The sequence below is a fragment of the Pusillimonas sp. NJUB218 genome (assembly GCF_003788685.1).
In the GTDB taxonomy this organism is placed as follows: Bacteria; Pseudomonadota; Gammaproteobacteria; order Burkholderiales; family Burkholderiaceae_B; genus Neopusillimonas.
The window spans coordinates 1-43,752 of sequence record NZ_NQMK01000016.1; the positions used below are offsets into that span (position 1 = coordinate 1).

The window sequence follows — 43,752 nt, forward strand, 5'->3', positions numbered from 1 at the left end:
CTCACGGCGCGTTTTCTTGCGTTTGCCGACGTACTCGGCTTCGGAAAAACTCAACTGGCTCATCGGGTTCACTCGGATCGGGCTGTTTTCAATAACTTATATTCTGACAGGTTCGTTGGACTTGTTCAGAGGTTCCTTAGCTCTTGCCTATATTGACCCTTACAACCTTGAGTACCTGTCCTTTTCTATTATTCAACGGTTAGCGAAATTACAAAGTATAGATTTCGCCGTTCATTTCAGCACAATGGACCTAACACGAAACATTGATCTGGAACTTAACCCGCAGCGTGGTCGATTCGATCACACCTTACCAGGCTGGCGTACTAAAGTACCCTCAAATGAGCTATCGAAAGCAAGCTTGCCCTCTTGGTTCTTTAATCAATGGTGTGGCGCCATCGAATCACTCGGATTCAAAATAAGCCACCAAATGCCACTGATTTCAAACGGCCAAGGTAGCTCTATTTATCGCCTAGTTTTTTTCTCACGTCACCCTTTGGCAGATCGCATTTGGGGCGACGTTGCTAAGGAGCGAAATCTGTCACTTTTTTAAGCGTTAACTCAACTGCCGTCCAATTTTCAGCTTGATTAGTGGACGATTGTCTACTAATATGCGCACATGGCTAGACCCAATCATGACCACATTCATTTACGCTGCCTTCGCGACACTTATGCTCGACTTGGGTGCTTTCCCTCGTATGCGCAGATGGCGATAGCACTGGGGTTTAAGGCCAAGAATGCAGCTTATAAACTTACTCAGAGACTAATCGCCTCTGGACATCTGATGCGTTCCGTTGGGGGACGACTTGCACCTGGCCCATACTTTTTTACGGCAGAGATGACCGATAAAGAGGTGCGAGCCAGCTTTGAAGTTGAGAGCGAGGCCTCTACCATCATGCACTCTCAAGCCATTGAACATTTGATAGTGACGAAGCCATCTCAAACTGTCCTATTAAAAGTTCGGGGCGACTCGATGGTAAACGCTGGTATTCATAGTGGCGACATTGCTGTGGTGGAAAAAAGCAACCAAGCAACCTCTGGTCAAATAGTGGTTGCAGAAATTGACGGCTACTTCACAATCAAGCAATTTCAGTCAAAGAGCGATGGGACAGCCGCGCTCGTCTCACGGGATGAACAAAATCGCACAGTAACGCCCAGGCAGACATTTAATATCATTGGGGTGGTCAAAGGAATTATCCGAAGTTACCACCCACCTGCTGCAGGCAGAACCGCCTAAGTTGGAAAGGAGCTTTCGCGATGACTACAACAACGACTATCGAATGGACCGAACAGACTTGGAATCCAACTGTCGGTTGCACCAAGATTTCTCCGGGATGCAAAAATTGCTACGCTGAGACCATGGCTAAACGCCTCAAAGCAATGCAAACCCCTGGGTATGAGAATGGATTTTCTCTAACTTTATTGCCCGATAGACTGGATGACCCAGTCAAACGCAAAAAGCCGACGGTCTACTTTGTGAACTCCATGTCCGACCTGTTCCATGACCGCGTGCCTGACGCATTCATTGAAAAAGTGTTCGACACCATCACCAGAACGCCGCAGCACACGTACCAAATATTGACAAAACGTGCTGCACGAATGGCAAGGTTTTTCAAAAATCGACCGGTCCCAAACAACGCATGGCTAGGCGTTTCAGTCGAGGATCGCAAATATGGCGTTCCCCGCATCGAGCATCTACGCAAAGTACCTGCGCGAATTCGCTTTCTATCCGTAGAGCCTCTGTTGTCGGACATCGGCAAACTGGATTTAACAGCTATTCACTGGGTGATCGTTGGCGGAGAGTCCGGCCCTAAAGCTAGGCCAATGAAAATGGAGTGGGCAGACTCGGTGCGGCAACAATGTCAAGAACAAGGCGTCGCTTTTTTCTTCAAGCAATGGGGAGGCTGGGGCGCTGACGGCAAAAAACGGGCAAAGTCTGCAAACGGACGCGAACTAAATGGGCGTACTTGGGATGAAATGCCACTACAGCCTCAGCGGGCAGATTGCAATGTAAGTCTTGTAGGTGCTCAAGCTTGATCTAATTTTTTGAGCGTGGCATAGTTCAAACGTCAAGAACATAGATAGCGACTCCGACGTTATGCCTCACTACCAATGGATTAAAGGCAATACCCCACCAAGATTAAAACGGCATAGCGAGGTTAAGCACAATCTGTTGCGTGACTATCTCGTTAACTATTTCTTGACTCTGGTAGCCATGCCGCAGCAAGACCGAATTCAACTAACAATTGTGGACGGTTTTTGCGGCGGAGGATTATATTTAAACGAGGAATTTCAAGAAGTAGTCGGCTCGCCACTCGTGATTCTAGAGTCCGTAAAAGAAGCAAAAGCTCAGATTGAAATTCGACAAAGCAGACGCAAACCGATCGATATCGACGTCGTGCTAATCTGCATCGATGAGTCCAAATCAGCTCTTGAGCATTTGAAGTATGTTCTAGAGTCCAAATCCTATGGGCCCGAACTGGCGACGGGGAGAATTGAGCTAATTCACGGCAGTTTTGAAGAGCACTATGCCGCTGTAACTGAACTTGCCCATAGTCGTAGTCGAATAGCAGGGCGAGCACTTTTCATTCTGGATCAGTACGGTTACAACGCCGTGCCAGTACCTTGTCTGCAAGGCATTTTTGCTAAGCTCAAGCGAGCGGAGATTATCCTTACATTCGCCATCGACGCTCTACTAACGTTTCTTGATCCCAACAACTTGTCTTCATTTGAGAAGACTACAGGTCTTGATACTGACATCAAGCCAGACGATCTCGACAACATCAAACAATCTCCTCGCTGGCGGGGAGATTTGCAATCAAAACTCTACAGCCGCCTTACCAGCCAAAGCGGAGCCCGTTATTACACGCCGTTCTTCATACGACCTGAACGCGGCCATGGCGACTTTTGGTTACTACACCTTTCCCAACACTGGAAGGCACGAGATGTAATGGCAACCGCTCACTGGGAACACAACAATCATTTTGCACACTATGGTCAAGCCGGTATTGATATGTTCTCGACGGGCTATATTGGAAGACTTGATGACACCAACAAGTTGCAACAAGGCTTTGATTTTAGCCCTATCGCCGCCGAAGTCAGTAAAGAAACAATGTTAGGGCAGATCCCAAGAATATTATTCGATGGCGCTGATGGAATAAGTTACGAAAAATTTTTCCTAGATGTCATTAACACAACTCCAGCAAACCAGGAAATGGTGAAAGCAACCGTTTTGGAGCTTCATCAGCTTGGCGAGATTCGGATCCTAGATGAGCGCGGAGAGGCTTCACGGGCTCGTAGCAACATAAAACCGACCTATCGCCTGAAACTCCCCGCACAAAAATCATTCGCCTTCAAGTAGCCTGAGCTGGACAATGCAGCTTTTCTATAAATAGAATGGCCTCCATCCAGCGGTTTTCATTTTATCCACCAGCCAGACGCGTCAATCAACACTTGATCTCTGCATTTTGCCTCGACACGAAGAGCACACAACTTGAGGCACGCTTTGCATTCTACCAATCGGTGTCAATGTAAAATCACCGAGGAAGAAGCAGGTTTTTCCTCTCGCGTAAGTGAGGGCGGTTCTGATAATAAACGGTTTCGGCCGTTGGGCGTGCGCCCACCGATCCCCTTTGGGATGTTCAATGTACTCAAATCCCCCTGCTTTCTTCCCCTATTATCTATGGAGAAATATGCGTGAAGGACAAGATTTGGTTTACATACAAGGCACGCATTCAGGCTCATAAACGCTTGGAGTGGCTTGATTTTCACTCTCAAACCTTACTCGTATGGTACGCCATTCTCAGCACAACCCTTGGCGTGCTCGTTGTTCGCTATGAACATGTTCTTGGCCCTGATACCGATTTACTGGCGGCCGTTTTATCGGTGGCCTTACTCGGCGTTTCCCTTGCGGTGACAAATCGCGACTTCAGAGGAAGATCCATGACAATGCGCAGCAACTACCTGCAACTGCAAAAATTGTATAACGAGATACCCAATGACACCTCAGCCACTTCTGCGCAGATAGATCGATATAACGACCTTCTCGCTGAGTCCGAAAATCATACAGAGGCTGATGATCGAATAGCCCGCTTTTTGACACACGGGCTTTCTAGCCGACACCTGACATTTTTTGAGCATTTGTCTGCTTTGGGCTGGCTCTTTCTACGCCTTATAGTCACTTGTTCGCTCTATGCTCTGCCTTTGGTCGTAGGGATATATGCTTGGGTGACCAATTGAGTGCTGCTCGAAGTTTTAAAAAGCACTTTACTCGCAGAAACTTGCTTGAAATCTACACTAACAAAATTAAATCATCGGGTGCAATTGGGCTCGATCGTACTCGACCGACACACCTTGAGAATCGCTTGAACGATGAGCTTGACCTAATTATCCGAAAAGTTCACCAAGGCAGTTATCGCTTCACGGCCTACAAAGAAAAGCTGATCCTTAAAGGCGCGGACTCTCAGCCTCGACAGATCTCAATCCCAACCGCTAGAGATAGGATCGTACTTCGAGCTTTGTGTCTCTGTCTTACGGAAATATATCCCTCTGCAAAACTCTCATTACCTCAAGAAGTCATCAATAATTTAAAAACGGGAATGACATCAGGAAAGTACGCAGAGTACGCGAAAATCGACCTGAAGAATTTTTACCCGTCCATCCCCCATTGTCTAATCAAAACAACGCTCTGGAAGACAATTCGAAAACCAGAGCTTAGAAACCTGATCATGGCTGCAATCACCACGCCAACCGTACCTGAATCCAAGGGTAAAAAAGACACACCGGATTCAACAATAGGCGTACCTCAAGGCCTTTCGATTTCTAACCTATTGGCTGAGATTGCACTAAAAAATATTGATGCCGCATTTATGGCCTGCCCTAGCATTTGGTACAAACGCTACGTCGATGACATTCTGATCCTTGCTCCCGAAGGTCAAGCCAAAACGGTAGCGAATGAGCTGATAGCCTCGTTAAAAAATCTAGGGTTATCTCCTCATGACTTCGGCCCAGACTCGAAGTCAAAAGTTGCATCTCTCACGCAACCATTCGGCTTTTTAGGATATCAAATTGCAAGCGGGCAGGTCCTCGTCCGCCAGGAAAGTATTCTTCGATTTGAGTCTTCACTCGCGAAGATTTTCACTGCCTACAGGCATAAGGTAGCGACCGCGCGTTCTCACAAAGACTTGCAACGCGCCAGAGCATACTGCGAATGGAAGGTAAATCTCCGAATCACAGGCTGCTACTTTGGTTACAAACGCAGAGGCTGGGTATCGTATTTCTCCCAAATCACCTCGACAGCACAACTACGTTCAATCGACCATACCATCAGGAAGCTTACGCAGCGATTCGTACTTCAAGACCACATCAAAACAAAATCGCTCATAAAGACGTTCTATGAGTTGAAGCGTGGAAAAACTGGCAGGCATACCTACATCCCGAACCTGGATGATTGCGATATCCACCAGAAGCGAGCGCTTTTGGCCATCTGGATCGGAGACGAAGCCAAGAGCCTACCTGAACATCGCATTGAGCACCTCTTTCTGGTCAAAGTGGCCAAGGCTGTTCAAGAACTTGAAGTAGACATTGCCAACGCGTCTTAGTGCTGGTTACCATGCAACCAAAATATTGTATTTATTTACTTAAGCAGAATGGCATATCGAATAGGCTTACTCAGCAAAGCCTTTGTTAGCTGTCCAATCCGGCGACTTGGATATTTCGGCAAGCATTCCATTATGAATCTGTATTGCAATCTACAATTTACGATAAAAATTGGTTGACGTCGCACCGCCGGTGCCGTTCATAGCGGTCGATACGACGACCACTAGTCGGGATCACGACTCCCGCGCCAAACGGCCCCGTTCTGGGAGTTAGAGCACGGCCAATCTGATCGTAGCCAGAGCCCGAATAGGTCATCTCGATTTGAAATTTCAAGCCTTTGGGCGTAGCAGAGGAAACATGGGTGCGCAATTTGACCTCAACCATATCAATCTCGTGGGGTATCTTACGGACGAAACCGGTATTGCCTCGCCTCGCTCTGACCGGCATACGATCTTGACGTTTTTAATGTCACTTGCCTACGGTCAGAATCTCATCAGCTCGACCCAGGGGTCACCAAACGACTGGACTCGGCAAGTCATAGACGCAGCACGTTACCAGCTCGATCGTGTCAACTCACACTTCGACGAGCCTGACAACAAGTGTCCGGTGGACTCAAAGCAGTTCCTGGATCCACTCCGAACATACTTCACCGGCTACGACTTCTACGCGCTCGTCCTCCCGGGTGACAATCATAGGCGCGCCGAATCCGCACTAGGCTTCTTCAGGGAGGCTGGCTATAGCTCAGGCTCGAACGGACTGATTCTCCTCCCCTCACAGCCATATGAACCTGGACTTGCTCAGTTCGTTGACCCCTTTCCGGCGCTGCGTGCCCTTGCGGATCAACCCATCGCGCCACCCTGTGTCCTTTTTTGGACGCGGCTCGGCAGCGCCTGCGCCCTGTCTATGCAAGATGCCTTCAACTTTCTACGTCATGACCTTCTGTCAGCTCTTTCGAGTGGGCTAAGGGCAACAACCGATGCAATAGCCTTCCAAGCGTCTCGACAACGCTCCAAACGCATACTTCATCTCAGTGACCTACATATCGGGCTTGCGGAGGCGACTCAACGCCGGTCGTATCTTAAGCGACATGTAAAGAGCATGCTTACTACAATTGATCGAGTGGCAGTGACTGGAGACTTGTTCGACACGCCATCAGATGAACTGCGCGCCTCATTCGACGAATTCCGCCATGACATCGAAGACGGTACCAGAAAGCGATTACTGGTGGTTCCGGGCAACCACGATATGCGGACCAAAGGCAATGCGATCGGCGGTTTGGGAAGAAAGGCGGAATACGTTACGGACCTTGACTGGTCACCCCTCGAGGTTGATCACGATATGCAAACAGTGTTCTTTTCATTTAACTCGTGCGAGACCGGAAATTTCGCTCGTGGTGGCGTGAGCTTGCGCCAGCGTCTTTCTCGCGCCGAAAAGCACGAAAAAGAGATGTCTCGCGGAAAGCAGGTACGCGATTACTTCAATATCGCCCTGGTCCATCACCATCCGGTGGACTATAGCTCGCAGCCAACAGCGCTGTACGAGCGCATACTCGCTCGGTTGGGTGGCGATAAACAGTTCATGGCCTTTGAGGAATCGGAAGGCTTCATAAATTGGTGTGTCGGCCGACAGGTTGGCTTGGTACTCCATGGGCACAAGCACATTCCACACTTGGCGACGGTTCGTACGGCCCAAGGGGGGGAGGTGACAGCCGTCGGGTGTGGATCCAGTGTCGGAGCCGAGGGTAAGCCGATGTGCTACGACGTAATCACGATCGAACCCTTGACAAAACGCTGGAGCGTAAGTTTTTACCAAGACGTGAGGGGTGATGGAAGCGGCTTCACTCTTCAGAACGTGGCACTTGACCTTCGCGCCTCGCCTTGAAACATTCTGCGTGTTCACTAAGACCAAAATTGACCTCTTCAGCTTAGGATCGGTGGACACCACTTGTAAACGTCAGGTTCCGTTACTGAGCAGCAATCTAAATAAATGCTCTCCAAAACTCTAACTCAGCCAGGCGGCAAGTGCATCGCTAACGGGCTGGAAGCTACCCCTGAGGCAACTGTCAAAACATTGGTGTAGATTATTGTCGTGCCGACCCCCGAATGCCCCAACAACTCATAGTATGTGAGAATGTCGGTGCTCAACTGAAGACAAGTACGCGGCGAAACTGTGACGCAAGGTATGTGCTGACACAGGCTTACAAGTAGGCTATAAGCACCGTTCAGCGTTTTCCACGTGCCAATTTAACCATCAGAGCCAGTAATGGACTGCGAGTTGGTTCAGTCAAAATTAGATTAGGCTTCAAATTTTCGGGTTATGCGACTATCACGATCTCTTTGCGCGGCAGTTGGTGAATCACTCATGGGTTCTCATGCAACTCTGGATGCCCTCTTCATAGCGGCAGGTGCACCAGGAGAGCCTCCCAACTTATCACACGGTTCTAAATGGAAAGAGTGGCTCTTTCGCGCAGGGCAGGACCCCACGGTAGACAGTCTCGCAGTACTTGGTAATGTCCTCGAAGAGTTCATGGATCTGGCTCCAATGGCTGGAACGAACGAGTACGACGCTTGGACTGAAAGGCGCATGCGGGTCGAGCATGCACTCGAAGAGAACGGACTGCGGTACTACCGCTTTGGTCGTATACTGCCTCAAAGTTTAGTAGGCGAACATCCTGAACCGAACGACCGTGGCGCGTCTCAGACACCACCTAAACCAACAAAAGTCGAAGAGCTTCTTGAGGTTGTTGTCCGCGGTTTACGACGGGCAATGCACCCTTTGACCCATCGTAGAAAAGGCACACAACAGCTCTCATTCGGAAACGAATACGACGTCCAAGACTTACTTCATGCGCTATTGCGCCCTTGGATTAGCGACATTCGACCTGAAGAGTTCACACCGAGCTATGCTGGTTCCAGTACGCGAATGGACTTCTTGCTGCCGGCGCACAAACTTGTAATCGAGACGAAGATTGTGCGCGACAGAGCGCATGTGAGACGAGTAGGCGATGAACTGATCATCGACATCGAACACTACCGCAGACATCCTGGTTGCGCTGCCCTTTGGTGCGTCATATACGACCCGGATCACCTCATAACCAATGCCGAAGGTCTCAAGAATGACCTACAGGGAATGCGAGCCACACCTGATGGTCAAGTCCATGTCCGAGTTTTTGTCTTATAGCGTGCCGTTCCAGTACTGACGCGTAGCTAGTCCTTGCCGCGTACTAGCTCCGATAGCCACCAAACCCAACGTTGAGTGACTACTGTTTCTTGTGATCATCCCCTACTGTTGGCCGATAACAGCCAAAACAAGACTGATTCTAAAGGCCTGCAATATAAACCACCATCTAACCAGTCGACTTTTGTCCTCTAGCCTGCCTGACGATTTGCTCCAGATCAATATGGCCCTCCCGAATTCTTTTCAGATCTGCCTTTGTCAATTGCTGACGATCAAGCTGCCCTTTCGCCGCTTCAACTGAGGGCGAATCAAATAATTCATTCCATGCCTTTGGCACAACGCCATTCGATGAAAAAGGTTGTTGAATCAAATGTGATTCCGTTCGGCTGACAACCACGCTATCCCGTTTTTTCCGCCAAAGATAAATAGCTTGCTTAAGCGAGGACGGCTTAAAAGGCACGCCTCCCTCCCCCAGTTCCTGAGCCAAGAAAGCTATCCCAAAACCCTGCTTCATCAGAGCATCGATCATAGGTAGGAGGGCTCTGACCTGCACCCGCCTTGGTACAAACTGCAAGTCAACCAGCATCTGCCGAAGAATCTCAAGCTGCTCGCAGGGAGGTGTGTTCTGTGCCATCTCAAATACATCCATAGGTTACGGACTAATCACTTTATTAAGACTTACCTTTGGTTGACTTTACACTTACTTTTTGCTTATTTCAATGACTTTTAATTGACTTTATACTTACTAAATAATTACTTATAACTGACTTTTAACTCACCATGTCTAATAGGCCAACTCAATTAGGGCAATCTCACCTCGCTGTCATACACGCAAATCCTTTATCCATGCGGGTTTGCGCGTATGTTGTATTACGCGATGCAAACACCCTCTCAAAAAAACTCCAATTTTGGCAATGGTTTACGGCACCCGCAGGGTGCGTACTGTGTGGTGACCTTAAGGGAGAAAATCCAAGGGGATTTGCAGCCTTAAGGGAACCAGCCCGTAAGGGCAACGTCCACCCATGGGGCCCCAACTGGCGAAGCCAGGTGGGGAAGCACGACCCCCAAAGATGCCACCAACACCACACCGACAACATACGGACTGCACCTGACACGGCCATCACCGACACGCACCAAAAGATAACGCGCACACACGCTAACCGGCCCAACAAATAGCGACCCCACATAATGCGACGCAGGCACCGAGAACGTCACAACTTAAGAGAACGCCCCACCCTAAAACCCCATAAAAAAACCCACCGCACGGGTGGGTTAATCAGACTGAGTTGCTCAACACTACGCGGCAATCTTGTAGTCATCACGCTGGTCGACCGTCTTATCGGCAATGTCCAGTAGATAGTCAATTGCAGCACCGGCATGCTTGGCTGCCGTGAATATTGCATTCTTGTCGTTCTTGAGTACCTTGATCCAGCTTGCCATGTATGAGGCGTGGTTCTCAACGGTTGCCGCAACGAATCCAAAATGTCCAGCCAAGAACGCGGCCCCCAGTTCTGCCACCAGTTCCTCAAAAGCATAGGACTCGTCGCCAAACCGGGAGGTCTTGGAAAAGTTTCGATCCAGCCGACTGGCGTGCCCTGTCCAGTGGGTTAGCTCGTGTAGCACCGTGGCGTAATAGTTTTCGGGTGTCGTGAAGGCCTCGCGTGGCGGCATGTAAATTTCGTCTGTACTGGGTCGATAAAACGCCCTGCCCCCTTTGTGCGTAATTGCTGCACCGCTGGCAAGTAAAAAGTCTTCGGCCGCACCGCATGGTTCGAATACCTTGGTTGTGATGACTGATTCGTCGGCCAGCAGCTCGGCGGGTAGGTTTTCGATTTGATCTAGATTAAAGAGGTGAAACGGCTTTGCCATGGGAAAAAATTGCGCTTCATCGTCCTGGGCTTCTTTCTTTTTGATCATGTCAAAAAACACGCACGTAACCGACTTTTCGCCTTTTCGCACGTTTGCACCAACTGCCTGCGCTTGTTTGTAGGTCATCCATCGGTTAGTGGTGTACCCGGCATCTGCGGTCGCCACCCAGAGCAACAGAACATTGACGCCTCGATACGGCGCGCCGGTGGTGGCGTTGACGGGCATACCGTTTGCTGCGGCAACGGCCCATGTCTTTTGCCACTGAGCCGGTCCGGCTTGCATCAGTTCAATGATTTTGTCGGTAATGTCTTGCTTGAGGTCTTTACCCTTTTTGGGGGTTTGCACTGCTTGTAGGTGAGCCTCGGGGGGTGTGGGGGGAACGCCCACGGTGTTTGCTGTTGGGGTGAGGTTGTGCGTGGTGTCAGTCATGATTACTCCCTTGTGTCCGTTGTGTTGTTCTGCTCGTTGGAGCCGCCTCGACGTATGAAAAGCGCAGCCACTTTTTCAAGGCCAGGGCGCTGTAAGCGGCCCCGGCTGGCTGGCGCGGCCCGCAGCGAAGCGAGGACACGGGCCTGACGGGGCGAACCCTTGCCTTGAAAAATGGCATAGCGATACGTCGGTAAAGGGGCGGCTCTGGCGTGCAGATCAACAGGCTGACAACGAACAAAGGCATGGACTGATCTGTCAGGCGTTTACAACCTCGGCACAACAGCGTCGAGTTATTTACACCAGGACTTACTTTTGGCTGTGGCTATCCCGCGCCAACGGGTCGACGACTGGCCTGCATACTCTCGAAATGGTGAACCACGGCCATAAACTGCTTGGGATCATCGGTCGCACCCGTCTCCCGCCAATGTTCGATCAAGACGGTCTGCAAATGAGGGGGATATCGACGTAGCGCACGGTTAGCTCTACGCCAGGATTTATTCAATCTCGGGTGACGGCCATACGGTTCAAGTCTAAGCATTGTGCTGTCTCCTTTGCTGCATCCGGGCGACCTGGACGGCCATACAACGCAGCATGCGTGCTGTACCCGGGTTAACCGATTTTCTGGCTGAGATGAGTAAGGTCTTGACCGCAGCTGAAGTGTTGCCTAAAGGCATAGGCTGCGGTTCAGTTCGAGGCGTGACGATAATGGCTGACATAAGCAACTCCCAGTACGCAGTCAGGCACGGCCCTAGGGGCCGTACTTGCTTTCATGTTCAGTGAGACGTTTCGGTTTTGATGCGCAATGGTGTCGGCACCCACGGCTTATCGGCTAAAAGCTGCTGCGCTTGCTGGGCAGCTTCGGTCTTTTTCATCTTGGCTAAAGGAAGGGCCGACTCGGCACCCAGCACTTCGGTCACGACATTGACCAGCTGCTCTTTGTTGACGTGGCCTAAATAGCTTTCTGCTGTGGCTGTCCACCACTGCGCCGGATCAACGCCAGTTGTATGCGCGAGGCGATCCAGTTCTGTTGGTTTAGTGTCATCTTGAAATTGAATACCTTGGACGGTGCCAGCGACACAATAGGCCAACAGTTGCAAAAGGGTTTCAGTGTCCTGCGCTAGAGCCCAGGCCAAGACATCGTCACTTAACTCCCCCTGCTCATTAGTGGGCAGCGCGTTAAGCCAGTGGCTGCGCAGTTCCTGCATCGTCTTTGCGGCCTTACTGTCTTTAAAGTCGGGTGCGTTACCCCGTAGGTCTTCGTGCTTCAGCGTGACGCCTAACCCGAACCCACCATAAGCAAAGTAGCCGGTACCGAGAACAGAGCGCGCCAACTGGGCAACGAGAACCGCCAAAGCAATTGTGGGCTTGGTGGCCAGATCCGCGGCCACGATGCCGACTTTGTGGGCTGAGAGTTGGCGAACCAATCGCTCGGAATGAACCGGGCGGGTTTTCGGTACGGGTAACGACCCCAGACACGCGGACTGGCCCAGCTCTTTGGACAGTTGGCTTGCGCGTTGGCGATCTTCGGGCCGGATCAAGCCTCGGCTAATCTGTACTTCACCCGCGCTGTTGACGTAAACAACCGCACCGGCAATTTCTTTGGCAGTCGCACCCCAGACCTCTGCTTCAATTTCAATCTTTTCGCGCGCGAACTCTAGTTCTTCGGTTTCTTGGCCGAGTCGTCGCCATTGCGCGTGATCTTCCTCTTCGTCTCCCAGGCTCTCTTGTTCGGCTTCGATAGCGCTGAGTCGTTGGTCGATTGCCTCGATCGCTGCCTGTTGCTCCTGTGAAAACTCCCCAGTTTGCGCGTAGACCCGTCCAAAATTCATCCATGCCGAGTCATAAGCCGGTTTAAATTCAACCCATGACCAGCCTTCCTGCTCGATGTCGGCTGCGACGGTTTGCAATTTTTCAATGGCGAGCCGTTCAAGTAATGCGACATCTTCCAAGTACAGTCCACGTCCATCGTCCTGCGCGAACAGATCCTGATAGCTTCGCCCACCCGCGGCGTGGTAGGCATCTAACCCGACAAACTGCACTACGGGACTCGACGCTGTGATTGCTCCTTGAGTCATGCCTTTACGGATCGCATGTGAATTATTGCAACTCCACTGGTCAAGCGATTGCCAGACCTGAAGCTGCAAGGCTTGATCTTCATTCACAGTAAAAGCCATCAACGCTTCAAGTGACATCTCGTCGTTGCGATAGGCTTGCATCAACTCAGGGGCGACCTGCGCCAAGCGAAGCCGACGACGCACCACCGCGGGGCTTACACCAAACCGGGCGGCTACGTCCTCGATACTGCTGCCCTGATCAACCAGTGCAGCGAAGGCTTCAAACTCGTCGGCCGGGTGCATCGCTTCACGCTGTACGTTCTCGGTGATCGAGGCCTCCAAGGCTTGCTCGTTGTCTACCTGCGTTACCCATACTGTGGCCTCTTTAGCCCAGCGGCCGGACTCAATCAACGTCTGCATGGCTTGCAAACGACGGCCACCGGCAATGACCTCATAAGTGCTGCGTTTTTTGCCTTTGGTGACGACAAGGTTTTGCAGCAATCCTTGTGCCTCGATTGAATCGGCCAACTCCGACAGACTTACCTGCCCGGGCGTCTTACGTGCCTGGTAGCGTGTGGACAGGGTTAGTTTGGCAACTTCGATTTCAAAGTGCGTGCTCATGTCAGTTCTCCTAATCAGTGGTGTGTAATAGACGAAGTGGGAATTGAGGGCGTTGGGTCTCGCAACAGGCTGGCCAACTGGCCCAGCTCACGCACCGTCATGGCCGGTAGCCGCAGGGATTTGCCTTGAAGGTGGGAATTGCGCACAAGTGCGGCAAGTTTGGTAAGATCGAGTTGCATTACTAAAGACTCCCTAAGTGTTTTGTGATGTGCGCCTCTGACGGGTCCAGCCGTCGGGGGCTTTTTCATTTGTGGACGGGTTAAAGAAAAACGGTTCTGCCGTTGTGGTCACGAAACTGTGTTGTTTCGATGTCTATGGCTATCCAAGACTCAAAATCAGGGGTGATTTGCAGTTGCCCTTTACGCACCCGGGCACCGAACGCTCTGGCGCATCCGGTCGATGGGTAAAAGCCTGCACAATATTTTTCGTGGTGCTGATTGAGCCGTTTGGCAGCGCGGGTGAGCCGTTGGGTGTTTTTGGCGATAGTCATGGACAATCCTTTAAGCATTTACGGGTGAAATAAATGACAGGTTGCGTGAGACAGTCTGGGCGGCGGCACACATGTCGCGCCCGATCGCACCGACTTCCTGCTCGATGGCCTCGGTTGTCATTGCTGCAAAGCGCTCGGCGTACAGCCGAATTGCCCGAATAACCAAATCAGCGACGTCCCGGTCGTCATCAATCAGACGGGTAACGAATTCCGGAAAAGAGCGAGCTGTGGCGGCGCGGTTCAGTGCCAACTCGGCGGCCACGGGTGCCACGACGGGGCGCAAGCCATAGGCGCGCAGCTTTTTCATGGATGCGTTCATGATGCGGATGAAGTAAGTACGTACCGCCAAAACCACGAAGCGCTCTTCACGCCGGGCGGTCGTTGCACGAAGCAACAAACGAATTGCGGTATCGGGTTGCAGTGTGGTCATGGTCGGCTCCTACGGATGGTTGTTTGTCTTTGGCCGGTAATCCCCCGGCCTGGGCTTGAATCATCTGGGGCGCAAAGCACCGCCCTAGGCGGCGCTTCTGAGCTTTACACCCTCATTCAAAAGGGATGTCGCCGTCTAGATCGTTGGCCTGGAGTGCTGGTTTGCCTTTGTTACCTCGCCCTTTGCCACCTTTGGGTGCTGGCTGCTGTTGTGACTCGTTCGATTGCCCCGGATTACCGCCAAGAAGCTGCATTTCTTCTGCGACGATTTCGGTGCTGTAGCGATCCGTGCCGGTTTCTTTGTCTTGATACTTGCGTGTTTTGATGCGGCCCTCGATGTAGACCGAACGCCCTTTTTTCAGGAACTCACCCGCGATTTCAGCCAAGCGGTTGTAGAACACCACCCGATGCCACTCGGTTTCTTCGCGCTTTTCGCCGCTATGGCGGTCTTTCCACTGGCTAGTGGTGGCGATTGATACGTTGCAGACGGCAGCGCCTTCGGGGCTGTAACGCACTTCTGGGTCACGACCGAGATTGCCTACGAGGATGACTTTGTTGACTGATGCCATGGTGACTACTCCTTTAAAAAGTGCTTACGCACGGTATGGTTTTTAGTGCTGACCGGGCCTGAAGATTCGGGAGCCCGATGCGTAGGTTTTCGTGTATCGATTTGTGCGGTACAGGTGGTGCGTTTTGCCGCCAGTCCTGTGAGTTCCTCCGCCCGTGCCGTACTGGATCACGTAGCGACAAACGTAAAGGGGTCGTGGAATAAATAGGGAGCGCAGCGACCGGCTTTATGCCGCGAAAGCCCCTTGCAGTGCAGGCGCGCAGTGATACACGTCGGTGTTTAGGGGCGAGAGGGACTTACAAGGACAAGGCATGCAGCAACCGTGCACATGTCGATCACGGCCGGCGCGGCGAGCGCCCAAGCTGGCTTGCCAGCCAAGTTCGGCCGAATGGCCGCGGGCAAGCGTTAGCGCGCAGCGTCGTTAGACGCGAAGGGGTGAAGGATCAAAGCCCGCCAGGGGCAAGACTGCGAAAGCAGGCTTGAAGCGCAGCACGCGAGCCTGACCCGCAGGGGCACCAAAGGTACGACCTTGATTTAGCGCCCTTTCGTAATAACAAAGAGCGCTATACGGGTACTGGCTTCGAGTGAAGTAACCATGTACAGTCAGTCAATGAGTTTCATGAAGCGCTATCGGTACAAATAAAGCATCAATTTAGTACATGACCCATTTTGAGGTGTCTATGAATCAGATGAACACACATCTTGACAAAGCTAGAATGGCAGAACGCCTAGATACGATCGCTAAACGCATCGGTTTTACTCTTTGGCAACTACAAGAATTAGAGGGAGCAGCTGCAACCTACTACGTGCTCATTGCCAAGGCATCACCTGGCATGGGTATTGATCCCGGCCTGGAGATAGTAGATGGGTACCGAAGCAAGCCGTTTGGTACTACGGTAAAAGCCCTGAAAAGCTCAGAAAAAGTACCTTCAGAGCTAATGGTGCGTTTTCAAAAGCTGCTTGAGGAAAGAAACTGGCTTGTCCATAACTCAAGGAGCACCAGCAGTTCAGCTGTGCATGATGAGGCTGCATTCGTGCAGTTAATTCAACGAGTTGATGCCATAGAGAATCAAGCACTTGGCCTACTCAAGGAAATACCCAAGCAAATGGAAGCATTTTTATTGAGTCATGGATTTAGCCCTGAGGTTATATCCTCGGCAGCACAACAGGCACGTAATCAGGTATATCGCTAACCCGTCATTGCGCATTTTGCTTTAAGGAGGCACACGTGCAGGATCTGACCGATCAGGTGGAAAAACTAAGAACGATTTTTATACGTTCCAGCACAGCTGTGCCGATGGCAGATGAGGCCGATGCGAATGAGGTATTACAACGCTACAGGAATATTCGGGACGCATCGGATCGTCTCTTTGATTTACTGATCGTCCTGGAAAATACGGGCCAAACGGTTAACACCTTACGCGCTTTATCCAGTCATTTCTTTTTGGCGAATGTATTGGACATGGCAAGCGAACCGATTGCCGAGGCACTCAACAATATTAGGGCATGTCTACCCGGAGTCGTCCAAGCCGATGGAAATAAGATTCCATCCCGTCCCATTGAACCAAGCGCACCTGCCATTGCTCAAGTCGATGCCTTCGTGCGGCATTTCGACAATGAGACGGAATGGCAGGAAGCGATGCTCATAGGTCGTGCCTTGGCAGTCCTCAAGCAATATCCATTTTCCAATGCTCAAACGAAAGCTGTTGCAGACGCTGCGACTCGGGTCAAACGGCTCGGCTATTCTTTTTCGATCCACTCCGGCAAATACCACCTAGTCGATGCTGATTTATTCATTTTGGCCGAAAACGGCCATTCAAGACGCTGCGTCACGCCGACAACATGGGTCTTTGCATGACGCTGCGAGGACGGTTTAACCGGTCAGCATCCCCCTCCCACGCCAATGCCGTCAGAATCGTCCTCACGGCGGTGCCTTTTTTCAGGCGCAAAAAAAGGACCTGCAAGAAGGGTACCCCTTCTTGGCAATCATACGCAGCAACCATTTGAGGTTGTAGCCCGCCGCGCACAACACGGCATGCAACTTGTCGCCTTCTTCACCCTTAAGGTGGCAGCGATCCATCCGGTGATTCGCTTTCAAATGACCGATAATCGGTTCAATGGCTTGTCTGCGTTTCAGCTGCTTTCGTTCCAGCGCCGTCAGCCGTTTGGGTTTGCCAGCGTATTCGGCTTCAGAAAAACTCAATTGGCTCAACGGGGACTTCCGTATCGGGCGATTCTCAACAACCTACATTTTGACAGGTCCGAGGGACTTGTTCAGATCTTCCCAAAGTCTGCCAATGCCTGAATGCCTATGTTGAACCGAAAATGCGGCAATTTCAGATAAGTACAGGGGCAGCTGAACCCATTGCGGAATCGAACGGATCATCGTGGTGCGAAGGGTTGCATCCAGCGGTTTAATTCTTGTTGAAGTAAATTGGCCAAATCAAGCTGCCAGGGCGCCCGCAAGTCAAATCTGCTGATCATCCAGAGTTCGGTCGTCACGTCAGCTTGGGCAGGATCAACTTTTTGCAGGCCCGGGTAATCTACAGCCATCACCGTGGGCATAATGGCAACACCCAGACCGTTTTCACATAACCGTGCCAACATCGAAAAGCTGTCAGACCACGCCACCACTTTTCCGGAAAGCCCAAATTCGGTTCGGTCCAACGACCCATACGTGAACGTATGGTCGCTGTGCGAAAACCCCAGATTCATTCCCAGAAAATGATGTTGCGCTGTACGGTTGGCACGGGCACCACCCATGCTTTGGAGATAACTTTTGCTGGCATACACATTGATGGGGACATCACCGATTTTTTTGATTTTCAGTGAACTGTTACCCTGCACTGGTCGCGCCAGCCTGATTGCGATATCCACCTGATCTTGCTTGAGGTCAACAAAATGCGTTTCGGTGGTGATGTTCAATACCAGACGGGGGTGGCGTTCTCGGAAATTGGTAAAGGCGTTAGCGAAACGGTGAGCAAACGCATCCAGCAACGAAATTCTGATAACTCCCGCATCGTCCTGAACTGCAAGGGAAAACCGCTTGGCCGCTTCTGCCATGTCCTGTGCAGCGTCAACCAGTTTTTGTAAGTCGGCAGAAACTTCCCAGCCCCTTTGGGTACGAATAAAAACCGTGCGGCCCAGCTGCTGCTCCAGGGCTTGAATCCGGCGCCGAAGCGTTGAATGGTCAATCCCTTCCATTTCGGCAGCAACGGCGTAGTCTCGATGGCGTTCAAGCGCCAGAAAAGTGCGCACTAAATCCCAGGGTACGGCGGCATCTGGTCCGATCTTTCTGGTACTTGAGTGTTTTGTCGGCATTGTGGTTAACCTTGCCGAAAAGACTGCCTACGGAAACCGTATGACAATTTTTTCAGTGCGCGCACGCGACCGGCAAGCAAGAATCCAGCCATCGTCTTCATCATCTTCGTCCAGTACCTCGTTCTCAAGCCGTTCAACGTTGCCCTCTACCAGTCGGCACATGCACGATGCGCACTCACCCACCCGGCAGGCGTACGGCACAGGCAAACCAGCCTTCAGCATCGCCGCCAGCAAGGTTTCATTACCTGTGACGATCACTTCATGTGTAGCTCCGGCAATAGTAACTTCAAGCGTCGCCTGTTTGTCAGAATCGGTACTGTCGCCCTGCTCATCATTGGCGGCAAAACTTTCAAGGTGGATGCGTGTTTCAGGAACCCCAAACCCCTTTGCAGCGGCAACTATGGCCTGCATAAACGGTTCTGGACCGCAAATATAGGCGTCACCATGCGCGGCCAACATTGGGCGGAACGTTTCTGCATCAGGCAGCCCTGTCTCTTCGTCGAACCAGTACTGCACATTGAAGCGGTTAGCATAATGCGCCAATAGTTCGTTTAGTGCGTCCAGAAGCATTACTGTTGCACGATTGCGATTCGCGTAAAACAAGGTTACCCGGACCTGGCTGCGCTCAAGCGCCTGGCGGGCAAGGGAAACAATCGGCGCAATGCCGCTACCCCCTGCAAACAACTGAACGAGCTGTTGCGGTTCTCGAAGTAAAAACCGCCCGGCAGGCGGCATCGCCCTGATGGAATCGCCAGCACGCAAAGTGTCGCAAACCCAGTTTGACACTAGCCCACCAGGAACACGGCGAACCAGTACATCGATTCCCCCGTCGTTGCGAGACCCATTGGTAATGGAGTAACAACGCCATTGTGGTGTATCTTGAGGACCACCTTCCAGCGTCAGGTACTGACCGGGCTGAAAACCAAAAGTGCCTATTTCAGCCGCATTAGGCTTCAGGCTCAGCAAAACAGCATCGGTTCCCTGGGGGGTGATGCGGACAACATTCAGGGTGTGTGCTTCTATCATCTTCGCAACCTGACTACAGGAAAAAGGAGTTATTGCCCTGAGGCGCATCACAATTGAGCAAATTCACCTGCTTCACGACGATCTTCCAATCGTTTTGATAGCGTCGCAAGGCAAAGCCGTACCATCCGGCAAGAGTACGCAAATGGTCAGTCTGATGTTCTGCCATCATGAAGTTACATCTCACACGCCATTCGTCGGTCTGACCTGGTGCTGGCCAGATTTCCAGAGCCCCGCAAATACGGGAGGTTCGTGAAACGGGCCACTGTGAATATGCCAGCCCGGTTCCCAGCCGGGCTACCCGGTCAATCAGGCGACGGCGGTCGTGAAATTCAAGGGTCACCTTCTTGCGCGGGTCAGCGGCATCGCGTTCAGCCGGTATCCAGTACGCACAGTGGTCATCGTAGAGCGTAAGCCAGCGATCAAAGTGCTGGTCATCCAGCAGCCTGCATTCCCGGCTGACAAGGTGCATGATGGCGCGTTCGGTGTCGATATCTACAGGCGCTGTGCATCGGTCAGTGCTATGCCGAAAATCAGTCGATAACTCAACCAGCCAATCATAAAAGCGCTGGTTCACATAGCTTGAATCGGGTTCATATTTCATGCGTGCCTCCTGAATCATAGTTTTGTTTTCTCAACGTTCAAAATGGGTTGTACCGACATCAGTGCCCGCCATTTGTTGAAATAGGCCCGCATATGCAGCTCGGATGTGACCGGATTAGCGATAAGACCCGGTGCTTCTTCTTCATCTTTGCCGGTTTCAAAATGCCGGCTGATATCAATCCATTCGTCATCCGGACTGGTTTCCATACCGCGCTGACACTCTTCAAAATTACTGGCGTCATCCATTTCGCCCATAATGGGAAAGTCTTCTTGTGTCCGCATGCGCATCGACTGCATGTCATCATCAGCATCGGCACGTTGTGTGGCATACCAGTGCACCAGGACGTCATTGGCTGAAACTGGTTGTAAAACTTGGATCTGGTTACCAATAAACAAAAGGTTGGGGAAAATGTTCAGGTTCATACCCGCTCCGACAGCACTGTCTAGCACTGCGCTGACTATTTCCGGTTTGTTCGTATTTCGAACATGAGCCTCGAAGGCTTCGCGACCGGGCTGCGGCCGCTGCTGGTTCCAGGCTGAGTCGTTATGCATGTCGGGGCGCTGGTCAATCAGCGTGTGGCCGTTACCCAAGTCATACAGCTTCATGTTTGAACGATCAGCGTCGGCAAAGTACGACATGTCGCCACCGCCATAGCGATCATTGGTCATTTTCAGCAACGACTGGTGTGAAAACGGCACGTGATAGCCGTCACCTGCATTGTCGTAAACCACTTTCCAGTTGCATTTGAGTTTGAAGCGCTGCGCACCGGCAACGCACAGGTTTTCGTGCCCCCCTTGGTGGTTCAACCAGTCATCAATAAACCGTTTGGCATGGCCGAGGTGTTCTTCCAGTCCGGGTGCCTTGTCATTCAGTGTCGCAAACACCAGCCCTTTATAAATTGCCACTTGCGCTGGACGGGCCAAATGCATATCACGTGCTTTGAAGGTCTTTCCGTAGGCAGTTTTTCCAGGTACACCAAACAGCTGTCCACGACTGTCGTACTTCCAGCCGTGATACGGACATGTAAACGTAGAGGCTGTCCCACCGGGTTCACGGCACACTGTTGCTGCACGATGTGAGCAACGATTCGCAAATACGGTAACTTTGTTGTCCCCTTTACGGCTGACGACGAAATTACGTGTGCCTATCCATACTTGCTTGAAATCGTCTATGCCCGGGATTTCGCTTAGGTGCAGCAAATATACCCAGTTCGCGGCAAAGACTCGATCCATTTCCAGCGCAAAAATATCGGGGTCGGTGTAAACCCGTCGATGAACGCGATCTTGCTGGACGAGTTCATCTAACGCCAGGGCGTTTGAGCCCGGCCTTATAGCAGTGGTACTCATAATTTTTTCCCTAAATAAATGACGTGTCAGCTCATAGGTGACCGTCTTTCAACAGGCGCCGGATCAGCGCCAAAATGCCCTCCCGGTTCACCGGCTGTGTTGACTCGTGCTCGATGGCTTCCCATTGGGTTTGGTCAAACGCATCCCGGTGAAACGGCATGAACATTTTGCGTAGCCATGACGCATCTGATTCCGGGTGTCCCTGAATGGCCAGAAACCGGTTTTCGGCCAGAAAAATCTCGTGAGCAGCTGACGGTGATGACGCCAGAAGCACACTGTCTGGTGGCAGTTTCAGAACGCATTCACCATGACTTTGAACCAGCGTGATGTCGTCTGTAATTTCGGGCCATTGTTGCGTGATCGAAGGCGACAACCACTTCAGAGATTCCACTCCTAGACGAAACTGACCGCTTTCGTTACGCCCGACCCGGCCATCTAGTGCCGCCGCCAGAGCCTGGGCTCCGAAACAGATACCCACGACCGGTGCAGCAGAAGTTGCGCGGACGTCACGAATGAAGGCAAACAGGCGTTGAGTCAATGGGGCATCAAGGTCATCTACTACCGATTTTTCACTGCCGCTGATGACATAACCGTCATAATCCTTTACCTGCTCAGCAAAGTTAGGGTCGGCGGGAGACAGGACATCCCATTGCCCCGTACCGTCAGATAATTGACCCAGCATGTAGTCCCGATATTCCAGCAACATGTTGTCGGAACACCATATCAATGCAAACTTTTTCATAACTGTCCTTATGCGATGTGTCTGCTGCGGCTACGCATTTACATCAATTCAAAATATTCGCGGTGTTCCCATTCGGTAACCTCGTCTTGCTGCATGTCGACCTCGCCTTCAGCGGCCACAAAGCGTTGCCATTCGCTACGACGTAAATGCAGCCAATAATCGATGAACTTGTCACCAAAGGCTTCGCGGTAGAAGCTTGAAGACTCAAGGGCGTCAAGTGCCTGCGACAGGTTTACGGGCAACGAGCTCACACTGGACTCGTACGGCGATTCAACGGGTTGGCCGGGGTCAAGCTGGCGCCGGATACCATCAAGGCCGGCAAAAATTTGTGATGCAAGGTACAGGTACGGATTGGCCGCGGGTTCACCGGCACGGTTTTCAACACGGCTGGCGTTATCGCCGGGCGCGGAAATTACTCGCGCCATGGCAGCACGGTTATCAATACCCCAGGTCATACGATCAGGGGCCAGTGAATACGGGCGACGACGGCGATAACCATTGATGGTGGGTGTCGTGAAACTTGATGCTGGCCCGGCATGCTCAAGCAAACCCGCCACATACGATAGGCCGGTCGGTGACAAGGCATCGTTCCCGGTGGGAACAAACAGATTCGTGCCTGTTATTTTGTCGTTCAGAGATTGATGCAGATGCCAGCCAGAAGCATAAAAACCGGCAATTTTTGGCTTACACATAAAACTGGCCAAATAACCGTTGCGCCGGCAGATTTGCTTGACTGCATTGCGGAACAGCACCATCGTATCGGCCACATTCATCCCGCTCATGACATCAAACGTAGTTTCCATCTGGCTTGGCGCCCATTCATCCTCGATACTGCGCAGCGGCATGCCCAGAGCCAGAACATGATCGCGGATAGTGGACATTAGCGGTTCGACCTCATCAAGGTGGTTTTCCAGCAAGTAGGAATAACCTTTGGCAACCGGCATGACCTTGGGAGGTGCTGCTGGTGTGCCAGGTCCACCCAGCGTTTCTGGTTCAAGACATGGATCAACAATACGTGTGAGGTACCACTCAACCTCAAGACCGGCCTTAAATTCGTAGCCCATATCGCTGGCTTCTTGCAAGGCCTTTTTAAGAATTGCGCGCGGGCTCAATGCAAACGGTTTGCCGCTGCGCATGTACAAATCGGCCAGCATCCAGCCGGTACGATCGGCCCACGGCAAAATGCGAAACGTGGTCGGGTCAGGGACCATCACGACATTAGGGCTGCCAGACAGCTCCGAGTCGCCAAAGCCACCTCCGGCCTGAAACGGGTTGAATACAATGGCGCTGGCCGTATCGAAAAAGAACGGTGCCATCGTGATTTCAGATCCGCTTGAAAACGCTGACTTAAGTGCGGCAACCGACAGCATTTTGCCGCGCAACAACCCGTACTGATCGGGCCACGACAAGCGGATCATGCGGATGTCCGCCTGTTCAATCTGTTGCAGTACGTTCTGGACTGCATCCCGGTACGCTGTTGTCAACAGACCGTTTCTTTCTATAAAACCAGCCATTTGTTTCTCCTGGCGCCGTGGTGACCGGCGTGATGTTTGCATTTTTTTTATAACGATTCGAGTTATCTCACAAGTGAGAAAACACATCTTGTCAGAACTACGGCGCACGTTGAATAACACCGTTGCAAACCCGCTTTGCACAAACGCCAATTCCTGGTGGGTATCACTAAGGCGGCTATTCGTTCAGATCAGGGTTATTCCGGGGGTATGAAAATAGCTATCGTCACTTACCCGTCGTTGCCTAGCCAAGCCGGTTTTTCGTCATACATTTTCTGAAGCAGCTGCTTGATCAGCCCAAGGTATCGGGAATCATCATTCACCCGATGATTCAGAATAATCGGCGATACTGCACGCTCGCCTTCCAGTAACCGGTACCGAATATCCTGGCGCATTTGCCGCGCAGAAACCGGAATGACGCACACGCCAACTTCGGCAGCCACCAGCCCCAGGGCGGCCTGAATTTCACGAACCTCATGGACCTCGCCGGGGCGCACCCCGTTGGCCTGAAACACACCCAGCACCTGATCGGCAAAGCTGGGACGCGGCGATTGCGGGTACACCACCAAACGCTCACCGTGCAAATCTGACACCTTAACCGGCCCGTCAACAGCCGCCAGACGAGAGTTCACCGGAATGGCGACCGCCAGACGTTCTTCACGCAAGACAATGCCCATGACATTCGGATCATTGTGAGGAATACGGCCGATGCCGACATCAATGCGCCCTTCATTCAAGGCGTCGACCTGCTGTACCGACGTCAACTCAACCAGCTGAATCTCGAGATCAGGATCATGCTTGCGTAACTGCCGCACCAGCGGCGGCACATCGGCATACAGCGTAGACCCCACAAAACCGATACTCAATACCCTGCGCTGATCCAGACCGACACGTCGCGTTGCCTCTTTCATTTGCTCTACACGCGCGAGAATTTGCAAGGCTTGCTCGTAAAACACGCGACCGGCATCGGTTAAACGAACGGGCCGGTGCTTGCGCAGCAGCAACTGCACACCCAGCTCGTCTTCCAGCGCCTGGATCTGGCGGCTCAGGGGGGGTTGAGCCATATGTAACAGATCGGCCGCCCGGGTGAAGTTGCCTTCCCTGGCCACGACAACAAAATAATGTAGCTGACGCAGATCCATTGTTTCCCCCGAAATTGAACTGGCGTATTTCCGCATATTACCGGAGCAAACCCCTGATTTTCTTGGGTTGGTGCCATTCAATACCTTAAAGGTATTCAATCAGATGAAAATGGTGTTGGACATGAGGTGCGCCCGGCCCGATTATTCACGATTAATCCGTTTCATCAAATCTTAATAAATACGCCAATGTCTATCGATTCGAATTACCCGGTTATCGAACGCGTTGAAACCCGCATCGTTGATCTGCCCACAATCCGGCCCCACAAATTGTCGGTCGGCACCATGCAGGGCCAAAGCCTGATGCTGTTGCAGGTCATCTGCAGCGACGGCGTCACCGGTCTGGGCGAAGGCACCACCATCGCCGGCATGGCCTATGGGCACGAAAGCCCGGAAACCATGAAACAGACGGTAGATACCTACCTGGCACCAGCCATCGTTGGCAAAGACGCCACCCGGATTCAAGCCCTGATGACGCACGTCGGTAAACTGGTCAAAATGAACCACTTTGCAAAAAGCGCCCTGGAAACCGCCTTGCTCGATGCGCACGGCAAGCGCCTGGGTGTGCCGCTGTCTGAGTTACTGGGTGGGCGCCGTCGCGACCGCTTGCCCGTCGCCTGGACGCTGGCCTCGGGCAATACGGCTCAGGATATTGACGAAGCCGAAAAGATGCTGGCCTTGCGTCGTCATAATGTGTTCAAACTGAAAATCGGCGCCAAGGCCATCAAAACCGATATCCAGCATGTCGCCGATATCAAGAAAGCCTTGGGCGACCGTGCAGCGGTACGTGTCGACATCAACATGGCCTGGAGTGAAACGCAGGCGGCCTGGGGTATTCCCGCGTTGGCCGACGCCGGCTGCGAACTGGTTGAACAACCGGTTGCCTCGGCCGCGGCATTGGGTCGCCTGATGCGACGCTTTTCAATTCCCTTGATGGCCGATGAAGTACTGCAAGGGCCGGAAAGCGCTTTTGCCATCGCCAAAGAAAGCGGTAGTGATGTTTTCGCTGTCAAGATTGAACAAAGCGGCGGGTTGTTTGCTGCGCAACGCGTCGCCGCCATTGCCGATGCCGCCGGTATTGAACTCTACGGTGGCACCATGCTTGAAGGTGCGGTCAGCACCATTGCCTCAGCCCACTTGTTTGCCAGTTTTGCCAACTTGCAGTGGGGTACCGAGCTGTTTGGCCCTCTTTTGATTACTGAAGAAATCCTGACACAACCGCTTGAATACAGCGATTTCGAACTGACAGTCCCGACAGGCCCCGGCCTTGGCATTACGCTGAACGATGCCCAGGTGCAGCGATTCACCCGGCCAGGCTCTATTCACCACGTTACGCGCAGCTAATCCGCCCGCTGCGCACCGATTCCCCCAACAGGAGACCCACAGATGCTGTTTCATGTGCAAATGGATGTTCAGATTCCGCACAGTCTGGACCCCGAAGTTGCGGCTCAGCTCATTGCCAAAGAAAAGGCGTATTCGCAAGAATTGCAACGTAGCGGCAAATGGCGCCACATCTGGCGAATTGTTGGCGAATACGCCAATTACAGTATTTTTGACGTCGAAGACAACGCAGAATTGCACCAGTTGCTTAGCAATCTGCCGCTTTACCCATTCATGAAAATTTCAGTAACACCGCTATGCCGCCACCCATCGTCGGTACGCGAGGACGACAGCTGAATCGCCCAAAACGCGCTGCGCTGTCATCCACTCCACTCTCAAAAAGCCAACTCTATTACATAAAAGGGACAGAAAATGACCGTTAAAGTATTTGACACCCAGGAAGTTCAAGACCTGTTGAAAGCTGCCGTAAACCTCGAAGGCCAAGAGGGCAACGCCCGTTTCAAACAGATTCTTCACCGTCTGTTGTCTGACCTGTTCAAGGCCATCGACGATCTAGACATCACGCCCGACGAAATCTGGGCTGGTGTCAACTACCTGAACCGCCTGGGCACCGATGGTGAGGCTGCGTTGCTGGCTGCCGGTCTTGGTCTGGAAAAATACATCGACATCCGCCTTGATGCCGAAGACAAGCAAATTGGTCTTGACGGCGGTACACCGCGTACCATCGAGGGCCCGCTGTACGTTGCAGGCGCACCCGTGAAAGAAGGTGTAGCCAAACTTGACGTTGACCCCGACGAAGATGCCGGCCCGCTGGTCATCCACGGCGTCGTGAAAGGCGCTGACGGCAAACCGGTTGCAGGTGCTCTGGTTGAATGCTGGCATGCTGATTCCCGTGGTTTCTATTCCCACTTCGACCCCACTGGAAAACAAAGCGACTTTAACCTTCGCGGTGCGGTGCGTACCGATGCTGACGGCAAGTACGAATTCCGTACGCTGATGCCGGTAGGCTACGGTTGTCCTCCACAAGGTTCAACACAGCAGCTGTTGAACCACCTGGCACGTCATGGCAACCGCCCTGCACACGTTCATATGTTCGTGACCAGCGACGGCAACCGCAAGTTGACGACGCAATTCAATATCGAAGGCGATCCGCTGATCTGGGATGACTTTGCCTACGCCACACGCGAAGACCTGATTCCTCCGGTGACCGAAAAAACCGGTGGTGCTGCGCTTGGCCTGAAGGCCGATACGTACAAAGATATTGAATTCAATATCACGCTCACACCACTGGTCGATGGCAAAGATAACCAGTTGGTCAACCGCGAGCGTGCAGCGGCCTGAGCTGTTTAACTCAAAATGTTCCACAGAATGAATGATTGAACAAAACGACATTCTTGGCAGCGCTCAAACAGCGGCAGAACGGGCAATCTTGCTCGTTCTGCCCGAGCACATCAGCCATCTCGAACGGCTCCGTTTGCTGACGACGCCGAACCGGTTGCCCACCGTAACGGTCGTGGGTAAATACAATCATGGCAAAAGCCGGTTGCTGAATGAACTGCTGGGTCAAGACCAATTTTCAGTTGCCGACAAACGTGAAACCATCACACTGTCCAGTCAGACGCACCATGCGGTTTGTTGGCTGGATGCACCCGGCCTTGACGCCGATATCAGCCTGGATGACGATCGCCTGGCCCTGCGGGCCGTCTGGATTGAGTCCGATATCCGGCTGTTTGTACATACGGCCAAAGAAGGCGAGCTTGACGGCTGTGAACACGACGTCGTGAAGCAGTTATGTAACGACGAAGGTCTAACGCAACGCAAGACGTTGTTTGTGTTGTCCCAGATCGACCAGCTGCCTGGAACAGGCGAACTCGAGAACATTCTGAAGGCTCTCGGTCAACAGGCACCGGGTACGGTCTTCCATGCCGTTTCATCAACGCGTCATCGACAAGGCCAAACCGAAAGTAAACAATTACTGGTGCAAAAAAGCGGGATTCCTGCACTTAAAGATCTGATAGCTGACGCCGTGACCAACGTGCCACAGGCTCGAGCCTTTGAGGCCGCCCGGCTCTTTGAACATTTCAGCACCGAACTGCAACAACAGCATGCCTTGCGCCAGCAACGGCTGGAAGCCTTGCTGCAACGGCAGTCCGACCAACGCCATCAGTTCGACACTGGCTTGCACACCGTATTAGCGAAGGTTCAAACCGACTTGCTGGCGATCATCAACGCGCCAGGTTTTGGTAATTCCCTGACCCCCGACTACGCCAGTGATCAATACAAACTCACTGCGGCAAAGCGCGAGCGCGCACGTATTCAGGTCGCATATTCTCGTGCCTGTGTTGAAATCGACGCATTCCTCGCCGGCCATGGCGTCACTGGCTTATCAAGCGGAAAAACGCCGGTATCGGGCAGTCTTTATACGGTAATGATCGCTGTGCTTGGCATCTCGGTCAAACATGCCCGCGATTTGCAACGGATCTTTGGCTCACCCGCCGGTATCCAACAGCTGCACGAAGCATTTACACAGTACTTTAACGCCTCAACCGATCAGGTCACCCTGGCGCAGGACATCGTTGCGGCCAAACTCCAGGTCAACGTCGCACTTGATGCCATTGACGCCCTCGCCTCATTTACGCTACCCGCATGAACGCAACGAATCCGCAGGGCGTCGTTGCCCCGCACGAGCTCTGCTTTTTATCGACCGTCAATGCGGCTGCGCGCGCCCATACCGACCTGACGCCAGCACTCGCTTCATTACATGCCTGGCACGAGCATATTGAGCGTACCCTTGAGTCACTTCAATGGCCTCTGTCTGGATTCAAACCTGACAGTGCTTTTGTCGCACAGGCACAAGCTATCGGGCAAACCCTTCGCACGCTGTCGGGATACTGGGCACAACAGCGATCGGAACTTGTTCATGCCAGCAAACTCGCAGAGTTGCTAAACGATAAAGTCATTTTTCTGGTGTTCGGTAAATTCAACGTGGGTAAAAGCGCATTTTGCAACTTGCTGGCAAAACGTTTTTCGGCACACGCCCAGCCCGTTCAATACTTTCACCTTGAAAACGGGGGAGTCGTTGAAACCAGCGACACGTTCGCCGAGGGGGAAACCGAAACCACCGCACGGTTGCAAGGGGTTTGCCTTGGCCAGAAACTGGTTTTGCTCGATACCCCGGGGTTGCACTCGGTTACCGGGCAAAATGCCGAACTGACAAAACGCTTCATTGAAAGTGCCGATGGTTTGCTATGGCTTTCAAGCTCCGCATCTCCCGGTCAAACCCAGGAACTGGAAGAACTCTCGACTGAATTGGGGCGTGGCAAACCGCTTCTGCCCGTTTTAACGCGCAGTGACGTTTTCGAGGAAGACGAAGTCGACGGGGAAATCCAGAAATTACTTCGCAACAAAACACCTGAAAATCGTGTTCTGCAAGAAAATGACGTGTGTGATCGGGCCAGCGCCAAGCTTGACGCAATGGGTCTGGAAGCATCGATACTGGTGGCCCCGGTGTCAATTTCGACCTACATGGCCCGCACAGAAGGCCTGACCCCGCAGGCTCTGGAAGAGGCCGGATTCGAGAGCCTGTATGCGGCCTTACTGGACATCATCCAGCCCGCGCTGGCTTACAAGCAGCGCAAACCGGCCGAAGTTTTATTGCATCATCAGGAAGAAAATGTTCTGGGTAGCTTGGTCGACACTGTATTGCCGCAGTTAAGCCAATTACACGTCGCGCTAAACGCCGGACAACAAGCTCTTGTTCATGCGCCCGACCAGATTCTGAAGAACTTCTGGCGCAAAACTGCACCCATACTTCCTGCCATGTTGGAAAAGCTTGTGGAGTCTGGCAATAGCCAAGCCTTTCATGCTGAATTGATACCTATCGCCAACACCACGTTGCTTCAGGTGTTTTCAGACATATTGCCCGATTACGTGCCAAGTTGCAGTGAGTTGCAACAGCCACTTGAACTGACTGAGTACACCGCTCAGCCCAACTACGAAAAACTGTACATGGCATTGCAGCAAGTTCTTCAGAACCATACCGAAATTGCGGTCAACGCCATGGCTGCAGAATGCCGTAATACACTACGCCTGCTGGAAAAATGCATTGCGGACTTGCAGATGTTCATCGCAGACAGCGACGACGCATTGCAACGTATTAAAGTCACACTGCGCGCGCCACTCGCCTGACTTTCCCAGGTTGATTAAACCCGAAAATACACCAGAATTACCTGCCCTTACTTAATCGATGCTGATTTATTCATTTTGGCCGAAAACGGCCATTCAAGACACTGCGTCACGCCGCCAACATGGGTCTTTGCATGACGCTGCGAGGACGGTTTAACCGGTCAGCATCCCCCTCCCACGCCAATGCCGTCAGAATCGTCCTCACGGCGGTGCCTTTTTTCAGGCGCAAAAAAAGGACCTGCAAGAAGGGTACCCCCCTTCTTGGCAATCATACGCAGCAACCATTTGAGGTTGTAGCCCGCCGCGCACAACACGGCATGCAACTTGTCGCCTTCTTCACCCTTAAGGTGGCAGCGATCCATCCGGTGATTCGCTTTCAAATGACCGATAATCGGCTCAATGGCTTGTCTGCGTTTCAGCTGCTTTCGTTCCAGCGCCGTCAGCCGTTTGGGCTTGCCCCGATGCACAATGCAAACCTGCGGATTGTCCGCATCCCCCCCCGGTAACCAAAGTCTACAAAGACCGTGTCTGGAGCCTGCGCCGCACAGTCTTGCATCAGAATCGCAGCCTGTTCCAGCTGTTCGTTGAGCGTATGCCCATCGTACGGATTACGATGAAACGCCCGTGCGCCTAAGATCAAATTGCCCTTGAACGTGCTGGCAATCCCGACCTTTACACCGAACTCATAGGGCCGACGCGCTTTACCCTTGCTGATGCAGTCGACTTCCGGGGCGTGCCAGGCGTACAGCTTGGGCTGGCCTTTGACGCTCTTGCGCTGAGCGCTTTGGGCCGCGATACGATTTGCCTTGTTCAAGACCTGATCCAGGGCGGCGCGTACCGCCTGACCGAGCACATTGGCCTTGCGATCCATCTCACGCGACAAGCGACCCACAATGGTTCGTTGACGTTTAATGGCCCGGCGCATGCGTTTGAACTGGCGGGCATGGGCATAACGGCCCGCCTGGCGGCTCAGTTGTGCACCTTCTTTGGCAAAGGTTTGCTTGAGCGAAATGCCCACCGCTTTGGCGGCGTCCACCAGTTTGATCCGCGCGGTCTCTAACAGGCGGCTGTCCGTAGGATGTGCAATTGCCTTCTCCTGCACGGTGCTGTCCACAATCACGCGGCTCAACTCCTGGGGCTTGATCAGCTTGAGTTCGACGGCTACGTTGATGGTCTGTGCCAGCAACTCTTCAACCCCTTCTTCGCCCAACAGCTTGCGAAACTTCACCAGCGTGGTGGCGTCGCAGGGACGGTGGTGTTCGAAATACGCCTGACCCGCAAAGAACTGCCATGTTGGGGTTTCACCCCAACGCTCAACCACGCCCTCATCCGATTCGTTGAACGCATGCTTCAGATACAGCAGCGAAATCATGATCCGAAGCGGCACACTGGGCGACCCGCGTTGCTGCGCGAAGACTGACGCTGCGGCTTCTCGCCAAACAAATCCAGGTCCGGCATCGCGACCCCCGTGTGGGCTTTACGAACAAACAGATTGGCTACCCGTGCCTCAAGTTCTTGCCATGGCATGCGCGAGGACAACACCGCCAACGGATGACGAAGGTCAATCATCTGATCAATGCGAGAACGGAAAAAATCATCGGTGGCAGGGCAGGCAAACATCGAAATAAAACTCCCAGAAAATAGCCTCTATTGGACAACAAACCGGGAGTTCCGGGTATCGGAAATTGCCCCAATCTTCAATGTTTATGCGAGTTACGGGGATTGTTCAGGGCCGACCACCTAAGAGCTGAGAGCGTAGAAAATATTGTTGGCGACATATGGAAGAGTCTTCATCGCGTAGGAAGTCTCAAGGCGCTAGCGACTATCATGCGGATGGCCATTAAGACCCAAGATTACGCCTATGAACAAATTCTATTTGGCAGAAAATATGCCAGTGGTCTTGGACATCGATCTCCAGGACTCCCGGTCGGGCTGCTGTATAACATTGCAGTCAAGCTGCCTGCCCAAGGATCTAACGAACGCAAGGCCGAGTCATTTTGGGATAAGGCCGTCTGCCTAGCTCGCGACTTCGTGGCGATGCTTGACATCGAGCCTTATTCGCAATTTGCATTTCTAAATGTAGATGCCCGATCCTTAGAAGATGTATTGCGATGGGTCGCTCACTACGACCACTGTTTCTCACTTCGTCAGTGGCACCTTAGTTTCACGCCTCAGTTTCTAACCGGTTTTTTCAGCGATGAATTTGATACCAACATGAAGCATCAACTCGGTTGGTGCGTCGCGGATGCGGTGCAGTTGGCCGACGTTCTAAAAACTCATGCTAAACCTGGAACTCTGGTAGTACCGATCCAGCTGCTTGAAAACAGACTCGATCAGGGGGTATTCAAATCTATGTTGCCGTTCTTTGCGCACAGAGAGGGCGAGACCAATAAAAAATATCGTTCCCCTTTCGGTGCTGAGGGCCCAGACGTAATCTTCAAGCCGCTCATTTTGCTCAATGACAATAATGTGGTTTTGCCAGCAGCATCGGTGCTGGGCCCAGCTTTATTCGAGGCGATATTCGCTGCCTGGGCAAAGGGTAAAGCCGCAAATGAAATCGCCAATCTCAGAGGCCTTGCAGCAGAGCGGCTAACAAAGAATTTGTTTGCCACGCACGGCTTTCAACCTAGCTTCGAGAATGCGAAATACGATATGGGAGATATTGGTGTCGGCGAGTGTGATTTCGTATTCGAGGATGAGGAAAATATCATCCTTGTCGAGTGCAAAGCGAAGGCGTTAACTCGGGGTGCTATGACCGGCATACAGGGTGAAGCACTACTAGATTTTGCCGGTGGCCTATTTGCGTCTCAAGCTCAGGCACTTAGGCATGAGCGAATTTTGCGTAGTTCAGGCGCTATACATTTTCTAGACGAGACAACCCTTGAGTTCCGAGACAGGCGAATTACGCGCCTCACCGTGACACTGGTAGACCACGGTGCGCTTCAGGATCGAACCATGCTTATGAACATTTATAACGCTTTGCTATTGGCCGAAGTGAGATGCGATTCTGGTTATAAGAAAAAAAAGCAAATCGATGAGCTCAACAAAAATCTGCGCTTATTTCAACAAGAGACCCGCCTACTCGAAGCGGCTGGTCAGCACATCAATGCCCATCCGCATAATGCTGCTTCCGCGAGTATTGCTCAGCTCGATATCCTGTTAGAAAACGTGCAGTCACTAACTGAGGTAAGTTCAGGGCTAACCCCGAGCTTGACTCACGTTACCTTCAATGTGCTGCGGGAACATTTTTTGTACCAACAAATGCTTAACCACAAACAGCCTTCGTAACGTTTAGGTAAGTCTCAAAGAGGGAGCTTCGTACACAACGCTCCCTATGACTTAGAACAACATCATTTGCACACGCTCGACATTATTATTGCCCTTAGGAACTTCGGGGTGTCTGCTTGGCCAAGTTTGATTGTTGGAATGATTTAGTTGCGCCAAAGGTTTATGACTATCTAACCGCCTTTGCCAGCCACCCAAGATATGTGCCGGTGTCACCCACTGCCCCCATGTTTCACCTGATAGGGCATTACCGTGAATCACCACGGCAGGGATATGCAGCATCGACAGTTGCACAAAGCACATGTGAACGCACCGGGCATCGATGTCGATGGCCGTGGCGTGCATCGTGCGTTGGTAATTAAATCCGGCCTCATGAAGGGCATGGGCCGTGGCAATGATCATGCCGCCGGCACCGGCCGCAGGTTCCATGACCTGGACATACCCTTTTTCCTTGATCAGCTCCCCGGCTCCTTCAATCTGAATCTGAGCCATCATGCGCGAAACCTCGTAGGGCGTGAAGAACTGGCCCGTATCGCTATTGCCCATGTCCAGCATCATATAAAGCGAACCGAGCGTGTCTGCGAACGCTACTGCGCCGTCACTGAAACACTCCTCGTAAGCCAGCGTCAAATGCGCAAATGCTTTAGCCAAGTCTTCAACCTCGTCGCGCTCGTACTGCTTAACGATCCCTTGGTAGCGCTCTTCTAGCGCATCAAACTGGGCTCGATCCATCCTGGCCAAGGCGATTGCACACATTTCAATCCAATCGGCAAACACGCGAGACAGTCCGCGAGTCCTGCCGATGCCGTTTAATAACTTAAGAATTTCAGTCTGATGTGTGCCAGCGGTAGCATTAAGACGCCGTGTTTGGGCTTTTGTAGCCATGATGATTCTCTCCAGGTATCAGGGCGAGATTGCCCTGGCCGGGAGTCGGTCACGTCGCAAGCGCAGGACTCAAGGGTCAAAGACGGCCGAACGGACGCAAGCACCGTATGTGCGCAGCCCTTGAATCCGAGAACGATGTGACAAAATGACCGGTACAGCAAGAACGCCTTCACCGGTTGGCTTGAGTAATCCTATTTAGCAACAACGACCGTGTTGAGCGGCGCTCTCAAAGACCTAGGATCTAACGCCAAATCTCCACGATATCTTCCCAACGCGTGGTGTAGGCCGGGGTTTTTCGCTCTTGGCGCATTTGCCAAGGGGATTCACTCTGCACCAGGGCATCCCCGGCTACGACGGTGAAGCGCCCAAACCTTTGATTAAGACGATCCATGACTTGCATCAGCTCGCCCTTGGGCACCTGGCAAGGCTGCTGCGGTGCGTCAAACAACCCTAATTGCGATTCGGCCATAGAGCGCTGGGTAATTTCCAGCAAGCAAACACCTGCTTTTGCGTAGGCGTAGCCGGAGCGATAGATTTTGTGCAGCGCCCGACTTACGGCACCAATCAAAATCGTCGTATCGTCAGTGCGGGCAATGCGAACAACAGTCGAGCCGGTATATTTGGGGCCGTCCCGAAATGGACTGGTGCGAATAAATACATGAATAGCCTCGGTCAAAGAGGCTTGTGCCCGCAGCTTTTGCGCGGCGCGACTCACAAACACCGCTAACGCCTGCTGCAGGTCGACGAGCTGCACGACGGGCTTACCGAAACTGCGTGAACACATGATTTGCTGTTTGTCAGCCGGTTCGTCCTCCCACCCGATACAGGTCTGGCCAGCTAACTCGCGTGCGGTCTTGGCTAAGACCACCGAAAACTGTTCCTGTATGCGCTGGGGACTTTGCTGAGCCAGGTCACTGGCGGTATGAATACCCAATTCCCGCAATTGGGGCGCCAAGCGCCGCCCTACGCCCCACACATCCTCGATCGACACATGACGCAGCGCCCGAAGTCGCCCCTCATGATCAAGCGTCGATAAATCACATACGCCCTGCAGCCGGGGGATTTTCTTAGCCAGATGATTAGCCAATTTGGCCAGCGTTTTACTGGGGCCAATACCGACGCACGTCGGTATGCCCACCCATTGTCTGACGCGCTCGCGTATCGTGCTGCCCAGCTCGCGGCCGGTACCCTGAACGCCGGTCAAGTCCAGAAAAGACTCGTCAATGGAATAGATTTCTTGTAGCGGGGAAAATTGCCCGATGACGTTCATCATCCGTTGGCTTAAGTCACCATACAAAGAAAAATTAGCCGACAGGGCCAATAAACCATGCGTCTGCGCCAGGTGCTTGATCTGAAACCAGGGCGCACCCATTTTGACGCCCAGGTCTTTGGCTTCTTGTGTGCGCGCAATGGCGCAGCCATCGTTATTTGAAAGCACCACCAAGGGCCTGCCCTCCAGGCTGGGGCGCATGACCCGCTCACACGAACAGTAGAACGAGTTGCCATCAATGAGCGCTATACGCCGTGGCTGTGTTTTTTGAGTGTCCATGTCACAACACCCCAGATGACCAGCTCCTGGCCATCTTTTAATTCAATGTTTGGGTACGTCGGGTTGGCCGCTTCGAGCCGCACCTGATTGCGCTTTTTGTAGAGGCGCTTAATGGTGAACTCGCCATCAACGACAGCCACGACAATCTGGCCATGCTTTGCATTGACGGAGCGATCAATAACTACCAGGTCGCCGTCATCGATGCCGGCATCTCGCATGGACGCGCCGCGCACACGCATAAAAAATGTTGCGTCCTGCTGCTGAATCAACAAGCTACTCAAATCCAGGCGCTGCTCCGCATGATCCTCGGCCGGACTAGGAAACCCACATTGCAAGGTTGTGGGCGCTGTCCAGACATACGATGGCAGCGTGCTTAGTGCGATTGGCGTATCCATGACGAAATACTGTACACAAAAACAGTATTGTAGCGTGCCTAATCTCTGTTTGAGATCAATCGTTGGATACCGGCGCTTAACCGGGCGCCGGACCGGGTCAAATCCTTAAAGTTGTCCGCTTTCAGCAAAGGACAGCGTCTTATTGCCGGCGACCAGGATGTGATCCAGCAACCGAATATCCACCAGGGATAGTGCTGTGCGTAAGTGTTTAGTCAAACTTAAATCTGCCGCACTGGGTTCAAGCATGCCACTTGGGTGGTTATGCGCAATGATGACTGCCGCTGCGTTAGCCGCCAGGGCCATTTTGACCACTTCACGGGGATATACGCTCGCCTGCGTTAGCGTGCCGCGAAACGGTTCAACGTACTCGATCAAGCGATACTGGGCGTCCAGCATCGCCATTGCAAAGACCTCATGCTCCAAAGTGCTGTTCAGCTTCATTGCAAAGAACTCTTTGACCTGCTGTGGCTTACTCATATCGATACGCTCAGGCAAAACCTGGTGCGCAATTTGACGGGCAGCGTCCAGCACTCGGCCGATATCGGCCGGCACGAACACACCGTTAGGATCGCGTACATAAAGTGCCGTAGGATCGGCACTTACCGAAGGTGTATAGCTAACAGTTGGGCTGAACAATGCGAGTTGCATGAGGATCTCCTTTTCGAGTCAGGGCGAAATTGCCCGGCACTCAAAGGGCATGTCGCAGCGCAGGAATCAAGGGTCTAAGACGGCCGACTGGACGCAAGCACCCTAGGTGCGCAGCCCTTGAATCCGAGAACGACATGACACACTGACCCGGAGCAAGACCGCCCCACCCCGCTTCGGCTTGAGACAATGGCGCCGGGGGCACCGACCGTGTTCAGCTACCTTGCTCAAGAACCCGAAATAGATCACTGGAATTAGTCGCTCGTCCCTATATATAGGGGCGAGGCAAAAAAAGACCCGCGACATGCGCGGGCCTGTGAGCTTTATGATTGTTTAATTAGTTAGTCGAAACATCGCACCAGCCTCAGGGTGCTCGGCCAGGAAATCACGCAAGAGGTGAAAGTTTTGAATCTGCAGATCGTCCGCACCGCGCTCCATCATCTCAGACAGTGCAAACAGAGTAGCAACGACGCCTGCTGCCTGGGGACTGACCACTTCATCTGACCAGTTCAGCGGCCAGACCAAGCGCAGTGGATCAGCACCAGAGGGCATCATAAAATGGCCACCATTGGATAAGCTGTAAAACTGCCAGTAGCCACCGTTATAGCTTGAGCAAAGACGACGCATCCACTGATAAACCGCCCTTTCGCCCTCTATGCAAGCGCTATCTCCAAAAAGCTGAGCAGTAAACCCAAAGCGCAGTTCGTCTTTAACTTCGGTAGCCAGAATTTGTGTATCTTGAAGCATGGTGTTCTCCTGATTGCAGGGCGGAATTGCCCTGGCCGGGAGTCGGTCACGTCGCAAGCGCAGGACTCAAGGGTCATGGACGGCCGAACGGACGCAAGCACCGTAGGTGCGTAGCCCTTGAATCCGAGAACGATGTGACACAATGACCGGTACAGCAAGAACGCCTAGCCCAACGCTGCCTGTTTTAATTCTGTGTTGGCTCGGGCCGATTAAATAGCGTTGTTTAATGCTTGATCATTTTTGATCAAATTGGTATGATCAATCCAAGATGTTCGAGAGCGAGTGCAATACGAACATGCTGCCCAAAGCTAATTTGGGTCTTGCGGTTAGCAAGGGTAACAGAAGCTCGCAGGCGGGTTTGTCCCGTCGGTCAAAGGCCCTGCGGGGCCTTTTACTTTTTCTTCACGGGTTTAGGCTTTACGTCTTTTGCTGAAAAGACGCCTGACACCTGCCCAGCCAACGATGTGAAACGCCAGCTATGCGCGTTTTTACTCGCTACCAATGGTTTCAAGTACGCACTCTTGACGAACATTTTCAACGCTGGTTCCTTTGCGTTATGAATGTTTTTTAGGCTAAAGAAAATTGAGTATGGTTGGCTACTATCATTTGCTGACAATGCTATTCGGGCAACATAGGTATAACTATCGTCAGCTCGATAAACGAGTCCTCGTTGCAAATCAGTCATGATGTTTGGCAGTTGCAGAGAACATTGGTATCGCAAAAGATCAAAAGCCCTTGTCTCGTTTTTGTGAACGTAACGATAGTCCGGGGTATGTTTATCTGGGTCAAACGCCTCAGTGAAACAATGGCACCCAAACTCAACTGACAGACCAACAAACAAGGTCGATGCTGCGTTTAAAGGCATGTTGAATTTGATCGGCTCCAAATGTTCAAACGTATAGACCTCTCCTCGGAATTGCTTACTTCGAAAATTACTCATGCGCCCTACAAATTGGTGTCGTAGCACTCGATGCCGTTTCTCAACCTTTTAAAGAGTCGAACTCGTTTATTGCAGGACATCTTGCTTTGATTTTATTAAGGTCAGGCATATTGTCCGATTTTCGCCATGCAATCAAGCCTGGCACATACGGATTCCAAAACCCGCCAGCTTTCGGAAACGTCCAGCCGTAGAACACTCGCCCTACCAAAGCATCAAAAACTCCAAGCCGTCGTTCGATCAGTTGGTAGCGCCATTGCGGGCGTTCATCAATTGCCTTGATACGCTCCTGCAGTCGGCCTGCCCCCCGATTCGTTTCATTCAATACCGATGCGGTTAGCAGTACAGCACCTTCAACGCCTGCAAGCGCATCAAGCTTATTAATAAAACTGTTTAAGCTGTGGCGTCGCACAGCCAAGCGATCATCGGGCTGCAGAACAAGTTTCATCCCGGTTAACGGCCCGGACTTCCTTAGAACTAGCTCTTTAATTCGACGACATACCTGCTCGACAGGTCTTTCCACACTACCGCCGATATGTGTAGACCATACGGTAGGACTTTCGTTGACGCAAAAGAACCTCACATTCTTATAGGGTTCTTCATACTCACATAGCTGACGGACTCGACGCTGGGCAAAACCCGCGAACAGTAGCGCTAAAAGAGCGCATAGCACTGCCCACCCAAACTCGTGATTAATCAACGCAATATAAAATCCAACAAATAAAACGAAAGAAGTCGCGAAAAAAGTCTTCACACCTTTTACCCACAGCATGTTTGCTCTCCTGTCTCAGAGGTGTTTAGCCGCTAAACAAGCACCCAGATAGCGCAACACTGTTTAGCTGCTAAACAGTTTGATCATCACGGCCAACCCGGCCGCTGACAAGAACGGCCCGAAGGGGTGATCGGCTTTGATGGAACCAGCAAACCGCCATACACAGGCAGCTATCGCCCCTGCCACACAAGCCCCAGTCAAAATCCAAGGCACCGCGCCGACCCCCAACCAAGCTCCTAGTGCCGCCATCAGTTTGAAGTCGCCATACCCCATCCCGTCTTGACCAGCTCGCCACCGATAAACCGTATTGGCGAACCACAAAACGCCATAGCCCACCGCAGCACCCAGTACCGCGTCAGGCAACGGCGTAAAGACCTCTTGAATATTAATGAGCAACCCTGCCCACATAAGCGGTAGGGTCAACAGATCAGGTAACAGGCCATGCTTAATATCAATCCAGGACAACCAAACTAACATCGCACACAGGAACAATCCTGCACCCATCGAGATCATCGTCACACTTACCATCACACCCTACCCCCTGTTTAGCCGCTAAACCGTTTAGCTGCTAAACGGCTCGTTGGAAGCGCCAATACCCAGTTTCGTAACTAGGGCCCCTAGGGCCATGTCATCGTCAACCACCATTCGGACTTCGACTGCCCCGTTGGCCAGTGTTTTGATTTGCGCTGATACGCCAGGCACGGCAGAAAGCTCAAACAAGAATCCTTTCCACTGACTTGAAGTAGATATGTCATCAACCCTGGGCGCTGTAGTGGCGGTTGGTGCTGCCATCGGTGGTTTGCGTAACGCCTTCACTTTTTCACGGGTCAGCTGTTTAGCTGCTAAACAGTCGCCGGCTAAGGTCTCTTCTACGGCCTTGGGGTTTTCTCGATGGGCACGAGCGAGTTCGTTAACTAGCGTCACATCCTTTACTTGTCCCTCCTGAAAGACCCTTGCTACTGGTTCAGGCAAATCCAACAAGGCCGCGTGCTGCGAAACGAACGCTTTAGACTTACCCAAGAAACGAGCAATATCTGTGAGGGTGTGCCCTTCGGCCTGAGCACTCCCAATAAAGTCAGCAATCTCTCGCGGGGTTAGGGCTTCACGCTGAATGTTCTCGATGACCTGGTCGAACTTGTCAAAGCCTTCGTCAACGAACACCGGCACCTGCGCCAGCCCCGCGACTTTTGCTGCGCGATAACGCCGATGACCATGGTTAATAATGTAGAAGCCGGGTGCATTAGGGTCTGAGCGTAACGACAGGGGCGACTTAACGCCCCGCCCATCTTTCATGCTCTCTGCCAGTTCGCAGATGCTCTCACTGCTAAAGCCTGGGTTGTCTTGAGTCCTGGAGTTAGCTTCGTCTTCACGAATTCGATCTAAGTCAACCATCATGGGTGAGCCCGACGACTGCACCGTGTTTGCTGGCACCTGCAACATGGATGCCAAATCACCCAAGCTAGACAAGTCCAATCCACTGCCCTGTTTAGCTGCTAAACGATCTGTATTGTTTTTCATTGGGCAACCCCCACTTTTGATAGAACATATTGCCCAAGGGCACGCATTTCAGCACCGGCCGCCCGCGCCGATGTCTTGCGCAGTTTCCAGACAGGGATACCATGCGCTAACGCCTCGGCAACGCTGGAGCGCAACCCAATCACCAAAGGCGCCATAAGTGAGCTATGGGCCTCGCGAACCTGATTCAAGTTGGCCATCTGACGTGGGCTTCGCGTATCCACCCTGCTCGGCAAAATCCCCAAGAACGACAACTTGGGGTTTTGTGTACGCGCATTGAGTACCGTGATCATCGTTTGCTTGATGCCCTCAATGGAGTACGCCTCCATTTCCACTGGTGATATGACTGCGTCTGCGACATGCAGAGCTGCTGCCTTGGCAATACCCAGCCCAGGGGCTGTGTCAATTACACACAAGTCATATTCAGCTGCCAGACGACCCAAGCTTTGCGCAAACTGCAGCTGCGCCTGCTCCAGCGGCAAGAACACCAAATTAGCCAAAAGGTTGTCCGCGGGGACTAATGCTAAACACCCAGCCTCACCATCCTGTTTAGCTGCTAAACAAGAAACGCCCGCTTCAGTAAATAAAGAACTGGCGACGCCTTCCACTTGATATTCGACCAGTGTTCGAGACAAGTCGCCGGTATCCAGGTCAACTACCAAGACACGCAAACCCGCCTCACGCGCAAAAAAGGCAATATGGGCTGCACTGGCGGTCTTACCTACCCCGCCCTTACCTTGTGCCACAACAAGAATTTTCATAAGAGGTACTCCCTAAGTGTTTAGCCGCTAAACACGGCAAAGATTTAGCAGCCACCTGTCCAGAGTGTTTAGCTGCTAAACAAGAATATTTAATTTGGCTCGTTAAGGTCTGGCCAGATTGACGCCCAATCGTCGGGCCTCAGCATCTGTCGTGTCACCGCACCTCTCGTGAGCTGCTCAATACGTACACACTGCGCAACAGGAACGGGACGACGAAGATAAAGCCACTGGTTAACAGCGGCAGTGCTGACATGCAATAAATCCGCGAGCGCTGTTACGCCCTTTTTTTGCTTACGACCCAGTAGCCCATGCGGATCTTGAATTGTTTTGGCGATTTCGCAGGCTTTGGCGATTGATAGATTTGTATTGTCCATAGGACTAATTATAAATCATTGCTTTATAAAGTGTCGACTAAATAACAATAATTGCTTTTGCTTCCCAACTGGTGGTTAGATTGCTCCGTGCTACACGGAAAACAACTCGGCCTTGCTATCGATCAGGCCATACAACTAAAAATCGACTCAGGCAAAGTGAAGTCGAAGGCTGAAGTCGCGCGCGCGTTTCAGGTGACCGCCCAGGCAATACAGGGCTGGATTAAAACGGGCTCTATCGCAAAGGAAAAAATTCCCTTGCTCTGGCAGTATTTCTCTGACGTTGTTGGCCCTGAGCACTGGGGACTTTCATCTTCAGACACCACATTTATTCAATCTGCAATTCAACAATCTCCGTTAGCAGGCCACGAATCAAATGACTGGCCATTTTCAGTAACCAAATACGAAGATGTAGTTGGTTTATCGCCAACGCAGCTTCAGCAGCTAGACCTGATGATCGCAGCCTATCTTTTAGGTGTGCAGAGTAATAACAATAAAAGCCCCGAGGCACGCTCACCGAGCGCAGCGTAGCCACCACATCAGGCTCGTGCACCACAACCCAAAGCCTTTACGAACAAGTCATAGAGCAAATTTGAAGATAGCGACTTCATTTTTTTGTCACGCTGTAACTAAATAAATCCGGCATTGCCAGTCGTATCACCAATAAAGAACCAACGCTTAATAACAACTTGCAAAAGATAAAGCATTGATTTATGATTTCATAAAGCCGAAAGGCAACGCTCATTAACAATTGATGTTGATAAATACCGCACCCTTCTTCCGGTTACGACTGGCAGATGACTGGGCGGCAACCCATTGCATTCCGGTTGGAGATAAAGGAATGAAAACCGGCAGACCGAAGAGGTCGTTTTGCGAGGTGGTTTGAAGGGCTCCGGCCTGACGATGCTACCCATCACGTAAAGCCGGAGTTCCACGGGCAAGCATTGCCCTTTTAGCAAATGGACGCCAGGTATGTTCGTGAGAACACCCAGCTTCGAACGATGGCGACGTAATCGTTTGATGACGGCAGCAAAGACTGCACCGCTTGAATAGCACCTATCGAACCGGTACGCCGGGCCAGCGATAGGTGCCTCAAACGGGATAAAGCACCCTACCCCCGTCGTGGTATCTCGGCGGGTAGGTTACGAGGCCTCTGGCTGAGGCCGCTTTGGTAACCGACTTATTTCTAGGTTGATTACTGAAGCAAGGTTGATATGGAAAGCAAAAAAACCGCAGCTAATGAGGGCACTCAGATCTACGCGCAACTCAAAAAAAGCAGCAAATACTACGGACAAACAAGCCCTGGTGAAGCGCCCCGGGATTTGTGGAGGCTCCAACATCTGAGAAAATGGAGCCATGAAGAAGCAAAGCAAATTTTCCCCCGAAGTGCGTGAACGCGCTGTACGTATGGTGCTCGAGCACCGTGGAGAGTACCCATCGTTGTGG

Annotated in this window: 43 protein-coding genes and 3 pseudogenes; 17 read left to right on the forward strand and 29 right to left on the reverse strand. The window is 52.1% G+C overall.

What is annotated here, in order from left to right:
• The 6 genes from tcmP to CHR62_RS15180 all read left to right on the forward strand — a co-directional run.
• On the forward strand, window positions 1-550 hold a 550-nt coding region (tcmP, locus tag CHR62_RS15155), incomplete at its 5' end, for a three-Cys-motif partner protein TcmP (RefSeq protein ID WP_123661496.1).
• 153 nt (window positions 551-703) lie between these two features.
• A complete protein-coding gene (locus CHR62_RS15160; protein ID WP_233575038.1) occupies window positions 704-1,234 on the forward strand; it encodes a LexA family transcriptional regulator in 531 nt (176 codons plus the stop codon).
• 20 nt (window positions 1,235-1,254) lie between these two features.
• Complete coding sequence (locus tag CHR62_RS15165; RefSeq protein WP_123661498.1) at window positions 1,255-2,034, forward strand: DUF5131 family protein; 780 nt, start codon at window positions 1,255-1,257, stop codon at window positions 2,032-2,034.
• A 61-nt stretch (window positions 2,035-2,095) separates the two neighbouring features.
• Complete coding sequence (locus CHR62_RS15170; RefSeq protein WP_123661499.1) at window positions 2,096-3,358, forward strand: three-Cys-motif partner protein TcmP; 1,263 nt, start codon at window positions 2,096-2,098, stop codon at window positions 3,356-3,358.
• Window positions 3,359-3,693: 335 nt separating this feature from the next.
• Entirely contained in the window at window positions 3,694-4,236 is a 543-nt protein-coding gene (locus tag CHR62_RS15175) for an SLATT domain-containing protein (RefSeq protein WP_123661500.1), read from the forward strand.
• Complete coding sequence (locus tag CHR62_RS15180; protein ID WP_199722969.1) at window positions 4,221-5,597, forward strand: reverse transcriptase domain-containing protein; 1,377 nt, start codon at window positions 4,221-4,223, stop codon at window positions 5,595-5,597. The genes CHR62_RS15175 and CHR62_RS15180 overlap by 16 nt, the downstream gene beginning before the upstream one ends.
• 157 nt (window positions 5,598-5,754) lie before the next feature.
• Here the strand turns inward: CHR62_RS15180 and CHR62_RS15730 are convergent, their stop codons facing one another.
• On the reverse strand, window positions 5,755-5,979 hold the full coding sequence (locus CHR62_RS15730) for a hypothetical protein (protein ID WP_199722975.1): 225 nt from the start codon (window positions 5,977-5,979) through the stop codon (window positions 5,755-5,757).
• Window positions 5,980-6,498: 519 nt separating this feature from the next.
• Here CHR62_RS15730 and CHR62_RS15890 point away from each other — a divergent pair.
• Together CHR62_RS15890 and CHR62_RS15190 are read left to right on the forward strand one after the other, a co-directional pair.
• Entirely contained in the window at window positions 6,499-7,476 is a 978-nt protein-coding gene (locus CHR62_RS15890) for a metallophosphoesterase (protein ID WP_233575044.1), read from the forward strand.
• 480 nt (window positions 7,477-7,956) lie between these two features.
• Window positions 7,957-8,775 (forward strand): hypothetical protein, encoded by an 819-nt coding sequence (locus tag CHR62_RS15190; protein ID WP_199722970.1) that lies wholly within the window; start codon window positions 7,957-7,959, stop codon window positions 8,773-8,775.
• Window positions 8,776-8,941: 166 nt separating this feature from the next.
• On the opposite strand, the gene CHR62_RS15195 is transcribed toward CHR62_RS15190, so the two are convergent.
• The 7 genes from CHR62_RS15195 to ssb all read right to left on the reverse strand — a co-directional run bounded on the left by CHR62_RS15195 (window position 8,942) and on the right by ssb (window position 15,233).
• Window positions 8,942-9,421: a hypothetical protein gene (locus CHR62_RS15195; protein ID WP_123661503.1), complete on the reverse strand. Its 480-nt coding sequence runs from the start codon at window positions 9,419-9,421 to the stop codon at window positions 8,942-8,944.
• A gap of 647 nt (window positions 9,422-10,068) precedes the next feature.
• A complete protein-coding gene (locus CHR62_RS15200) occupies window positions 10,069-11,070 on the reverse strand; it encodes an ArdC family protein (RefSeq protein ID WP_123661504.1) in 1,002 nt (333 codons plus the stop codon).
• A gap of 773 nt (window positions 11,071-11,843) precedes the next feature.
• Window positions 11,844-13,745, reverse strand: coding sequence for a ParB/RepB/Spo0J family partition protein (locus CHR62_RS15205; protein WP_123661505.1), 1,902 nt, complete (start codon window positions 13,743-13,745; stop codon window positions 11,844-11,846).
• 14 nt (window positions 13,746-13,759) lie between these two features.
• Window positions 13,760-13,924: a hypothetical protein gene (locus tag CHR62_RS15735; protein WP_199722971.1), complete on the reverse strand. Its 165-nt coding sequence runs from the start codon at window positions 13,922-13,924 to the stop codon at window positions 13,760-13,762.
• Between the two features lie 80 nt (window positions 13,925-14,004).
• A complete protein-coding gene (locus CHR62_RS15210; RefSeq protein WP_123661506.1) occupies window positions 14,005-14,235 on the reverse strand; it encodes a hypothetical protein in 231 nt (76 codons plus the stop codon).
• 10 nt (window positions 14,236-14,245) lie between these two features.
• Window positions 14,246-14,665, reverse strand: a complete 420-nt coding sequence (locus tag CHR62_RS15215; protein ID WP_123661507.1) for a hypothetical protein — start codon at window positions 14,663-14,665, stop codon at window positions 14,246-14,248.
• 112 nt (window positions 14,666-14,777) lie between these two features.
• Window positions 14,778-15,233, reverse strand: a complete 456-nt coding sequence (ssb, locus tag CHR62_RS15220) for a single-stranded DNA-binding protein (RefSeq protein ID WP_123661508.1) — start codon at window positions 15,231-15,233, stop codon at window positions 14,778-14,780.
• 679 nt (window positions 15,234-15,912) lie between these two features.
• Here ssb and CHR62_RS15225 point away from each other — a divergent pair.
• Together CHR62_RS15225 and CHR62_RS15230 are read left to right on the forward strand one after the other, a co-directional pair.
• Window positions 15,913-16,425 carry a hypothetical protein gene (locus tag CHR62_RS15225; RefSeq protein WP_123661509.1) on the forward strand — a complete coding sequence of 171 codons (513 nt, stop codon included), beginning with the start codon at window positions 15,913-15,915 and terminating at the stop codon, window positions 16,423-16,425.
• A gap of 35 nt (window positions 16,426-16,460) precedes the next feature.
• Window positions 16,461-17,090 carry a hypothetical protein gene (locus tag CHR62_RS15230; RefSeq protein WP_123661510.1) on the forward strand — a complete coding sequence of 210 codons (630 nt, stop codon included), beginning with the start codon at window positions 16,461-16,463 and terminating at the stop codon, window positions 17,088-17,090.
• 81 nt (window positions 17,091-17,171) lie between these two features.
• Here the strand turns inward: CHR62_RS15230 and CHR62_RS15235 are convergent.
• The 9 genes and pseudogenes from CHR62_RS15235 to CHR62_RS15270 all read right to left on the reverse strand — a co-directional run.
• Window positions 17,172-17,402: pseudogene (locus CHR62_RS15235) on the reverse strand (transposase); the annotation flags it as partial.
• 212 nt (window positions 17,403-17,614) lie between these two features.
• A complete protein-coding gene (locus CHR62_RS15240; protein WP_119517080.1) occupies window positions 17,615-18,553 on the reverse strand; it encodes a LysR family transcriptional regulator in 939 nt (312 codons plus the stop codon).
• A 27-nt stretch (window positions 18,554-18,580) separates the two neighbouring features.
• Window positions 18,581-19,579: a ferredoxin--NADP reductase gene (locus CHR62_RS15245; RefSeq protein ID WP_082731750.1), complete on the reverse strand. Its 999-nt coding sequence runs from the start codon at window positions 19,577-19,579 to the stop codon at window positions 18,581-18,583.
• A 13-nt stretch (window positions 19,580-19,592) separates the two neighbouring features.
• Window positions 19,593-20,180 (reverse strand): aromatic-ring-hydroxylating dioxygenase subunit beta, encoded by a 588-nt coding sequence (locus CHR62_RS15250; RefSeq protein ID WP_158607285.1) that lies wholly within the window; start codon window positions 20,178-20,180, stop codon window positions 19,593-19,595.
• A 14-nt stretch (window positions 20,181-20,194) separates the two neighbouring features.
• Window positions 20,195-20,911 (reverse strand): SRPBCC family protein, encoded by a 717-nt coding sequence (locus CHR62_RS16020; RefSeq protein WP_370318070.1) that lies wholly within the window; start codon window positions 20,909-20,911, stop codon window positions 20,195-20,197.
• A gap of 240 nt (window positions 20,912-21,151) precedes the next feature.
• Window positions 21,152-21,526, reverse strand: a pseudogene (locus CHR62_RS16025) (aromatic ring-hydroxylating dioxygenase subunit alpha); the annotation flags it as partial.
• A gap of 31 nt (window positions 21,527-21,557) precedes the next feature.
• Window positions 21,558-22,268: a type 1 glutamine amidotransferase gene (locus CHR62_RS15260; protein WP_082731417.1), complete on the reverse strand. Its 711-nt coding sequence runs from the start codon at window positions 22,266-22,268 to the stop codon at window positions 21,558-21,560.
• Between the two features lie 38 nt (window positions 22,269-22,306).
• Complete coding sequence (locus tag CHR62_RS15265; protein ID WP_119517083.1) at window positions 22,307-23,782, reverse strand: glutamine synthetase family protein; 1,476 nt, start codon at window positions 23,780-23,782, stop codon at window positions 22,307-22,309.
• A gap of 227 nt (window positions 23,783-24,009) precedes the next feature.
• Window positions 24,010-24,921 carry a LysR family transcriptional regulator gene (locus CHR62_RS15270; protein ID WP_119517090.1) on the reverse strand — a complete coding sequence of 304 codons (912 nt, stop codon included), beginning with the start codon at window positions 24,919-24,921 and terminating at the stop codon, window positions 24,010-24,012.
• 186 nt (window positions 24,922-25,107) lie between these two features.
• Between CHR62_RS15270 and CHR62_RS15275 the strand changes: the two genes are divergently transcribed.
• The 5 genes from CHR62_RS15275 to CHR62_RS15295 all read left to right on the forward strand — a co-directional run bounded on the left by CHR62_RS15275 (window position 25,108) and on the right by CHR62_RS15295 (window position 30,447).
• Window positions 25,108-26,262, forward strand: coding sequence for a muconate/chloromuconate family cycloisomerase (locus CHR62_RS15275; RefSeq protein WP_123661512.1), 1,155 nt, complete (start codon window positions 25,108-25,110; stop codon window positions 26,260-26,262).
• Between the two features lie 42 nt (window positions 26,263-26,304).
• Complete coding sequence (catC, locus tag CHR62_RS15280; RefSeq protein ID WP_119517085.1) at window positions 26,305-26,595, forward strand: muconolactone Delta-isomerase; 291 nt, start codon at window positions 26,305-26,307, stop codon at window positions 26,593-26,595.
• Between the two features lie 75 nt (window positions 26,596-26,670).
• Window positions 26,671-27,600 carry a catechol 1,2-dioxygenase gene (gene catA / locus CHR62_RS15285; protein WP_123661513.1) on the forward strand — a complete coding sequence of 310 codons (930 nt, stop codon included), beginning with the start codon at window positions 26,671-26,673 and terminating at the stop codon, window positions 27,598-27,600.
• A gap of 31 nt (window positions 27,601-27,631) precedes the next feature.
• Window positions 27,632-28,909, forward strand: a complete 1,278-nt coding sequence (locus CHR62_RS15290) for a GTPase (protein WP_119517087.1) — start codon at window positions 27,632-27,634, stop codon at window positions 28,907-28,909.
• Window positions 28,906-30,447 carry a dynamin family protein gene (locus tag CHR62_RS15295; protein WP_123661514.1) on the forward strand — a complete coding sequence of 514 codons (1,542 nt, stop codon included), beginning with the start codon at window positions 28,906-28,908 and terminating at the stop codon, window positions 30,445-30,447. The genes CHR62_RS15290 and CHR62_RS15295 overlap by 4 nt, the downstream gene beginning before the upstream one ends.
• 158 nt (window positions 30,448-30,605) lie before the next feature.
• Here the strand turns inward: CHR62_RS15295 and CHR62_RS16030 are convergent.
• A pseudogene (locus CHR62_RS16030) lies at window positions 30,606-32,064 on the reverse strand (IS5 family transposase).
• 207 nt (window positions 32,065-32,271) lie between these two features.
• Here CHR62_RS16030 and CHR62_RS15305 point away from each other — a divergent pair.
• On the forward strand, window positions 32,272-33,732 hold the full coding sequence (locus tag CHR62_RS15305) for a hypothetical protein (protein WP_123661515.1): 1,461 nt from the start codon (window positions 32,272-32,274) through the stop codon (window positions 33,730-33,732).
• 51 nt (window positions 33,733-33,783) lie between these two features.
• Here CHR62_RS15305 and CHR62_RS15310 read toward each other — a convergent pair whose 3' ends face one another.
• The 11 genes from CHR62_RS15310 to CHR62_RS15360 form a co-directional block, all read right to left on the reverse strand.
• Complete coding sequence (locus CHR62_RS15310) at window positions 33,784-34,614, reverse strand: N-6 DNA methylase (protein WP_123661516.1); 831 nt, start codon at window positions 34,612-34,614, stop codon at window positions 33,784-33,786.
• A 241-nt stretch (window positions 34,615-34,855) separates the two neighbouring features.
• Window positions 34,856-36,163: a Y-family DNA polymerase gene (locus CHR62_RS15315; RefSeq protein WP_123661517.1), complete on the reverse strand. Its 1,308-nt coding sequence runs from the start codon at window positions 36,161-36,163 to the stop codon at window positions 34,856-34,858.
• Entirely contained in the window at window positions 36,130-36,558 is a 429-nt protein-coding gene (locus tag CHR62_RS15320) for a LexA family transcriptional regulator (RefSeq protein ID WP_123661518.1), read from the reverse strand. The genes CHR62_RS15315 and CHR62_RS15320 overlap by 34 nt, the downstream gene beginning before the upstream one ends.
• 105 nt (window positions 36,559-36,663) lie before the next feature.
• Window positions 36,664-37,206, reverse strand: coding sequence for a RadC family protein (locus tag CHR62_RS15325; protein ID WP_123661519.1), 543 nt, complete (start codon window positions 37,204-37,206; stop codon window positions 36,664-36,666).
• Between the two features lie 330 nt (window positions 37,207-37,536).
• Window positions 37,537-37,950: an antirestriction protein gene (locus CHR62_RS15330; RefSeq protein WP_123661520.1), complete on the reverse strand. Its 414-nt coding sequence runs from the start codon at window positions 37,948-37,950 to the stop codon at window positions 37,537-37,539.
• 391 nt (window positions 37,951-38,341) lie between these two features.
• The gene (locus tag CHR62_RS15335; protein WP_123661521.1) at window positions 38,342-38,890 is read right to left on the reverse strand and encodes a hypothetical protein; all 549 of its coding nucleotides are present in this window, start codon (window positions 38,888-38,890) and stop codon (window positions 38,342-38,344) included.
• Between the two features lie 40 nt (window positions 38,891-38,930).
• The gene (locus tag CHR62_RS15340; protein ID WP_123661522.1) at window positions 38,931-39,659 is read right to left on the reverse strand and encodes a hypothetical protein; all 729 of its coding nucleotides are present in this window, start codon (window positions 39,657-39,659) and stop codon (window positions 38,931-38,933) included.
• Window positions 39,660-39,722: 63 nt separating this feature from the next.
• Window positions 39,723-40,187 (reverse strand): A24 family peptidase, encoded by a 465-nt coding sequence (locus CHR62_RS15345; RefSeq protein WP_123661528.1) that lies wholly within the window; start codon window positions 40,185-40,187, stop codon window positions 39,723-39,725.
• 33 nt (window positions 40,188-40,220) lie between these two features.
• Window positions 40,221-41,177, reverse strand: coding sequence for a ParB/RepB/Spo0J family partition protein (locus CHR62_RS15350; RefSeq protein ID WP_123661523.1), 957 nt, complete (start codon window positions 41,175-41,177; stop codon window positions 40,221-40,223).
• Window positions 41,174-41,935: a ParA family protein gene (locus CHR62_RS15355; RefSeq protein ID WP_123661524.1), complete on the reverse strand. Its 762-nt coding sequence runs from the start codon at window positions 41,933-41,935 to the stop codon at window positions 41,174-41,176. Before CHR62_RS15355 ends, CHR62_RS15350 begins: the two co-directional genes overlap by 4 nt.
• Before the next feature lie 89 nt (window positions 41,936-42,024).
• Window positions 42,025-42,309 carry a Cro/CI family transcriptional regulator gene (locus CHR62_RS15360; RefSeq protein WP_123661525.1) on the reverse strand — a complete coding sequence of 95 codons (285 nt, stop codon included), beginning with the start codon at window positions 42,307-42,309 and terminating at the stop codon, window positions 42,025-42,027.
• 51 nt (window positions 42,310-42,360) lie between these two features.
• Here CHR62_RS15360 and CHR62_RS15965 point away from each other — a divergent pair, with 51 nt between their 5' ends.
• Complete coding sequence (locus CHR62_RS15965; protein WP_123661526.1) at window positions 42,361-42,837, forward strand: hypothetical protein; 477 nt, start codon at window positions 42,361-42,363, stop codon at window positions 42,835-42,837.
• Window positions 42,838-43,752 lie beyond the last annotated feature (915 nt).

Coding starts and splice junctions, on each gene's coding strand:
- CHR62_RS15200 (WP_123661504.1), bottom strand. CDS start 11,070: ATGACTGACACCACGCACAACCTCACCCCAACAGCAAACACCGTGGGC.
- CHR62_RS15205 (WP_123661505.1), bottom strand. CDS start 13,745: ATGAGCACGCACTTTGAAATCGAAGTTGCCAAACTAACCCTGTCCACA.
- CHR62_RS15225 (WP_123661509.1), top strand. CDS start 15,913: ATGAATCAGATGAACACACATCTTGACAAAGCTAGAATGGCAGAACGC.
- CHR62_RS15260 (WP_082731417.1), bottom strand. CDS start 22,268: ATGAAAAAGTTTGCATTGATATGGTGTTCCGACAACATGTTGCTGGAA.
- CHR62_RS15245 (WP_082731750.1), bottom strand. CDS start 19,579: ATGATAGAAGCACACACCCTGAATGTTGTCCGCATCACCCCCCAGGGA.
- catA (WP_123661513.1), top strand. CDS start 26,671: ATGACCGTTAAAGTATTTGACACCCAGGAAGTTCAAGACCTGTTGAAA.
- CHR62_RS15290 (WP_119517087.1), top strand. CDS start 27,632: ATGATTGAACAAAACGACATTCTTGGCAGCGCTCAAACAGCGGCAGAA.
- CHR62_RS15890 (WP_233575044.1), top strand. CDS start 6,499: ATGCAAGATGCCTTCAACTTTCTACGTCATGACCTTCTGTCAGCTCTT.
- ssb (WP_123661508.1), bottom strand. CDS start 15,233: ATGGCATCAGTCAACAAAGTCATCCTCGTAGGCAATCTCGGTCGTGAC.
- CHR62_RS15360 (WP_123661525.1), bottom strand. CDS start 42,309: ATGGACAATACAAATCTATCAATCGCCAAAGCCTGCGAAATCGCCAAA.
- CHR62_RS15265 (WP_119517083.1), bottom strand. CDS start 23,782: ATGGCTGGTTTTATAGAAAGAAACGGTCTGTTGACAACAGCGTACCGG.
- CHR62_RS15240 (WP_119517080.1), bottom strand. CDS start 18,553: ATGCCGACAAAACACTCAAGTACCAGAAAGATCGGACCAGATGCCGCC.
- CHR62_RS15325 (WP_123661519.1), bottom strand. CDS start 37,206: ATGCAACTCGCATTGTTCAGCCCAACTGTTAGCTATACACCTTCGGTA.
- CHR62_RS15170 (WP_123661499.1), top strand. CDS start 2,096: ATGCCTCACTACCAATGGATTAAAGGCAATACCCCACCAAGATTAAAA.
- catC (WP_119517085.1), top strand. CDS start 26,305: ATGCTGTTTCATGTGCAAATGGATGTTCAGATTCCGCACAGTCTGGAC.
- CHR62_RS15250 (WP_158607285.1), bottom strand. CDS start 20,180: ATGAAATATGAACCCGATTCAAGCTATGTGAACCAGCGCTTTTATGAT.
- CHR62_RS15730 (WP_199722975.1), bottom strand. CDS start 5,979: ATGGTTGAGGTCAAATTGCGCACCCATGTTTCCTCTGCTACGCCCAAA.
- CHR62_RS15310 (WP_123661516.1), bottom strand. CDS start 34,614: ATGGCTACAAAAGCCCAAACACGGCGTCTTAATGCTACCGCTGGCACA.
- CHR62_RS15735 (WP_199722971.1), bottom strand. CDS start 13,924: ATGCAACTCGATCTTACCAAACTTGCCGCACTTGTGCGCAATTCCCAC.
- CHR62_RS15330 (WP_123661520.1), bottom strand. CDS start 37,950: ATGCTTCAAGATACACAAATTCTGGCTACCGAAGTTAAAGACGAACTG.
- CHR62_RS15320 (WP_123661518.1), bottom strand. CDS start 36,558: ATGGATACGCCAATCGCACTAAGCACGCTGCCATCGTATGTCTGGACA.
- CHR62_RS15190 (WP_199722970.1), top strand. CDS start 7,957: ATGGGTTCTCATGCAACTCTGGATGCCCTCTTCATAGCGGCAGGTGCA.
- CHR62_RS15340 (WP_123661522.1), bottom strand. CDS start 39,659: ATGCTGTGGGTAAAAGGTGTGAAGACTTTTTTCGCGACTTCTTTCGTT.
- CHR62_RS15355 (WP_123661524.1), bottom strand. CDS start 41,935: ATGAAAATTCTTGTTGTGGCACAAGGTAAGGGCGGGGTAGGTAAGACC.
- CHR62_RS15350 (WP_123661523.1), bottom strand. CDS start 41,177: ATGAAAAACAATACAGATCGTTTAGCAGCTAAACAGGGCAGTGGATTG.
- CHR62_RS15315 (WP_123661517.1), bottom strand. CDS start 36,163: ATGGACACTCAAAAAACACAGCCACGGCGTATAGCGCTCATTGATGGC.
- CHR62_RS15295 (WP_123661514.1), top strand. CDS start 28,906: ATGAACGCAACGAATCCGCAGGGCGTCGTTGCCCCGCACGAGCTCTGC.
- CHR62_RS15215 (WP_123661507.1), bottom strand. CDS start 14,665: ATGACCACACTGCAACCCGATACCGCAATTCGTTTGTTGCTTCGTGCA.
- CHR62_RS15165 (WP_123661498.1), top strand. CDS start 1,255: ATGACTACAACAACGACTATCGAATGGACCGAACAGACTTGGAATCCA.
- CHR62_RS15210 (WP_123661506.1), bottom strand. CDS start 14,235: ATGACTATCGCCAAAAACACCCAACGGCTCACCCGCGCTGCCAAACGG.
- CHR62_RS15305 (WP_123661515.1), top strand. CDS start 32,272: ATGCGGATGGCCATTAAGACCCAAGATTACGCCTATGAACAAATTCTA.
- CHR62_RS15345 (WP_123661528.1), bottom strand. CDS start 40,187: ATGGTAAGTGTGACGATGATCTCGATGGGTGCAGGATTGTTCCTGTGT.
- CHR62_RS15335 (WP_123661521.1), bottom strand. CDS start 38,890: ATGAGTAATTTTCGAAGTAAGCAATTCCGAGGAGAGGTCTATACGTTT.
- CHR62_RS15275 (WP_123661512.1), top strand. CDS start 25,108: ATGTCTATCGATTCGAATTACCCGGTTATCGAACGCGTTGAAACCCGC.
- CHR62_RS15160 (WP_233575038.1), top strand. CDS start 704: ATGGCGATAGCACTGGGGTTTAAGGCCAAGAATGCAGCTTATAAACTT.
- CHR62_RS15270 (WP_119517090.1), bottom strand. CDS start 24,921: ATGGATCTGCGTCAGCTACATTATTTTGTTGTCGTGGCCAGGGAAGGC.
- CHR62_RS15195 (WP_123661503.1), bottom strand. CDS start 9,421: ATGGATGTATTTGAGATGGCACAGAACACACCTCCCTGCGAGCAGCTT.